A 57,142-nucleotide genomic window follows, 5' to 3' on the forward strand; every position below is an offset into this window, starting at 1 on the left:
GCTCACCCGGAGCGCCGAAGGGGCAGGCGACGAAACGCTCAGCCGTGAGACCCGCACGATTGACGTAACCACGAGCCAGACCGGCACCGGAGACATACAGCTCACCGGCCACGCCGGCGGGTACGAGACGCAGGTTGTCGTCGACCACGTACGCGCGCTTGTTGCCGATGGGGCGGCCGATGGGCAGCTGCGTCCCGGTCAGGCCGTCGGTGGTGACGGTATGACAGGTGGTGAAGCCCATGCTTTCGACGGGTCCGTATCCGTTGCCCACGTGCAGGTCGGGGAAGAGCTGCAGGATCTTTGCCACGTGGGCGACCGATCCGGCTTCCCCGCCGGTGAAGGCGATGCGTACGCCGCGGAAGGCGTCGGGGTATTCGTCGACGAGGTGGTTGAAGAGACTCGCGGACAGCTGGAGCATGGTGACGCCGTGCTCGGCGACCAGGCGCTCGATGCCGATCGGCTCGGGACTTTGTCCGGGCTGGAGGACGCATGTCGCGCCGTGCAGCAGCGCACCGAACAACTCCAGTGCGAAGCCGTCCCAGGACACGGGCGAGCATTGCAGGAACACTTCGCCCGGGCCGAAGTCGGCGTAGTCCTGGCCGAGGTAGGTGCCCAGCAGGGCACGGTGCGAGGTGGCGACACCCTTGGGGCGTCCCGTCGAGCCGGACGTGAACATTACGCACGCCACATCATTCGCACGTACATCACACACATCACGTACATCACGCACACGGGCCATGACCGCGCTCGGCGCATCGGCCAGGGCGTCGACACACACCGCCGACACCCCCGGAGCGGATGCGGAGATCGCGTCGCTGAGTCCCGTACGCGTGACCACCGTGCGCACGCCGGCTTCGGCGAGGACACCTGCCACCCGTTCGGCCGGGAACTCCGGGTCCAGCAAGGTGTATCCGGCACCGGCCTTCAATACGGCCAGCAGGGCGACCACCATGTCCACCCCGCGCTCAAGGCGGACACCCACCACCGCGCCTGCATCCACCAGCCACGGCACGAGCCGGTCGGCCCGCTCGTTCAGCTCGGCGTACGTCACGCGCTCGTCTCCGGAGACCAGCGCAATCGCTTCCGGAGCCTGCCGTGCCTGCTCCTCGAACACCTCGTGGAGCGTCCGGTCCAGAACTCCCGGCGCCACCCGGTCCGTGTCATTCCACACCGACACGATCCGGTGTCGCTCACCGGCGCCGAGCAGCTCGACCGAGCCCACGGTCGCCTCGGGGTCAGTGGCAGCACCGGTCAGCAGACGTACCAGCCGGTCCGCCATCGCCTGCGCCGACGACCGGTCGAAGAGGTCCCTCGCGAACACCAGCTCCCCGTCGATGCCTCCCGGGCCGCCGGCGCCGTCCCGCTCCTCGGTGAAGGCGAAGTTCAGGTTGAATTTCGCGGGCGCCGCCTCGATGGTCTCCCGGGCCGCGGTCAGCCCCGGCAGGTCGAGCCGGCCTTCCGTGTTGTTCTGGAGGACGAGCATGGTCTGGAAGAGCGGATGCCGTGCCGCCGACCGGTCGGGGTTGATCTCCTCGACCAGTCGCTCGAACGGCACGTCCTGGTGGGCGAACGCGGCGAGGTCCGTCTCCCGGACTCGCGCCAGCAGCTCGCTGAACGTCGGATCTCCCGCCAGGTCCGTGCGGAGCACGAGTGTGTTGACGAAGAAGCCGACGAGGTCGTCCAGGGCCTCGTCCGAGCGTCCCGCGACCACCGCGCCGAGGGGGATGTCGGATCCGGCGCCGAGCCGCGACAGAAGTGCGGCGAGGCCCGCCTGCAGCACCATGAAGAGGGTCACGCCGTGCCTGCGGGCCAGGTCGTCCAACTGCGCGTGCAGTCCGGCGTCCAGGCTGAAGCGGATCACACCACCCCGGTGACTGGGCACGGCCGGCCGTGGACGGTCGGTCGGAAGGCCGAGCTCCTCCGGGGCGCCGGAGAGCGTGTCCGTCCAGTACGCGAGCTGGCCGTCCAGCACCTCCTCCAGGTGCTCCTGGTGCCAGAGGGCGTAATCGGCGTACTGCACCGGCAACGGCTCCCACGCCGGAGCCTCACCCGCACACCGGGCCCGGTATGCCACCGACAGGTCTTCGAACAGCGGTCGTTCGGACCACCCGTCGCTCGCAATGTGGTGCAGGGTCAACAGCAGCACGTACTCCGCGCACTCCGCGTCCTCCGCGTCGCCCACGCCGATCAGGGTGACTCGCAGCGGCAGGTCTCGTTCCAGGTCGAACCCGGTGAACGCCGCCTCGGTGACACGCTCCGCCAGCTGCTCCTCCGTGCACTCCACCACCGTGAAGTCCACTCGCACATCCTGTGAGGGCAGTACGTGCTGCCGCGGCTCGCCTGCGACCCCGGGGAACACCGTCCGCAGCGCCTCGTGGCGGCCCACCACGTCCGCCACCGCGGCCCGCAGGGCGGCGACGTCCACCCGGCCCCGGAGCCGGAACGCCAGAGGAAGGTTGTAGGCCGCGGGCTGCGCGAAGCGTTCCAGGAACCACAGCCGGTGCTGCGCCGAGGACAGCGGCAGCACGTCCGGGCGCACTCGCGCGACCGGCGCCGGGCGTGCCCGCTCCGCGCCGGAGAGCCGTCCGGCGAGCTCCGCGACCGTCGGTGCCTCGAACACCGCCCGGACCGGGATCTCGACGCCGAGGACCGACCTGGCCCTGCTGACGAGTCTCGTCGCCAGGAGGGAGTGGCCGCCGAGGTCGAAGAAGCCGTCGTCGATCGTGACCCGGCCGACGCCCAGCACGTCCGCGAACAGGCCGGCCAGGGCCTGCTCCTGCGCGGTCCGCGGTGCGCGCCCGTCGGCGGACGCCCGGTACTCCGGCGCCGGCAGGGCGCGGCGGTCGAGCTTGCCGTTGGGGGTGAGCGGGAGGGCGGGGAGCGTCACGACCGCCGACGGCACCATGTACGCGGGGAGGACGGCGGACACCTGCTCGCGCAGCCCCACCGGGTCCGGCAGGCCGGTGCCGGCCGGTACGGCGTAGCCGACCAGGCGCTGGTCGCCCGGCTCGTCCTCGCGGAGCACGACCGCCGCCTGGGCGACGGCGGGGGAGCCGAGGAGCGCCGCCTCGATCTCGCCGAGCTCGATCCGGAAGCCGCGCAGCTTCACCTGGTCGTCGGTCCGGCCGAGGTATTCCAGGTCTCCGTCGTGGTTCCACCGTGCGAGGTCGCCCGTGCGGTACATGCGGGTGCCCGGGCTGCCGAACGGGTCCGCCACGAAGCGTTCTGCGGTCATGGCGTGCTTGTTCCGGTATCCGTGCGCGAGGCCGTCGCCGGCGATGTACAGCTCGCCGGCCACCCCGGGCGGGACCGGCTGCAGGCCGCCGTCGAGCACCCGCACACGGGTGTTGGCGATCGGGCGGCCGATGACGACCTCGTCCCCGACCTTCGCCCGCGTCGAGTAGATCGTCGTCTCGGTCGGCCCGTAGAGGTTGGTCACGTCGGCGGCCGACTCCCGGAGGAGCGCCGCCAGGTCCGCCGGCAGCGCCTCGCCGCCCACGACGACCCGCAGTCCGCGCACGGCCTCGGGGGCCTGCGTCACCAGCCCGCGCCACAGGCTGGGGGTGGCTTCCGCGATCGTGACGTGCCGGCGGGCCAGAAGGGCGGCCAGGGCCTGCGGGTCCCGGGCGGTCTCCCGCTCGACGAGGACCACGGCGGCCCCGGAGATCAGCGGCAGGTAGAGGTCCAGCCCGGCCATGTCGAACGCCACCGACGCCATCGCGGCCCAGCGGTCGGTCTCCTCCAGCCGGAACCACTCGGCCATCGAGGTGAGGAAGTTCGCCAGCGCCGCCTGGCCGACGAGGACGCCCTTGGGTCGCCCGGTCGACCCCGAGGTGTAGATCGCGTACGCCGGCTGCCGGAGCCGGTCGACGACCGCCGGCGGGGCCGGCGCGCGGCGGTCCGCCGTCTCGTCCAAGAGGAGCACGGGGAGCGAGGGCAGGGCTGCTGCCACGTCGCCGTGGGTGACGACGAGCGCCGGGTCGGCGTCGCCGAGGATGTAGGCGATCCGCTCCGCAGGGTATTCGGGGTCGACCGGCACGTACGCCGCGCCGGACTTCAGCACCGCGAGCAGCGCCACCATCAGGTGGGTCGTCCGGGGCAGCAGGATGCCGACGAAGCGGCCCGGGCCCGCGCCGCGCTCCACCAGCAGGTGGGCCAGGCCGTTGGCCCGTGCGTCGAGTTCCGCGTACGACAGCGTGCCGTCCTCACACACGACCGCGGTCGCGTGGGGCGTCCTGGCCGCCTGCGCCGCGAACAGCTCCGGCAGGGAGAGCCCGGACGGTTCGCGCCAGGGGCCGTGGGACCAGCGCGTGAGTTGCTCCCGCTCGGTGGGCGTCAGGATGTCGAGCCCGCCGACCCGCCGGTCCGGGTCGGCGGCCGCCGCGGCCAGCACGTGGACCAGCCGCTCGGCCAGATCCTGCACGGTCTCCTCGTCGAACGGGTCCAGCAGGTGATGGAGCTCGCCGTACTCGCCCGGGTCCGTGTCCCGGACCCGGGCGAGCAGCTCGCCGAACGACGGATCACCCGACGCGAGCGCACGCAGCGCGAGGAGGCCGTGCTGCGCCCCGGCGGCACCGGCCGGGAGGTCCGGCTCCGTGCCCCGGCGGCTCAGCAGCGCCGCCAGGCCGGCCCGGACGACCACGGGCAGCGTCGTTTCGTACCGCTGGGCCAGCTCCGCGAGGTGCCGGTGCGCTTCGGTGCCGAGGCTGAAGCCGACCGGTGTGTTCGGTACCTCGCTCGTCTTGTCGTCCGGGTGGTTCATGACGCTCCTCTGTGCCGTTCGCGATGGGTCGTGTCAACTGGCCGGGGTTCTCCGGAGGTGGCGGTGGGCGGCGGGGCGCGCCTGCCCGTCAGCCGGTCAGCCGGTCGTGGCGGACCTCGGCATCAGGTCCGTCCAGTTCCGGTCGACGAAGGCGAGGCAGGCTTCCCGGGTGTCCTCGGGGTGGGCGACGGTCCAGCCGGCGGGCACGGGGATCCGCGCCGGCCACAGGGAGTGCTGGTTCTCGCCGTTGACCAGGACGGTGTAGGCGGCGTCGGAGTCTTCGAAGGGGTTGGTCATGACGGAACGTCCTTTCGTGGAATGCGGGTTGTGGAGCGTTGGGGGACGGGGACGGGGACGGGGCGGGGGAGGGTGAGGCGGAGCGGGGAGGGGAGGCGGCTCAGGCGTCGGACGCGGTGCCGGTGCCGCCGCGGCCGGCCCACACGTCCTCGGGGCCGAGGTCGGCGGGCGCGTACTTGCCCAGCGCACTGATGATCAGCCGCAGTTCGAGGAGCAGGCTCGACACGAGCCGGCCGAGGCCGTCGTCGGGGTTCTCGTCGACGGCCAGGAGCGCCGCTCGCCCGAGGCCGGCGGCACGGGCGCCGAGCGCGAGGCACTTGGCCACCCGGGTGCCTTCCCACATCCGGCCGGACACCAGCAGGCAGTGCTGCTGCTCCCAGGCGCGCATCCGTTCGAGGCACTCGCCCAGCGGGAGGCCCACGTGGTCGAGGAAGGACAGGGGCGCCCAGCCGCTCCCGCCCTCCGCCCCGTCGACGGTGACCGCGTCGGCGCCGGCCTCCCAGGCGGTGGCCGCCGCGTGGCGTACGTCCCGGCCGGGCGGGAGCTTCACCCACACCCGGGCCCGCGGATAGTTGTTGCGCATGAAGCGGATCTGCTGCCGCAGGATCTCCTCGGTGAAGGTCCCGGGGCTGCTGGAGCGCAGCACGTGCAGGCCGTCGCCGTAGAGGTCGTCGGTCGCGTAGTGCTCGGCGAGCCGGGTGGCGGAAGCCGTGTCGACGACGGTCATGCCGCCCAGTCCGGGCTTCGCGCCCTGCCCCACTTTGAGTTCGAAGGCGAGCCGCCCGGATTCCAGGAGCCGCTGTGCCGCGGGCGCGCTGTAGATCAGGTTCCACACCTCGGCGTCCGCGTCCTCGGTGCTCTGCTGGAACGCGACTCCGCCGACTCCGTCCGGCAGCTCGCTCTCGTACGCGCTCAGCCGGGCGAGCGCGCCGTTCTCCCCGCCGGAGCCGTGGTGGCCGGACGTGGGGACGATGTTCTCGCCGACCACCATGGGGATGCCCAGCCGGCCGGCCTGGCGGCTGACGGCGGCGCCCAGCCCGGAGGCGGCGACCTGGGTGGAGCCGAACGCGGAGACGTAGAGCGGTGCGGTGGACCGGAAGCCGCCCATGCCGGTCGACAGGTCGACGTCGCTGTAGTACGGCTCCCGGGCCAGCTCGATCATCTTTTCCAGCCGCCGCGGCACGAAGACCGGCGGCACCAGGCGCAGCGCGTCCAAGGGGTCCGCGCCGCGCCCGTCGGGGGTGGCGCCGTGCGCGCCGAAGAGCTGCCGGCCGTAGTCCTCGTGCCGGGGGAAGACCGCGGCGGCGCCGTCCCGGGCGCGGGTGCGGACGTCGTCCTCCGCGAAGCCGGCGGCCGTCAGGCTGCGCGTCACGCCGACACCACCCCGGGGGTCTTGGGGAAGGGGGTGGCCTGCCACACGGCGTCGAGTCCGGCGACGTAGCGCGTCAGCCGCTCCAGGCCGATGCCGAAGCCGGCACTGGCCGGGATGCCGGCGCGGACCATGTCGAGGTACCAGGCGTACTTGGCCGGGTTCTCGCCCGTCTCGCGCATGCGGGCGATGATCCGCGCGTAGTCGTGCTCGCGCTCGCTTCCGCTCATCAGCTCGCCGTAGCCCTCGGGGGCGATGAGGTCGTAGTTGCAGAGCACCCCGGGCCGGTCCGTGTCCTCGCGGTCGTAGAAGCCCCGGGACCCCTTCGGGTAGTCGGTGATGAAGAACGGCCGGTCGGCCTGGGCGGAGAGCAGCGCCTCGCCCTCCCAGTCGATCTCGGCACCGGGGTCCTGGTCGTGCCCGAGGCGCGCCAGGTGGGCGACGGCGTCCGCGTGGGTCGTGCGGTCGAAGGGCGCGTCGTTCTTCAGGAGGGCGGCGAACGCCCGGGCGTCCCGGCCGAGCAGGCCGAGCTCGTCGGACATCTCCCCGGCGACCTCGGCGACGGCCCGGACGACGACGTCCTGGGCGACGCCCATGGCCTCGTGCCGGGAGGCGCCGGCGATCTCCACGTCGAGCTGGTGGAACTCGACCAGGTGGCGGCTGGTGGAGGTCGTCTCCAGCGGCTCCAGGCGGACGTTCGGGGCCACGCAGAAGATCTTGTCGAAGGCCAGCAGCGACGCCTGCTTGTAGAGGATGGCGCTGGTCATCAGCTTGTAGCGGTGGCCGTAGAAGTCGATGTCGATCTGCTTGGAGCCGCGGCCGCCCGGGTCGGTGACCGGGCCGATGATCGGGGGCATCAGCTCGGTGAAGCCCTGCTCGGTGAGGTGCTCGCGGGCCGCCCGGACGATGCGGTTCTGCACGCGGACCACCGCCTGGGTCACGGGGTTTTGGAGGTGCGCGGGCAGTGCGACGGCCGGTCGGCCGGCTGTGGTGTCACTCATGGTTCTCTTCCCCTGGTTTCACAGAATGAGGTGGACGCGACGGCCCGGCCGCGGGAGGCGGGCCGTGGCGCGGTCGTCTGCTGCGTGGTCGAACGAGCGCTGGACGCAGGACAGCGCATTGAGGAGGTCCGCGGCCGTCATACGGGTGGACGCCGCGGTGCGTCCGGTGATCCGGACGGGGAGCGCGCCGGTGTCGGACCAGCGCAGCCGCCCGTCGGGGGCGATGTAGCTCCTGGTGCGCCCCGTGTTGTCGGCGTGGAGGCAGTACGGCACGTCCAGCAGGCCGCGCGCGAACGCCTCCAGGAGGGCGGCGCCCGGGTCCTCGTTCAGGTCGAGGACCGTGGTCACGATGCTCAGGGCTTCTTCGAACACCTCCGCGGTGTCGGGGTCGCCCGCGAGATCCGCCTCCCCTTCGCCGGCGGGCGCGAGCCCTGCGGCACGGGCCCGCCGGTCCGCGGCCGCCGCGGCCTCCAGCGCCTCGATGTTGTCGGCGACCGAGGCGATGCGGTGCGCCTCGGCGACGGTCTTCACGATGAGCCGCTCCGCGCCGGTCCGCACGGCGATGTCCACGGACTGCTCCAGCAGCAGCCGCGCGCCGGACGCCGTGCGCGGGTAGACGCCCATGTACGTGTAGATGACGACGTGCCACTCGACGTCCGGCATGAACAGCCGGGCGAGGCGGCGCAGCGCCCGTACCGCCCCGCAGTCCTGATCGGCGCTGGTCTGCTGCGCGTAGCTGAGGGAGATGCTGCGCACTCCGTGCCACCGGAAGAACAGGCCTTCCAGGAGGCTGATCGCCACCAGCAGGCCCGGCGGGCACAGCTGACCGAGCATGCACCCCCCGAAGGTCTCCACGTGGGGCTCGCACCCGTACCGGCGGGAGGCGGCCATGATCCGGCAGGACTCCTCCCAGTTGCGCACCGAGTCGCGCAGCGAGACGCGCCCGTAGGGGAGGCAGTAGGAGACCGGGCCGCCCTCGGTGGCGTCGAGGCCGGCCTTCAGCGACGAGGCGATGATGTCCTGCGGGCGGGCCGAACCGTGCCGGACCTGGATGGGGAAGTCGCGGCCCAGCAGGCCGTCGACGACCTCCTTGTTGGTCTCCGGGCCGTGCACGACGATCGGGTAGCCGTTGAGGTCGGCGCCCTCGGCCAGGGCCCGGCGGGCGGCGGTGAGGTCGCCGACGCGGGTGTAGCTGTCCAGGGTGATGGTGCCGATGGCGGTGGCGTCGGCGCGGCTGACCTCGGCCAGGCCCGCGCGCATCACCCGGGGGTCGCCGAAGCCCATCCGCGGCTGGACCACCAGCCTCCCGGCTGCCCGGGACCGGGCGACGAAGTCGCCGAACAGGCTGCGCGGATCCGCCCCCCGGACGGTCACGGCGCCGGGCTCGTCGCCAGGACGCCGCGGGTCGCCGCCGGGACGCCACGGCCGCTGCGGTCACGGCGGCGGGTCACCGAGCCGACGAAGTCCCGGAATTCCCGGAGGTCGACGGGGTCGAGGAAGACGGCGGAGAAGCCGGCGGCCAGGAGCCGCCGCGTGAGCCGGCCGGCGCCGCCGTGGACGTCGCCCGCGGTGACGCCGCGCGTGCCCAGCTTGCCGCCGATGACGACCGGCGTGCCGGCGAGTTCCGGCGCCGCGCGCAGGGCGGCGATGGCCCGCAGCCCGTCGCTCTCGCCGTGGCCGTTGACGCTGCTCAGCACGAGGAGGTCGGGGGCCCGGTAGGCGTACCGCGACACCAGGTCCGCGCCCCCGATGCAGGGGCCGGCGTTCTCCACGCGGTGGCCCCAGTCCTCCAGGAGCAGCTGGAGGTAGACCAGGTTCCAGGTGTGGGAGTCGGATTCGGTGCCGCTGACGACGACGTCGAGGGCGCTGCCCGCGGTCATGCCGCCACCCCCGTGGGCGCGTTGAGGGCGGGGATGAAGGCGGGCAGCCGGCGCCACGTCTCAGGGGTGTAGAAGTGCCCGCCGGGCAGTACGTCGTGGCGGAAGCCGCCCAGTGCCACACCGCGCCACTGGTCGCCGGCGTCGCTCTCGATGACGCTGTCGCCGGCGCCGGAGAGCACCTGGAGGGCGGTCCGGACCTTGGCGCCGGGCGTGTAGTGGAACGTGTCGCGGACCTTGATGTCCGCGCGCATCAGTTCCACGGCCATCTCCTCCAGGTCGGGGTTGCCCAGGACGTGCTCCGGCATGAGCCCGTGGGTCTTCATCCACGTCATCAGCTCGGCGTCGGTCTGCTGCCGGGCCGGGAACATGTCCCGGGGTGTGAGGCCGCGGTCGGGGGCGTTGCAGGAGGAGACGACCAGGGTCTCGGGCGCCCGCTCTCCGCTGCGCTCGATCCTCGTGGCCACTTCGAAGGCCATCCAGCCGCCCATGCTGTGGCCGAAGAGCACGTACGGCCCTTCGGCGGCGGACAGCACGGTGGCAGTGGCGTCCTCGGCGAGCTCGTCCCAGTGGGTGGCGCAGTCCTCCAGGAAGCGCCCTTCGCGGCCCGGGTAGCAGACGGCGGCCAGCGCGGTGCGCGGCGGGAGGGAGTGGCTCCACTGGTGGTACGCGGCCGTTCCGCCGCCGCAGAAGCCGAGGCAGACGAGGGTCCGCGTGGCGTCCTGCGGGCTGTGGATGCGGATGACTTTGGTGTCTTGGTTGCCGTTCACGGTGGCCCTTTCGGCACACTTGGTGCGGTTGTCGCGCAGTGCGGGGGGTTGACGGGGACGTCCGGGCCCGTGGCGGGCCCGCGGGGTTCGGGCGTCAGCCGCTCAGGGCCGAGATGTGCTCGGCCAGGTGGCGCAGCCGGGGATGCCGGTAGACCTCCTTGACGGGCATGACGACGCCGAGCTGCTTCTTCAGCCGGGCGACGAGCCGCAGGGCGAGGAGCGAGTGCCCGCCGAGGGCGAAGAAGTCGTCGTCGGCGCGGATGCGGTCGCGCCCGAGGACCTCGCCCCAGACCCCGGCGATGAGGGTTTCGAGCTCACCCTCCGGAGCGGCGCCGCCGTCCTGCAGGGCCTCGGCGGCCAGGGCCGCGGCGGGGTCCGGTAGGGCACGGGTGTCGGTCTTGCCGTTCACGGTGAGCGGCATGGCGTCGAGTTCGACCCAGGCCGACGGGAGCATGTAGGACGGCAGGACGCCGGCCAGGTGCTCCCGCAGCCCGTCCGCACCGGACGCCGCCTCCCGGGCCCGTACGTAGTAGGCGACCAGCCGGTCGCCGGACTCCTGGGCGTGGTGGACGGTGACCGCGGCCGCCCGGACGTCGGGGTGGCCGGCCAGGGCCGCCTCGATCTCGCCGAGCTCGACCCGGTAGCCGCGGATCTTGATCTGCCGGTCCGCGCGGCCGAGGTAGGCGAACGTGCCGTCGGCGAGCGCGCGCACCCTGTCGCCGGTGCGGTACATCCGCTGTCCCGCGGCGAAGGGGTCGGCGACGAAGCGCTGTGCCGTCAGCCCCGGCCGGCCGACGTAGCCGTGGGCCAGCTGCGGGCCCGCCAGGTAGAGCTCGCCCGCCGCCCCTTCCGGCACGGGCGTGAGCGACTCGTCGAGGACGCGGGCGACGACGCCCGGCAGGGGCCGGCCGATATGCGGGCCCGGTCCGCCGATCCAGGCGGCCGTGGTGTCCACGGTGCACTCCGTCGGACCGTAGAGGTTGACCGCTTCGAGGGCGCCGCGGCCGCGCGCCTCGCCCAGCTCCCGCCAGGTGGCGTCCGGTACGGGCTCGCCGCCCATGAACAGGCGGAGCGTGCGCCCCTCCGCGGCCGGCCCGAGCAGGGTCTCGCGCAGCAGCTCCCAGTGCGAGGGGGTCAGGTCCAGGTCGTCCACCCGGTGGGCGTCCAGCAGCTCCCGCAGCTTCACGGGGTCCGTGCGCCGGGCCTCGCCGATGACGACGACGGTGTCGCCGCGGCAGACGCGCGCCCACTGCTGGACCGACGCGTCGAAGGAGACGCTGGCGTTCCAGGCGACGACGCGGGGCCGGTCGGCGTAGATGCCGGCCTGTTCCAGGCCGCCGATCAGGGCGGCCACGCCGCCGCGGGTGGCCTGGACGCCCTTGGGTACCCCTGTCGAGCCGGACGTGAAGATGACATAGGCGGGGTCGAGGGGAGCGGCTGTGACCTCCGCCGCCCGGGCGTCGCCGCCCGCCTCGTGGACCGGGGAGACGTGGACCGGGGTGACGTGGATGCCGGCGGGCCAGGCGACGCCGTTGCCGGGCTCCGCCAGCACCGTGGTCACGTCCGCGTCCCGCACCATGCGGACGAGCCGGTCCAGGGGATGCGCCGGGTCGAGCGGTACGTACGCCGCGCCCGCCCGCCAGACCGCGAGGAGCGCCACCAGGAGGTCCGCTCCCCGGGGAAGGCCGACGCCGACCCGGGAGCCGCGCCCGATGCCGCGGGCGGCGAGCCGGGCGGCCGCCCGGGCGGTGAGGCGGTCGAGCTCGGCGAAGGTGAGGCGCCGGTCCTCGTCCAGGACGGCGACGCGGTCCGGTGCGGTCGCCACCACCTGGTGGAAACGGGCAATCGGGTCGTGCTGCTGCTGGGCGGAGATGGTCATGCCGACTGCTCCGTCCGGGCCGCGGGGGCCACCGTCGGCGAGCAGGCGGCCAGTTCGACCGGGTCGCCCATGGCGACGACGATCTTCCGGTCCCCGTGGAAGGGGTCCCGGCCGTGGCTGGTGAGGATGTTGTCCACCAGCATGAGGTCACCCACCCGCCAGCTCCGGCGGACCGTCGCGGCCTCATAGGCGGCGTTGATCTCGTCCAGCTCCCGGCGCGTGAACGGCAGGCCGTCGCCGAAGCCGGTCTCGAAGGGCAGCCCGGCCGCCCCGAACTCGTCCACGAGGGTCTCGCGGAGCTCGTCGTCCAGCGACCACGAGCTCCAGAACGCGAGGTGGTTGAACCACACTTCGTCGCCCGTGCCGGGGTGCCGGATGATGCCGGGGCGCACCTGGCCGGTCCTCAGACCGCCGTCGTCGCCCCACTCCCATCCGATGAGGTTGTCGGTGCAGTACTTCTCGACGTCGGCGCGGTCCTCGGTGGCGAAGGCGCTCTGCCAGCTCGCCGAGATGTGCTCCGAATAGTGACGGTTGAGCACCCAGCCGGCGCCGCGCATCCGTGCGACGAGCCCCGCGGGCACGCGGCGCAGCACCTCGCGGACGTCGGCGACCGGGGTGGCGCCGCCCTCCTCCGGGGCGGTCAGGCAGGCGAACATCAGCAGCCCGGGGAAGGTCAGGGTGTAGCTGTTCTCGTTGTGCATGCGGATGGCCTGGGCCGGCGGGAGGTCCGTGGAGGAGTAGACGTCGTCGCCGAAGTCGCTGCGCGGCGTGGCCTTCTCGCGGTAGGGCGTCCGCCGGGGCAGCAGGACGTCCCGCACCCTGGCGAAGTCCTCGACGCCGGCCAGGGGCAGGCCCCGGAGGTACAGCGCACCGTGTTCGTGGAGCCTGGCCCGCAGTTCGTCGGCGACCGAGGCCAGCCAGGTGCAGGCGTCCGCGATGGTTTCGAAACGCGGGACGACCGTGGTCGCGGGTTTGCCTTCGGAGAGCTCCCAGGCCGGCCAGGCGGTGCCGGCGGGGGCGGGTGAAGTGGTCATCGATCAACGCCTTCCTCGAGGGGCGACGGTTTTCGGCTGTGCGCGCGCCCGGACCCGGGCGGTCCCCGGTCCGTTATGGGCGCGTGCGGGGTGGCGCGCTCTGCGGTTGCAGGCGCGGCGCGCGGTTGCTGCGGTCTGTGGGCCGTCAGGCGGCGCGGAGGGCTCGTTCGGGCAGCTCGCGCCGGGACCGGACGGGGGAGAAGAAGAGGATGAGCGTGCTCAGCGGCAGCAGGACGGTGAGGGCCAGGAGCGCCGGGCGGAGGCCGGCGGCGGTGCCCAGGGCACCGCCCATCAGGGCTCCGAGCGGCATGGCCCCGTAGTTGAGGAACGCCGAACTCGCCGAGATCCGGCCGAGGGCGTCCGAGGGACAGTAACGCTGCAGGAACCCGGCCTTGATGATGTTTCCCGCCACCACGCCGGTGCCCACGGCCGCGCTTCCGATGACGTACAGCAGGAGTCCGGCTCCCGGCCCGGTGAGGGCGATGAGGGGGGCGAAGGAGAGGAGGCCCGTCTCGAAGAGGAGGAGCGCGCGGGCGGATCCGAACCGGTCGGAGGCCCGGCGCACCACGAGCGAGCCCAGGACGCTGCCGAGGCCGCCGACCGTGCCCACGACCCCGATCATCCCGGAGGACAGGCCGACCTCCCGGAAGAGGAAGACGACGGCTATCGACTGGTAGGCGGTCAGCACGAGGTTGGCGGTGGCGCCGAACAGGGTGAAACTGCGCAGGTACGGGTCTCCGGCGACCATGGAGAGCCCTTCGCGGATCTCCCGGGCCAGCGCACCTCGGGTGCGCTCGGCCCGTTCGGGCGGCGGCTCGCGTTGCCCGATGCGTGCGATGCACACGAACGACACGAGGAAGGTGGCCGTGTTGGCCAGCAGGCCGTTGGCGATGCCGAGGACCTGGGCGAGGAGGCCGCCCGAGCCGACCCCGACGAGCCGCGCGGCCGAGTCGCTGCCGTGGAGCTTCGCGTTGCCCTCGGCGCGGTCCTCCGGCGCAAGGAGGGTGGGGAGATAGGCGACGTACGCGGTCTCGAAGAAGACCGCCGCGGCGCCCGTTAGCAGGGCGACGGCCATCAGCTGGGCCATGCTCAGCAGCCCGGCCCAGGCGGCGATGGGAATGCTCGCGAAGAGCACGCAGCACACCGCGTCGGAAGCCAGCATGACCGGTCTTCGCCGCATCCGGTCCACCCAGGCGCCGGCCGGCAGGCCGATCACCAGCCAGGGCACCCACGTCGCCGCGCCGAGGAGGCTGACGGCGAAGGTGTCGGCGTGCAGGGTGGACACGGCGACAAGCGGGAGCACCAATCCGGTGACGGAGGCGCCGAACGCCCGCACGGTCTCGCCGGCCCACAGCCGGCGGAAATCGGGGTGGCGGCGCAGGAGACCGGCCGCGGGAGGATCTGTCTGTCGGCCGGGGGACTGGGAATCATCAGTCATGCGACGGTAGCTCCTTGAGCAAGGCCACGGGCCGAGGAAGATCACGGCCCGAATCGGCACGGCCAATGCTGCACGGGAGTGGTCAACAACAGATCAACGTCGCGCCTACGGACGACAATTCACTATCCGGCACGTAGCGCATACGCCGGGTGACGGATAGCGTTCTGCATTTCGCTGGCGGCCCGTATCCAAGCGCGTGACGGACCGTCTTTACGGGTCGCCCAGCGAAAGGGCCGGGCGCCTACGGTTCGTCCTGGTCGAAGACGCCGGGGGCCGATGAGTTTGGGATTCCCTTGGTTCAATGGATTCGGCTGGTTGGGCGGGTGCGGTGCGTGTGGTGGATGCGGTGGATGCCAACATCGCCCCAGAAAGAACCCTGGGTGCCGCCAAGTTCGGGGGCCTGTCCCCGCTGCCGCCCCTCGCCGACGGCGACCGCATCTACTGCATGATCCGCGGACCTTGGCGCGTTTGCATCGCGGGCACGGCACTAGGGTGAGACGGTGACTTCTCTGCCGGAAGACCCGCCGCCGCTGTTCGGCGAAGACGACCGCGACACGGCTGTGCAGCGCGTGCAGGAGGCGTACGCCGAAGGGCGCATCTCGCACGAGGAGATGGACGAACACCTCCATCAAGTGCTCACTGCAAAGACGCACAGCGAGCTTGTGCCGGTTCTGGCCTCGCTCCCGCAGGAGAATGCGGGCACGACGTCCACGATTGCCGCCGCCGGCGGACGGATCAAGCGGCGCGGCGAATGGCGGGTGCCTCGGACCCTCAAGGTCGAGTCCGCATTCGGAAGGGTGCACCTGGACCTGTCCAGGGCCGTCATCGAGCACCCGGTGGTCGACATCGAGCTGCAACTTGGCACCGGCAGGGCCAGGATCACGGTGCCTCGCGACGCGATCGTCGACGTCGAGGGTCTGCACACCGGGTGGAAGGACACGCTCTACAAGACCCGGGGGCGCTCCCGCCCCGGCGGGCCGAGGATCCGGATCTCTGGAACCATGGGGTTCGGACGGTTGAAGATCCGCCACGTGCGGCGTTGAGGCGGCATCCGGCATCGGCATCCGGCATCCACCGCACCAGGTGGCTGGCGCGGGACATTGCCCAGGGCCTCGACATGCCTTGCCGCCCCGGGCCCGTCACTGCCCTGTCCGTCGCAGCCGGGATCAGTTGACCTTAATGGTGACCTTCCAGGTGCGGACGGCGTGGGCGCAGGCGTGGTGTGGCTCTGTGGCGACGCAGCGGCGGTGGGCGGTGATGGCGCTGGAGCCTGCGTGCGAGGCGGTGAAGGCGGCGGTGGCGTCCCCGTCGGGAGCGGCTTTGCTCTCGGTCTCGTTGAGCACGTCGGCCGAAGAGGCCTTGGGCGCGTCCCACACCCATTTCTCGCCCTTGCCCCGGACCACGGTGAGATGAATCCTGATCTCGTCGCCTGTGGTCACGCTGACGGTTCGCCTGTTGTCGGCGTTGGACAGCTCCGTCGGGGCGAGCGCCGCCGCGCCGGCGCCCGGGAGTGCTCCCGGGACGGTGAGGGCGGCGGTGAGAGCTGTGGCAACGAGCAGGGTCCTGCGTGGCATGAGCGGTCCTCCCCTGGGGCGCCCGGCGTCGTGGCGTCAGGGCCGTCTGCGCGGGCGATGTGCGCGAGCGGTTCAGGAGAGCCAGTCGGCGTAGCGGGTAGGAGCGAGGTGGGCGTCCTCGTCCGTGAGGACGTCACCCTTGACTGCGGCGAACATGCCGGCGGTGGGATCGGTGACAACGGTGCGGCCGTCGGACTTGTGGGACAGAGTGAGCCGGCCCAGCTCGTCCAGGGGGAAGATTTCGGGTCCGGCGATGTTGCGAATACCTCCCAGCGGGGCGCCCGCGGCGACTTCCGCCACCGCGTCGGCCACGTCCTTGGCGGCGATGGGCTGGATAGGCGTGACGGGTAGCCGGACGGTGTCGCTGTCGGCGGTCCAGGACAGGATCGCGTCGACGAATTCCATGAACTGCGTCGCGCGGACGATCGAGTAAGGAATCGGTCCGGCCGCGAGGAGATCCTCCTGGAGCGCCTTGGCCCGGTAGTAGTCCAGCTCAGGTACCTGGTCCACGCCGACGATCGAAAGAATGACGAAGTGCCGGACACCACCCTTCTGGCCCGCCGCCAGAAGATTGTCCATTGAGGTCTGGAAGAAGGTCAGGGAGGCTTCGTCGAAGGTCGGGGAGTTCGTCAGATTGACGAGGACGTCGGCCCCCGCCACCGCCTCGTCCAGTCCCCGGCCGCTGATGACGTCGGTTCCGGTGGACTGCGAGTGGGGTACCGCCTCGTGCCCGGCGGCGTTCAGATTGCTGACGACCTGCGACCCGATCAGCCCGGTGCCGCCGATGACCGCGAACTTCATGACATGCCTTTCGCCAGGAGACGACGCACTGAAATATGACACATGACCACTATGCGGGCGTGTGATGCGAGGCCAGGTCGCCGTGCATCCGGCCAGCGTGTTGCCTGACCGGCCGACTGAAACGCTCGATCGCAATACGGTTTACCGCAGTCGCCTTCGATTCCGCGCGTTGAGAACTGGACATCTACCTACCGGACGTGCGAGAGCCCGCCCGGCCGGGTCCCGGGACAGGGCGATTGCAAAGTCTTAGTGATCTTGTGGGTGTGCAGGGCAAGGACGTGCGGCAGGCGGGTCGGCTCAGGTGAGGAGTTTCGCGAGCAGGGCCATCTCGGTGGGCGGGTCGATCACCGGCTGGATGAGGAGTTCGTCGACGCCGGCCTGTTCCAGGGTGGTGATGCGGGCGAGGAGGTCGTCGCGGGTGCCGACCAGGGCCAGGGAGTTCATCAGCGAGGGCAGAACCAGGTCCCGGTCCTGCGGTGCGATGCGTCCGAGGTAGTTGGGGTAGAGCTTGGTGTGCCGGTCCGGCGCGGTGGCGGTGGTGCCGCGCCGGTCGAGGAGCCGCCGCACCGCCTCGCGTTCCTCGGGGCCGAGTTGCCCGGCGAAGGCGGGTGCGTCGGCGGCTGTGTCGGCGGCGAAGGCCAGCAGCGACAGGACGAGGTGGCCCGTCGCGTCCCGGGCCGCGTCGCCGTGGGGGTCCTCGTCCTCGTCGAGTAGGTGGAGCGGGGTGACCAGGTAGGAGTCCGCCCGGCAGTCCGTGTGGGAGTCGGGGTCGCGGGGTGTGCCCTGGGTGGCGTGGCGGCGGGTGTCGTGCAGCGCGTGCCAGGCGGTGGGGTCCAGCAGGCCGACGGAGATGAGGCCGGTGCCGCGGCGGCCGGCGACGGCGGCGGCCTTCGGTCCGAGCAGCGCGGCCACGACGAACTCGATCGGGTCGGCGGTGTTCACGTGCGCTCCGGCGTGCAGGAACCGGATGTCGCGGACCCGGTCACCTTCGCGGTGCTCGGTCGAACGCCCGGCGCACAGGTCCTGCAGCGCGGCGGTGAAGTCCTCCAGCCTGGCCGCCGTGGTCGGCCGCATGCCCAGGGTGCGCCGGGCGGTGTTCCCGGTGCCGACTCCGCAGATGATCCGGCCCGGTGCCAGGGCGTTGAGGCTGGCGAGCCCGCTCGCGGCGGCCGGGGCCGAGCGCAGCGCCGGTGAGGTCACGCCGATGCCGAGCCTGATGCGGCTGGTGGCCTTCGCACACAGGCTCAAGGCGACGAAGGGGTCGCCGTGGACCATCGGGGTGTCGTAGACCCAGAAGCTGTGCAAGCCCAACTCCTCGGCCCGCACGGCGAGGTCCTCCACACCGGGCTGCGCGGCGACAACGACACCTGCACGCATCAGAACCTCCAGGGTGTGAGGATCGAACCGAACCTGCTCAGCATGGCAGGTCCCGGCGCGGGGCGGTTGCGGAGTCGCGTGATCTTGTTGCGTTGCAGGGCGGGGAGTACGTCATCCGTTCGTGAGTGTGCTGCTGATCGCGGCGTCAGCGGTAGTGGCCGGAGCCCGCTCATACACGGCGATCGGGCAAGGTGCCGCTGCGGCCTCGCAGACCACGCTGGCCCGGCCGGGTACCCGGGTCGTCGGCGCCTTCGCGGTGCGTATCGCGCCCAGTGCCGCGACCATCCGCCGGGTGCTGGAGCGGGTCTGCCCAGGCACACGGGACCGCCCTGCCGTCGGGACCGGCCCGCCGTCCATCTGGAACGTTCCGGGTGCCCGGTCCTGCGCGCCCATGACTACCTTGCGGATCGTTCCGCTGGCTTGATCAACTCAAGGAGGAGTCATGGCAGGGAAGTTTGGCCGGGCGAGACTGGCGGCCGCACTCGGCGCGGCGTGCACGATGCTGGTCGTGCTCCCCTCGGCGGCGCAGGCCGCGCCCGCAGCCGCCGATCCCCATGCCGACACGCTGGCGGCCCTGAAGACGTTCCAGTCGGCCGCGGGCCCGGGCGCCGGCGTATACGCGGGTGACGCCACGAACTCCTGGAGCCTCTCCGTCGGTACCGGCACGATCAACACCAACGCCCCGATCCAGCCGAACGAGCACTACCGGATCGGCAGCCAGACCAAGACCTTCACCGCGGCCACGGTCCTGCAGCTCGTCGACGAGGGCAAGGTCTCGCTGGACGCGCCGATCGAGAAGTACCTGCCCGGCGTCGTCGACGGCAACGGTTACGACGGCAACGCCATCACGGTGCGGCACCTGCTCCACCAGACCAGCGGGGTCGCGGTCTACGAGCCGTTCTCCACGCCGCCCGCCAGTAATCCGGACGGCTCGTACTCCCTTGAGGCGCTGGTCCGGGAAGGGCTGAAGCGCGCCCCGGCCTCCGCGCCCGGCACCGCGTTCCTGTACTCCAACACCAACTACCTGATCCTCGGCATGCTCGTCGAGAAGACCACCGGGATGCCGGTGCACACGGCCGTCACGAACCGGATCATCACGCCGCTCGGCCTGTCCCGGACCGTTTTCCCGGCCCCCGGCGATCACTCCCTGCCCACCCCGGCCGTACGCGGATACCACGGCGTGCGGATCGGCGGGTTCTACTTCTGGTCCCGGGTCGTCGACTACGACCCGTCCGTCTTCAGCAGCGCCGGAGCGATGATCTCGACGGAGGAGGACCTCACGAAGTTCTACCAGGCGCTGATCGGCGGCAAGGTCGTCTCCCCGGCCGCCCTGGCCGAGATGGAGAAGACCGCGGGCGCCGAGGGCGCGGGAGGCGGGTACGGGCTCGGGCTGATCAGGCGCGACCTGCCCTGCGGCGGCTCGGCCTGGGGTCACAACGGCATGGTGCCCGGCTACTACACCCAGACGATGGTCACCGCGGAAGGCCGCCACGTGTCCGTGGTGACCAACGCCCATCTCGCGTCCAACATCCCCGGCGCGCAGATGGACAAGGTCGTGACGACGGCCCTGTGCGAGAACCGGTAGGCATTGTTGCTCGGATCGTCCGATCGCTGGTCTGGATGCGCCGTTGACCGACGCGCGGTGGGCACGGATCGTGCGTGTCCACCTCCAGTGGCCGGGATCGGGCGCCGGTTCTTCCCTCCCCGGGGCGTCGGCCGCCGGACCGCACCGAAGGGGCAGCCGAGCTGGGTCAGGAGCGGTGCGGCGCGGTTCAGAGGCTTGGAGGTGACGATCCCGAGCAGCGCTCGTACATCCCGAAGGGCATGTCGATGCCGTGGCGTTGTCGGACGGTCCGCCGTGCCTCCTGCATGACCGGGCGCGTATCGACGAGCACGCCATCCAGGTCGAGACAGCCGAAACCGGCGGGTTGCAGACGAAGCTCGCGGCTGCCTTCGTACGCGTCGCTACCAGGCGTCCCCCGACGACATCGCCTTGCACGCCCGCAGCCCCCGGAGCGGGAACGAAGCTGAGTCCCAGCACCCGGTCCGACTCTTCCCCTCAAAGGTGTTGCAGGGGCGAGGTCCACCGCCTGTTGGAGTACTGGGCCGTTTCTTTCGGATCAAGGGAATTGTTGTTCCGCACGAGGAAGCGCCTCTGCGCAGGAGAGGCCAGCAGGGGCAGTATCGGACGGAGAGGCCATGACTCGGACTCCCGAAGAACTCAGGTACACCGAGGAACACGAGTGGGTGCGCAGGGTCGCCCCGAACAGGGTCAGGATTGGGATCACGGACTACGCGCAGAGCCAGCTCGGAGACGTCGTCTTCGCACGAAATCGGTCTCGGACCTGATCGGCAGCTGAGACCGTTCCGTTCGGATCAGCTGAAGCGTTGGTACGGGTGTGCCGTTCGCTGACGCGCAGTGGGCGCGGATCGAGCCGTTGCTGCCGGATCGGGCGCTGAAGCGGGGCGGCCGGTGGCGTGATCACCGTGAGGTGATCGATGCGATCGCCTGGAAGTTCCAGACCGGCTCGCAGTGGGTCCACTTGCCGGAGAAGTACGGCTCGTGGGAAGGCGCTGAGGTCCGGCCATGCCTCCAGCTGGAGCATGACGCGGTCGACCACGGTCATAACCTCAGCTTCACGTGGACGCTCCCCAGAAGACAACCGGGCGTATCCCGTATCAGCCATGGATGGGCCGGGCGTGTGAGGCGCCGGTTCATGGTGATGCGATCCGGCGCCACCACGGTTCTCGGAACCACCACGGTCTTCCGGCCCTGCCCGGCCCTGAAGCGTTCCAGCGCACGGTCACCCCGTCCCGTGCGGCCAGCCCGCCCGCGATGGTGAGCGAGGCGGTCACCACGGTGAGCCGCCGACCGCGCGGCAGCGCCTCGGCGATGAGCTGCGGAGTGAACCCCTCGTCGACGAAGACCGTTTGGTGTCCTCGAGCAGTTCCGCCGCGGCGGTGGCGATGCGCCCCTTCTCCGGTACACGCGGGACGCGTCGGTTGCCGCGCCGTCGACCGGCCCCGGCGCCGGGTTCATGGCGCGTGCCCGCGCCGGCGGTGCGGGTGCGGGCACGCGCCTGCGAGGGGTGGCATTCGAGTTCTACCGTCAGACGGGCGAGCCGCGCGGACTCGTACTCCTGGGAAACCTGACCGTTTATGCCCGCACTGCAGAGACCGAACGCTCTGGCCACGGGCGGTTCCCCCATTCGCCTCCCATCCGCTGTGCCCGTGGCGCCCCTCTTCGGTGCCCGAATCGCGCCCGAGTGGCGGCCCGAATGGCTGAGCGGAATTCAGTCAACCCAACGCGGGCTCGCTAATTGGCCAATCTCCGTTCGGCATTGAAGTACCCCTGTCATTACCTGAACTTGACTCGTAGCCTGAGTGAACGTCAGGTAACGCACTGGTCAAGGATGTGACGAGCGTGCGTTGAGTGATTCGTCCCGGCGCGGCCGCGCCCTACCGGGCGCCTGCCGAACCCCCCGGGATCCCCGAGGAGGAACGATGACTCTGCAGCAGACGACCACGTACCCCAGCCTGCGGGAGATGCTGGGGCGGCACCGTCTCGTGCGCGCAGCCGGGGCCCATGACGCCCTGGGGGCGAAACTGGTGGAACGAGCAGGCTTCGAGGCCGTGTGGGCGTCGAGCTTCGAGATCTCCGCGGCCCGGTGCCTGCCGGACGCGAGCTTGCTCACCATGACCGACTACCTGGAGGCCGCGGCCCACATGCAGCGCGTGTGCGGCATCCCGGTGGTGGCCGACGTGGACACCGGCTTCGGGGGCGTACTGAACGTCGCCCACATGGTGCAGGAGTACGAGTCGGCCGGGATCACCGCGGTCTGCATGGAGGACAAGGTGTTCCCCAAGATGAACAGCTTCGTGGAATCCGCGCACACCCTGCTGGACACGGGGGAGTTCTGCCGCCGCCTCGCGATCGCCAAAAGCCGGCAACAGACCGAGGGATTCCTGCTGATCGCAAGGACCGAGGCATTCATCGACGGCCTGGACGCCGAGGAGGCGTTGAACCGCTGCATGAAGTACGTGGAGGCAGGAGCCGATGCGGTGCTGGTCCATTCCAAACAGAAGACCCAGCATCAGATCGAGGAATTCCTGGCCGACTGGGACGACCGGGCTCCCGTGGTGATCGTCCCGACGACGTATCCGTCGTGGCCGGCCGAACGGGCCCGGCAGGCAGGGGCGTCCATGGTGATCTACGCCAATCAAGCCCTGCGCGCGACCGTGAGTTCGGTACAGCAGACCCTGCGCAGCATCTACGACAAGGGGTCGTCGGAAGGCGTGGAGGCGGACATCGCGCCCGTGTCGGAGATCTTCGAGCTCCAGCGCCTGAACGAATGGATCGAGCTGGACAAATGATCACTGCCGAGCAATTCGTGGACCAGTTGCAGGCGGTCGGACTCGGTCACGCGACCGGCGTTCCCTGCTCGTACTTCAACGGGCCCATCGTGGAGATGACCCGCAGAGGCCGGTACGTTCCCGCCGTGAACGAAGGAGCGGCGCTGGCGCTGGCCGCCGGATCGGTCGTCGCCGGGCGGAGGACCGTGGTGATGCTCCAGAATTCCGGCTACGGAAATCTGGTCAATCCCCTCACGTCGCTGCTGATGCCGTACCGCATTCCCGTGCTCGTCTTCATGAGCCTGCGCGGCTGGCCGGACCCGGCGGGCGACGAACCGCAGCACGCGGTGATGGGCAGCACGGTCCATGACCAGCTGAAGGCACTCGGGGTCGAATACTGGACGCTGTCACCGGATGCCGTGAGCCTGGATGACGTCCTCCTCCCGGCCATGGAGGAACTCGCGCGCGGAGGACCGGCGTTCATCCTCGTACCCAAGGGAACGGTAGGGGGAGCCGATCCGGCCCACTGTCCGCTCGCGCCACGGGAGACGTCCCGCCTCACCCGGCGCCAGGCAGTGACCGGGACGGCGGAGGCACTGCCCGACGCCTTCTACGTATCCACGACCGGATACGCGTCCCGTGAACTGTTCGCGGCCCACGACACGCCCCGCAACTTCTATATGCAGGGCTCCATGGGGCACGCCCTGGTCTTCGCCCTCGGCATCACCCGCGCCGTCACCGATCGGCCCGTCGTCGTCCTCGACGGCGACGGCGCACTGCTGATGCACTTGGGCAGCATGGCCACGGCCGGAGCGGTGCAGGCGGCGAATCTGGTGCACGTCGTGCTCGACAACGGCGTGTACGAATCCACAGGAGGACAGGACGCGGGCAGCGACGCGGTGTCCTTCTGCGACATCGCCCGGGCGACCGGATACCGAACGGCGCAGTCGTGCAGCAGCCCGGAGGACCTCGCACAAGCACTCAAGAGCGTGCGCGACGCTCCGGGCCCGCACTTCCTCGTCGCCCGCACGGCCGCTGTTGCCGACAGCGTTCCGCCACGCGCCACGAGCGCACTGACCGCCGAGCGCATTCATGCCCGGTTCTCCGGCGAGATCGAGGGAGGGTCCCGGTGACGTCCTCCGATCACCTGCGGCTCAACCACATCGCGGGCGCCTGGCACGCCCCGGCCGGCGCGAAGTTCCAGCCCAAGCGCAATCCCGGTGATCTGACCGACGTCATCGGGGAATTCCCCGAGTCCTCCGCGGACGACGTCACCGAGGCCGTGGACGCGGCATCCGAAGCGGCCGCAGCCTGGAGCCGCACCGGTCCCGTGGAGCGCGCCGAGTACCTCTACCGGCTGGAACGGCTGCTCCATGCGCACGCCGACGACCTAGCCCACGCCATCACCCGCGAACACGGCAAACCGCTGCGTGACGCCCGGGGCGAGGTGGCGCGCGCATGCGCCATCACCGCCTTCTTCGCCGGCGAGGGGCGCAGACTCGGCGGCAGGACCGCCCCGGCCGACGACAACGACACCCTGGCCCTCACCTTCCGGGCTCCGATCGGGGTCGTGGGCCTGATCACCCCGTGGAATTTCCCGCTCGCCATCCCGGTGTGGAAGCTGGCCCCCGCTCTGGTCTCCGGGTGCACGGTCGTCATGAAACCGTCCCCCTTCACCCCCCTGACCGCCGCGCTCCTCACCGATCTGGTGACCCGGGCGGGACTCCCCACCGGCGTGGTGAACCTGGTCCAGGGCGGGCGGACGGCGGGGGAGGCCCTGGCCGCCGACGCCCGGGTCCGGGGCGTCTCCTTCACCGGCTCGGTACCCGTCGGCCGCGCCATCCAGATCGCCGGCGCCCCCCGCTTCCTCCGCACCCAGCTCGAAATGGGCGGCAAGAACGCCGTGATCGTCCTTGCGGATGCGGACCTCGACCGGGCCGCCGCCGCTGTCGTCCACGGGGCGTTCGGGCAGTCCGGCCAGCGCTGCTCGGCCACCAGCCGCCTCGTCGCCGACGTCCGGATCAAGGAACAGCTGATCGAGCGCATCGTCGCATCGGCCTCCCGGCTGCGGGTGGGGCCGGGCCTGGACGAGCGCTCCGACCTCGGCCCCTTGATCAGCGCGGAACGCCTGGCGGCCTGCGAGGAGGCGGTCGCCGAGGCAGTGTGCGACGGCGCCGTGCTACGCCTCGGGGGAGACCGGCCGAGCCGGGACACCGTGCCGGACGGCCACTACTTCCGGCCCACGGTCGTGGACGGTGCCGACCCCGGCAGCCCCCTGGCCCAGGAGGAGATCTTCGGCCCCGTGCTGACCGTCCTGGGATGCGACGGCTACGAGGACGCGATCGCCTTGGCCAACGGCGTGCGCTACGGCATGTCCGGGACTCTGTTCACCCGTGACTCGCGCGCCATGTTCGCGGGCATGCGCGACCTCGAGGCCGGAATGATCCACATCAACCGGCCCGGTGTGGGTGCCTACCCCCACCTCCCGCACGTGGGCACCAAGGAATCCCAGGCAGGCCCGGCCGAATGCTCGGCGGAAACGCTCGACTTCTACACCGAGACGCGCTCGGCCTGCCTCGACTACTCCTGAGACGGCCCCGGTCGTCCCCGCGCCGAAGGATGGCGGTGTCCGTGTCCAAGTCTTCCCCGTCGGGAGTTTCCCCTCCCGTCCGTGCCGGAAGGATCTATTACGGCTGGTGGCTCGTCGCCGTCATGGGCGTGATGACGATCGTCGCGTACGGCACGAGCCAGTACCTCTTCGGCGTGCTCCTCAACCCCGTGCTGGACGACCTCGGAGGCTCACGCGCGGGCCTGTCCTCCGCGTACTCCCTGTCCCTGGTCATCTCAGCGGTCCTGGGCATCCGGGTCGGCCGGATCGTGGACCGTCGTGGGGCCCGCGCGGTGCTCACGGCCGGGTGCGTCGTCAGCGCCCTGTCCCTGCTCGGCCTCGCCGCCAGCCATGACCTCCCGTCCTTCTACGTGGTCTGGTCCGTGGGCATCGGCACGTCCATGGCGCTGACGCTCTATCCCGTCACCTTCATCGTCGTCACCAACTGGTTCGACCGCCGACGGGGCTCGGCCATGGCCCTGCTGACCACGCTCGGCGGCCTGGCCTCCCCCCTGTTCATCCCCCTGGTCGGCTGGCTGATCGCCCACGGATCCTGGCGCACGAGCCTGGTCGTCCTCGCCGTGTGCCAGCTCGCCATGGCCCCGGTCGGCGCGCTCTTCGTCCGGCGCCGGCCGGAGGACCTCGGCCTGCGGCCGGACGGGGTCGGCGACGCAGCGCCCGCGGGCGACACCGCGGCACCAGGGGGTCACTCCACTCGCGAAGCGTTGGGCACCCCCGCGTTCTGGTGCCTGACGGCGGCGGGGTGTGCCGGAATGCTCGTCGCCGGCGCACTGATGGTGCACCAGATCCCGTACATGATCTCCCGGGGCATGTCCCCGGTCACGGCGTCGACAGTCGCCGGCATCACCGGCCTCGCCAGCATCCCCGCCCGCCTGGTGCTCAATCTGCTCGCAGAGCGTGTGGAGAGCCGGCACCTGCTGAGCCTGTCCCTGGCCGTCATGGCACTGTCCACCGTAGTGCTGTGCTTCGCCCGCAACACCTGGGCGTTCGTCGTGTTCGCGCTGCTCTTCGGCGCCGGATACGGAGGATTCAACCCGCTGCGTGCCACCGCGCTCGCCGACCAGTTCGGCCGGAGTCACTTCGGCGGGATCCAGGCGTGGAAGAACGCGGCCGTACTGCCCTTCTCCGCCGCCGGACCGACCCTGGTCGGCTACCTGATCGACATCAACCACACCTACCTGCCGGGTCTGCTGACGATCGCCGCCTTCGCTGTCCTGGCTGTTGCGGCCAGTGGTTTCACACCGGCTCCACGACCGCCTCGACCGCTCGAGCTGCGGCGTTCCTCGGCACTGCGGCGTTGATCACTACGACGGGCGTGCGGTGACCTGCCCGGGGACTCACCGCCTTGCTTTCATCTTGATGTCAGGTGCCCTTTACGCATCAGTCTCCCCAGTGCCGACATATGGGGCACACACTCACTCGTACCCCGCGTGCATCGGTGACGTCGATCGTGCGCGGTGCCGGCAACCAGATCCGCTGGTTCCCCTCGCGCAAGGATGCAAGGTCTCGTGCCCATACCTGTCACCCTTCACGGCCGCGCCGTCCGGCTCGAGCCGCTTGCAGCACACCATGTCGAGGCGCTGGCTGCGGCTGCTGCCGAGGACAGGGGCACGTATGCCTTCACGCCGGTGCCCAGTGGGGTGGAGGCGACGGAGCGGTACGTCGCCGACGCGCTGGCGGCCCGGGCGGCGGGGCGGGCGCTGCCGTTCGCCACGGTGCGGATCCCGGACGGCCGGGTGGTGGGGTCCACGCGCTTCTGCGAGCTGGACTACTGGCAGGGCCCCGTGCCCTGGCCTCCGGCCCCGCGCGGCCCGCTGGGCCCGGTGCTCACCGCGATACCCGACGCGGCGGAGATCGGGGGCACCTGGCTGTCCGCGCGCGCCCAGGGCACGGGGATCAACACCGAGGCCAAGCTGCTGATGCTGCGGCACGCCTTCGAAACCTGGGGCGTCCGCCGCGTGTCCCTGCGCGCCGACGCCCGTAACCTGCGCTCACGCGCTGCGGTCGAGCGCCTCGGCGCGGTCCTCGAAGGGGTCCACCGTGCCCACTCCCGCGGTCTGGACGGGGTGGTCCGCAGTACGGCGTTCTACTCGATCCTGGACGAAGAGTGGCCCCAGGTGCGAGAACAGCTCGAGCAGCGGGTCGGGGCGCGCCCGGACGCGCCCCGGAGGCACCTGCTCGTCCCGGCGTGACGCGCGCGCGGAGGCCGAGGTGCCGGCCGTCCAGCCTGTTTTCGGGTAGCCGCACGGGCTATGCGTCCCGGCCTCCGTCGATGCGCTGCAGCAGGCCGAGCAGCGTTGCACCGCGGGACTCATCAGGAGGCCCGTCCTGATCGACCGACATGAGGCCGGTCGGCCAGGTACCGGCCGGTCCTTCGTGGGCGTGACGCTGACGCGTGAGCGTCACTGCACCCGGTGGCCCTCGAACGGTGCTGCCCGGCGCTCGTGGGCGGTGACCGGGGGCAAGTGGGGGGCGTGGTTGACCAGTCGGGCGGAGTTTCCGACGACCGCGATGCTGCTGGTGTTGTGGAGCAGGGCCGCCAGGACCGGGCTCATCGTTCCGCCGGCGCCCGCGAGGAGTCCGATCAGGTTGACTCCGATGGCGAGTCCGTAGTTCTGGCGGACGACGCGCAGGGTGTGGCGGCTGAGTTCGACGACGGCGGCCACCTGACGCAGGTCGTTGCCGGCCAGGGCGATGTCGGCGGTCTCCAGCGCCACGTGGGAGGAGTGCTCGCCCATGGCGATGCCGACGTCGGCCAGGGCCAGGGCGGGGGCGTCGTTCGTCCCGTCGCCGACCATCGCGACCGTGTGCCCCTCGGCCCGGAGGTCGCGGATCAACTGGAGTTTGCCCTCGGGGAGGGCGTGGGCGTGCACTTCGGTGATGCCGAGGGCGTCGGCGACGACCTGGGCGGTCTCGGGCGCGTCGCCGGTCAGCAGGACCAGCCGCGAGACGCCGAGGTCCCGCAGCTGCCGGACGACGGTCTCGGCGCCGTCCCGTACGGCGTCCGACACGCCGAGCATGCCGATGAGGTCCTGGTCGCGGGCCAGGCAGATGACGGTCTCGCCGCCGCTGCGCAGGCGCTCGGTCCAGCCCCGGGCGTTCTCGGTGAGCTCCACGCCGTGCCGGCGCAGGAGCGCGGGGCTGCCCACCAGCAGGCGTGTGCCGTCGAGTTCGGCGCGCATGCCCATGCCGAGGACGACCTCGCACGCCTGGTGGATGGGGATGTGGAGCCGCTCCTCCTCGGTGCGGGCCACGATGGCCTGGGCCAGGGGGTGCAGGGCGTGCAGTTCGCCGGAGGCGGCCAGGCTCAGGACCTCGTCGGCGGTGAACCTGTCGCTGAGGGTCACCACGCTGGTGACCAGCGGCCGCCCGAAGGTGAGGGTGCCGGTCTTGTCGAAGACGACGGCCGTGACCCGCCCGACGCCCTCGAGGTGGGTGCCGCCCTTGATGAGGGTGCCGCGGCGGGCCCCGTTGCCGATGGCGGCGCTGATGGCGGTCGGGGTGGCCAGGCCGGCCGCGCACGGGCAGGCGATGAGCAGCATGGTCATCGCGCGGCGCGCGTCCCGGGTGACGGCGTAGGTGAGCGTGGCCAGGGCGAAGGAGACGGGGACGAACCGCCGGGTGAAGCGGGCGGCCACGGTCTGGATCGGCGCCCGGTCCGTCTGGGCCTCCTCGACCCGGGTGATGATCCGCCCCACGGTGGTGTCCCGCCCGACCGAGGCCGCGCGGACGGTGAGCGAACCGGAGGTGAGGATCGTTCCGGCGTAGACGTGGGAGCCGGCGCGGGCGTAGACGGGCAGGGCCTCGCCGGTGACGGCCGCCTGGTCCACGAGCGCTTCCCCGGCGACGGCGTGCCCGTCCACGGGTATGCGGTGGTGCTCGTACACGGCGACCTCGTCCTCCGGCTCGACGTCCGCGAGCGCCACCTCGGCCTCGACGCCGTCCCGCACGAGCCAGACGCGTTCCTCGCCGATGGTGAGCAGCTCCTCGATGGCGCGTCGCGTGCGGCGCAGGGTCAGGGTCTGGAGGAACTCGCCGATGTTGAGCAGCCACAGCACCGTGAGGGCGACGACGTTCTCGCGCAGGACGAGCGAGATGAGCGTCGCCGCGGTGACCAGGGTGTCGGTGCCGGGGGAGCTGCGGCCCCGGAGCGAGCGCAGGGCGCCGCGGAAGAAGGGCAGCCCGGTGAAGATCGTGACGGTGGCGGCGAACCCGGAGGAGCCGAAGGACAGGCGCGGCCGGCGCAGCAGGCGGCGCAGCGCGATGAGCGCGAGCACCGCGCCGCCGACGACCAGCCGGGCGACCTCACCGGTGGAGGAGTCGGGCAGGGAGCGGGTGGCCTTGACCGGCGCCGAAGCGGGTGGTGCCTCCTCCAGCGCCGCGACGAGCCGTGGGACGTCCAGGTCGTCCTGCGCCACCCAGATGACGACGCTCCCGGTGCGCGGGAAGACCCGCAGGGCACGGAAGCCGGGTACGCCCGCCAGCCGCTCGTCCACCTGGCCGGCGCTGCCGGGGCGGGCCCGCAGCCACGGCACGTCCAGCCGGGCACGGCCTGCTGCCACGGAGCGTACGACCACGCCGGACATGATCAGTGCTCGTGTCCGTGGTCGTGGTCCTCGGTGCCGACCGCGGACGGGGGTGATGCCTCCTCGCCCAGCGTCGTGCGGGCCTCGGCGAGCATGTCCCCGGCCTTCAGCCGCGCTTCCTCGGCGGCGGAGGCGAGCCACCGGCCGGCCACGATGCCGCCGGCGATGCCGCCCACGAGCGCCTTCCTGGCGGCGGGCTTCGCCTCCGGGAGACGTTTGGAGGCTCCTTGGATGATCAGTCCGCCCACCACCCCGGAGATGGCGTAGTGCGCGAGACGGCCGGCTGCGGCGCCGGCGAGAGCGACGGGGTGCATGGAGCGCTCCTTCCGTACCTGCCGGGACAGGGCTGTTCGGAGTCTCGTGTCCAGTGTGCGCCTGATCGATGGCCGAGGCATACGAGGCGTACAAGGTGTAGGAGGCACACGAGGCGTACGAGGCCTTGGCGTCGGCGGCAGCCGCTCCGGCTCCGTGGCGCGTCAGGCCACGGCGGTCCGGCGCGCGCCCGCGAGACGGCAGCCGAGGTAGATCGCGAAGGAGATCGTCGTGACGTACGGGCTGACCGGCAGCGTGCTGCCGAGGGCGAGCAGGAGACCGCCCTCCATCGACACCAGCGCGAAAGTGACGCTGAGCAGCGGCAGCACCACGGGCGACGCCGTGACGCGCGCGGCGGCGGCCGCCGGGGTCACGAGGAGCGAAAGGACCAGCAGCGCTCCGACGATCTGTACGCACAGAGCCACGGCGAGGCCGAGGACGAGCATGAACGCGAGGGACAGGGCCCGCACCGGCACGCCCCGGGCCGCGGCCACCTCCGGATCGGCGCTGGCGAACGTCAGCGGCCTCCACATGATCGCGAGAACGACGAGCACCACGGCGGACGTGCCGACGAGCCACGCCGTCTGCGGGGTGGCGACGGCGACGATCTGGCCGGTCAGGACGCCGAACTTGTTCGCCGCACGGCCTTTGTAGAGCGACAGGAACAGCACGCCGAGGCCGAGACCGAAGGGCATGATGATGCCGATCACCGCATTGCGGTCGCGCGCCCGGACCCCCAGGGCGCCGATGGTTCCCGCGGCCAGGAGCGAGCCGACGATGGACCCGGCCACGATATTCATCCCCAGGAACAGCGCGGCCGACGCTCCCGCGAAGGACAGTTCACTGATGCCGTGCACGGCGAACGGCAGGTCCCGCATGACGACGAAGACCCCGGCCAGGCCGCCGACCAGCCCGAGCAGAGCTCCGGCGAGCAGCGCATCCTGGGCGAGTGCGAGCAGCTCGCCGTAGTGGTCGAAGCCGAAGATCTGACCCAGGATGCCGGTGTCCTGCTCGCCGTCGGCGAGCACACGGCCGACCGCGCAGCCTCCGGGACGGGCGCAGCCGGTCACGGCGGCGCACCATTGCCCGGCCCGCTGCCGTCCGGCCTGGTGTTGTCCGTGCCGCCCGCATGGTTGTGCACGGTGCTGTCGTCCGGGGCTCCGGCGACGACGATCCGGTCCCGCACCCGCACCACGTCGACGCGGGTGCCGTACAGCCGGGACAGGGTCGCCGAGGTCATCACCTCGTCCGGCGGGCCGATGCGGAATCCTCCCCGGGCCAGGTACAGGACCCGGTCCACCATGCTCAGCACCGGGTTGATCTCGTGCGTCACGAACACCACCGCGGTGCCGGCGGAGCGGCGCCGCCGGTCCACCAGCGCGGTGACCGAGCGCTGGTGGTGCAGGTCCAGGGAGAGCAGCGGCTCGTCGCAGAGCAGGATCCGCGGGTCGGTGGCAAGGGCCTGGGCGATCCGCACGCACTGCAGCTCACCGCCGGAGAGACGGCCGAGCGGCACGTCCGCGTACGCCGTCGCCCCGACCACCTCCAGCAGCTCGTTCACCCGGCTGCGGGTGGCGGCGGAGGCGGGCCGGGGGCCCCAGCGGTGGCCGTCCAGGCCGAGCCGCACCAGGTCACGCGCCCGCAGCGCCGTGACGGCGGGCAGGGTCTTGTGCTGCGGCACGTAGCCGATGCGCCTGCTGCCGTTGTGCGGGGGCCCGCCCAGCACGATCACCGATCCTGCGGTGAGGGGCTGCCGGCCCAGGAGGACCCTCAGCAGGCTGGTCTTGCCGGAGCCGTTCGGTCCCAGCACCGCGAGGAACTCCCCGGGCCGCATGTCGAAGGTCAGGCCGCGCCACAGCAGTTTCGGGCCGTAGGCCAGCTCGGCGCCGCGCAGGCTGACCACCGGCGCGGGGGATCGGTCGCGGCTCGTCACGAGTCCAGGGCCTTCCCGAGCGCGTCCACGTTGGCCCGCATCCAGCCGGTGTAGTCCTGGCCGCGGGGCAGGGTCTCGGTCACCGGGACCACCGGGATGCCGTTGTCCCGCGCGGTCCGCTCGGCCTTCTCCGTCGGCGGCCCGGCCGTCTGCTCGTTGACGACCAGGGCCTCCACGCGCTTTCCGGTGAGGAGCCCGAGCATCTGCCGCATGGCGCTCGGGGAGACCTCGCTGCCCTCCTCGACGGCCTCGCTGAATTCCGCCGGTGTGCTGTTCCGCAGCCCGCACGCCTCGGTCAGGTAGAGCGGCACCGGCTCGGTGACCGCCACGGCGGCGCCAGGGTGCTCCGCCTTGATACGGGCCTCCGCGGCGCGCAGAGGGGCCAGCTTGTCGTTGAAGGCCCTGGCGTTCCGCCGGAAGAGGTCGCCGTCGCCGGGGGAGGCCTTCGCGAGGGCGTCGGCGATGCGGTCGGCGAGCCGGCCGGCCGTGGTGAGGTCGTACCAGACGTGCTCGTTGAGCTCGCCGCCCGCCGGGGCCGTCTTCCCCGAGACCTGTACTGCGTTGATGACCTCGGCCGACGCGTTCTTCGCGGTACGGAGCATCCTGCCGACGAAATCGTCGTAACCGCCGCCGTTCTCGACGACGACGCGCGCTCTGGACAGCGCCAGCTGGTTCCGGGCGCCGGCTTCGTAGGAGTGCGGGTCCTGGGCGGGGTCGTCGATGAGCGAGACGACGTCGGCCTTGTCGCCCCCGACCTGCCGCACGATGTCCCCGTACACGTTCGTGGACGCCACCACCCGTACGGCGGACGCCGGGGCGGCGCTGCCCGTACCGGTGGCGGGCCCGGACCCCGCTCCACCGCCGCAGCCGGAGGCCGCCGCCGTGCACAGCACGGCGAGGAGGACCGGTGCAGGGGCCCGCATCCGCATACGCGTCCTCCGGGAACAGAGGAAACCGGAACGGTTATCACCTCATTGTCCCCGCGTAGCCGCGTGCCTTCCAGCGGAGGGCTCCGGGACCGTGGCGACGGAGTTGGTAATGGGATCCAATTTTACGTAGCGCGGCCCGGGCATCGAAGGACGACGCGCAGGCCGCCCTGTGATCGTCCGGTTCGCGTCGCCGGGGGCGACGTCGTGGGCGGTGTCGGTCAGATGCTGTTCTTCACCGCTGATCGAGGGCGGCCCGGGCCCGCCGTTCGATGAAGATCAGGACGTAGTCCCGGATGCGGGCGTCGCGCATGCTGTCCTCGGCCGTACGGACGGCCGCCTCGACGACCGAGGCCGGGAGGGTGCCGTAGCGGCTTGTCAGTCGCTCGGTGAGGGCGGCTATTTCGCGGCGCTCGTGCTCCTGGCGGCTGGTGTCCGGGCCGCTCGCGGTCTGTCCGTTCATGACCGGTGCTCCGGGATCCGCCGGGCTTCCGGACGGTGTGTCGGCACTGTGGGCCGTGGTCATATCCCCATGGTCCCGTGCCCGTCGGGCCGGGACCACAACGAGAGGGCAAATTGGATCCGAAGAACAGCGAACGGTGCAAGGGCCGGCCGTTCCGGCCTCGCTCGACGGGCTGATCGCACGCCGTCCAGCCGACGGCTCGCGCGAAGTCAGGGCACGACCACGATCTTCTGGCCTTCGCCCGAGGCGAATCGCTCGATGGCTTCCGGATAGTGTTCGAGCGGCAGGCGGTGAGTGATGAACACTGCCGGATCGAGGACGCCGGCGGCGAAGAGGCCGGCCGCGCGTTCGTAGCTGTGGAGGACCGCCATCGAGCCGGTGATGGTGATCTCGTGGCTGTAGACGCGGTGCGGCTCGATGACCGCGGTGGTCGTGGCAGCGCTGACACCGAACTGCAGGAACGTGCCGGCCTTGGCGATCCGTCGCAGGCCGTCCTGGATGGCGGCCGCGTCGCCGGTGGCGTCGATGACCACGTCCCAGCCCCGGGGCTGGTCCAGTTCCTCCGCCGAGCGCGCGGCACGGGTGCAGCCCAGGGATCCTGCGGTGGCGAGCCGGGCGGGGTTGATCTCCACGATGTCCACGGAGGCGGCGCCGGTGCGTTTGGCCAGCTCCAGCATCATCAGGCCCATCGTGCCCGCACCGTAGATGAGGACCTCGGCTCCGAGGCGGCTGCCGAGCACGTCGTAGCCGCGCACCGCGCAGGAGAGCGGCTCGATCAGCGGTGCGTCCCGCGTGTCGACGTGCTCGGGCAGCCGAGCGCAGTTGGCCGCCGGGGCGACGGCGTACTCCGCGGCACCGCCCGGGACGGTGACGCCGAGAGCGCCCCGGCGGTCGCAGAGATTGCCTCGGCCGAGGCGACAGTAGCGACATTCCTGGCAGTAGAGCGACGGGTCGACGGCCACGCGATCGCCGACGGCGAGCCCGGTGACGCGCGTGCCGGTGGCGACGATCTCCCCGGCGAACTCGTGCCCGGGCACGATGGGCAGCAGTGCACCGCACTCGCCTTGGAGGATGTGCAGGTCGGTGCCGCACAGGCCGCACGCGGCGACGCCGATCACGACGTCGCGGGGACCGGGGGTCGGGTCGCTCAGCGTGGTGAGACGGATCCGGCCGGGGGCTTCGATGAGGACGGCCCTCATTTCACGGCTCCTAAGGAGAGGCCCTGGACGAGCTTGTCCTGGGCGGCGAGGCCGGCGGCCAGCACCGGCAGCGAGACGACGACCGAGGCGGCGCAGAGCTGGGCGAGGAACAAGCCCTCGCCGGTGATGAATCCTGTCAGGAACACGGGGGCGGTCTGCGCGGTCACCGATGTGAGTACCTGGGCGAGGAGCAGCTCGTTCCAGCTGAGGATGCAGCAGATCAGCGCGGTCGCGGCGATGCCGGGAGCGAGGACGGGGACGAGGACGCGGGCGAGGATCGTGGGGAGCCGGGCTCCGTCGACGCGGGCGGCCTCGACGATGGAGACGGGGACGTCCGCAAGGAAGGACTGCGTCATCCATACGGCGATCGGCAGGTTCATGGAGGTGTGGAGGACGGCCATCAGCCAGACGTTGTCGAGCAGGCCGGTGTTCCTGGCGAACAGATACACCGGCAGCAGGCCGGCCACGACCGGCAGCATCTTCGTGGAGAGGAAGAAGAAGAGCGTGTCCCGCCAGCCACGCACAGGGCGGACGGACAGCGCGTATGCGGCCGGCAAGGCCAGGAGCAGCACCCACGTCGTCGATGTCACGGCGACCGTAGTGGAGTTGATCAGAGATGGCCAGGGGCTCGCTCCTCCGCCGGAGCCGAAGAACGCGCGGTAGCCGTCCAAGCCGAGCGATGCGGCCACCGCGGGCGGATTGACGGCCGCGTCGGCCTCGGAGTGCAGTGACGTGAGGAACATCCAGGCCACGGGCAGGAAGAAGACGATGCCGGCCAGCCAGGCCAGCAGCCCCAGGAACACCCGCCCGTGCCGGCCGTGGCGGCGCACGGGAGCGGTGGTGACGGCGGTCATCCGCGGGACGCCTCCCCCCGGAGCAGCGACGAGACGACGCGCAGCGCCACGGCGGCGATGACGAGGGAGCCGAGGACGACGAGCACTCCGGCCGCGGACGCCTGCCCGTACTCGTGGGCCTGGTAGAAGATCTGGTAGACGGTGTACGGGAGGTTGGCGGTGCCCAGGCTCCCCGAGGTGATCGTGAACACGGCGTCGAAGTTCTGGACGATGTGGACGGAGCCCAGCAGCGCGCCCAGTTCGAGATACCGACGCAGGTGAGGCAGCGTCAGATAGCGGAAGATCTGCGCCTCGCTCGCGCCGTCCATCCTGGCGGCCTCCATGCTCTCCGGTGACCTGCTGCGCAGCCCGGCCAGCACGATCAGCATCATGAACGGGGTCCACTGCCACACCAGCGCGGTGCCCACCGCGATCAGCGGGGCGGTGGAGATCCAGTCCGGCTGTGGCGCGTCACCGTCGCCGACGAGCCGGGCCGCCCAGGTGAGCGCACCGTTGAGCAGGCCGTACTCCGGGTTGAGGAGCAGGTGCTTCCAGAGCAGCGCCGCTGCGACGGGCACCAGGAGGAACGGGGTGATCAGCATGGTGCGCACCAGCGCCCTGCCGGGGAAGCGGCGGTCGAGCAGCAGCGCCAATGCCAGTCCCAGGACCAGGGCGGCGGCGACCACGGAGGCCGTGAGGACCGTGGTGGTGACGACCGCGTCGCGTACCGCGGTGTCGCCGAGCACCGCGGCGTAGTTGTCGAGGCCGATGAAGCGCCGGCCACCCGGGTGGAACGCGTTCCAGTCGAAGAGGGACAGCACGAGGGTCGCCACGAAGGGCAGTTGAGTGACAGCGATCACGAACACCAGGGCGGGCAGCAGCGGGGCACGGACGGCCCAGGAACTCGTCCCGCGCTTCCGGCGCCGACGCGCGGCGCCACGCGGTGGGTTGCCTGTGCGGGCCGCGGCGCCTGCCGTGACGGGGGCGGTCATCGGCTTCGGTACCTCTCGCCGATCCGCTCCGCCATCTTCTGCGACTTCCGCAGGGACGTCGCGACGGATTGCCGACCGGCGATCGCGGCACTGATCTCCCGTGACACCTTGGTGCCCAGGTCCGAGAACTCCGGGATCCCGACGAACTGGATGCCCGGGGCGGGCCTCGGCTGGGTTCCCGGACGCCATGGGTCGGTGGCGGCGATCGAGGCGCGCGTGACGTCCCAGAAGGCTGCAGCGGCCTGGCGGTACGGCCGGCTCTCGTACGTCGAGGCGCGCTTGCCGGCAGGGACGCCGGCCCAGCCGGCCTCCCTGCCGACGAGCGCTTCGTATTCCTTGCCGGACGCCCAGGAGATGAACTTCCATGCCTTGTCCGGATTCCGGGACGCCTTCTGCAGGCCCCACGCCCAGGTGTAGAGCCAGCCGGAGGAGGCGGTCCGCTCCACGGGGGCGGGCGCGTAGCCGATCCTGCCCTTCACCGGGGACCCGGCGGCCTCGAGCGGCCCGGCGGCGGCCGTGGCGTCGTACCACATGGCGGCCCGGCCCTGGACGACACCGTTGAGGCACTCGGCGTAACCGGACTGGGCGGCGCCCTTCTCGCCGTGCTCGCGCACCAGACGGACGTAGAACTCGGTCGCCCTCACGAACTCCGGCGCGGTCAGCCGCGCCTGCCAGTCCTTGGTGAACCACGTGCCGCCGAAGGTGTTCACGACGGTGGTGAGCGGCGCGATGACCTCTCCCCAGCCGGGTTGGCCCCGCAGGCAGATGCCCCGCATGCCCTTTCGCGCGCCGTCCACGGCCGCGGCCAGGTCCGCGACCTGGTGCCAGGTGGGGTGAGCGGGCATGGTCAGGCCCTTCTCCGCGAAGACGTCCTTGCGGTACATCAGGAAGGACGACTCACCGTAGAACGGCACCCCGTAGAGCCTGCCGTCGTCGGCGGTCAGCGACCGGCGCACGGGATCGAGGAGGTCGGCCCGGTCGAAGGTGCTGTCCTCGGCCGCGTACGGGTCCAGGGGGCGCAGCCAGCCGTTCCGGGCGTAGAACGGGACCTCGAAGTTGCTGATGGTCGCCACGTCGTACTGGCCGGCTTGATTGGCGAAGTCCTGCCCGGCCTTGTCCCGGACGTCGTTCTCGGGCAGCGTCGTGAAGTTCACCTCGATACCGGTGTCCTTCGTGAAGTGCGCCGCGGTGAGCTTGCGGAGCTCGACCATCTGCGGGTTGTTGACCATGAGGACGTCGACGGCGCCGCCGCGGGGCGAGGAGGCGGCGCCGCCCGCGCCGGCGCATCCCGCGAGCAGTCCGGCTGCCACTGCCGATGCCATCGCCGTGCGAACGCGGCGTACGGTCCTGTGCGCCAAGGCAGCTCCTGGTGTCCTGGGGCCCTTCAGACCCTGATGACCTGGGGGCCCATGAGGGAGTAGCGATGAGCCTCCGGCAGGGGCAGAGCCGTGTCCGTGATGATCGTTTCAAAGTCGGACACCTCCGCGAACCGGCAGAAGCTGCCGGCCCCGAATTTGGTGTGCACACCGGCGAACACGCGGCGCCGCGACACCCGGACGGCTTGCGCCTTCACCTCGCTGACCACGGGATCGGGCGTGGTCAGTCCGTGTTCGCGGGAGATGCCGTTGGCGCCGATGAACGCGAGATCGATCACGAACCCGGACAGCATGTGCGTGGTCCAGTGCCCGACGGTCGCCAAGGTGCCGCCGCGCACTCGGCCGCCGAGCAGCAGCACGGTGATCGGATCGATGTTCGCCAGCGAGGTCGCCGTTGCGAGGGACGCCGTGATCACGGTGAGGGGGCGGACGCGGGGCAGTGCCTGAGCGATGAGCTGGGGCGTGAAGCCCTCGTCGACGAAGATCGTTTCCGCGTCGCCCACCAGGTCCCCGGCGGCTGTCGCGATGCGATGCTTCTCCGGCACGTGCCGGGTGGTGCGGAAGGCCAGGGTGGTCTCGTAGCCGGCGCTCTCGACGGGATACGCTCCGCCGTGCGTGCGCCGCACCAGCCCGTGCGCCTCCATGATGCTCAGGTCCCGGCGGATCGTCTCCCTCGCCACACCGAAGTCGGCGGCGAGCTTGCCGACGTCCACCGATCCGGTCCGGCGCGCCAGTTCCAGGACCCCCCTGCGGCGTTCCTCCGCGTCCATGGCACGCCCCCGTTCGTCTGTGGTGGTGCCACGATGCCCGTTCGGGCTTCCTCGTGTGTTTTACAAGTGCCTCGGCCACTTGGCCAAGACCGGCGCGGCGCCGTTCGTGCCCGAAGGTGCCCGTTGCCGGAAGGGGCCCGTCGGTGCCGGGCTGCAGCGGCGCCCCGGACACGCCGCCGGGCACGCCCGGATCCTCCTCGGGAGCAGCCGTTTCGTGACTGTTCCTCTCGTTCCGCTTTCGTCCCGGGCCCGCCGGCTCACAGTGCGAGCATCGGCATCGGGCCGGGTCGGCCGCTGCAAGCCGTGGCTGCCTTGATCAGGCCGGCGAAGAGCGGGTGGGGGCGGGTCGGGCGGGAGCGCAGCTCGGGGTGGGCCTGGGTGGCGACGAGGTAGGGGTGGACCTCGCGGGGGTACTCGACGTATTCGACGAGCTTGTTGTCGGGGGAGGTGCCCGAGAAGACCAGGCCGGCCTTCTCCAGTTCGGCGCGGTAGGAGTTGTTCACCTCGTAGCGGTGACGGTGGCGCTCCTCCACGTAGGGCTGGTCGTCGTAGACCTCGCGGACGATGGAGCCCTCGGCGAGCTTGGCCGGGTACATGCCCAGGCGCATCGTTCCGCCCATGTCGCCCTCGCCGGCGACGATGTCCAGCTGCTCGGCCATCGTGGAGATGACCGGGTTGGCGGTGGCCGGGTCGAACTCGGTGGAGTTCGCGCCCTCGATGCCGGCCAGGTTGCGGGCGGCCTCGATGACCACGCACTGCAGGCCCAGGCACAGGCCCAGCAGCGGCACCTTGTTCTCGCGGGCGTAGGTGATCGCGCCGACCTTGCCGTTCACGCCGCGGTCGCCGAAGCCGCCGGGGACGCAGATGGCGTCGACGTCACCGAGCGCGGCGGCGGCGCCGGCCGGGGTCTTGCAGTCGTCGGAGGCGACCCACTTGACCTTGACCTTGGCACGGTTGGCGAAGCCGCCCGCACGGATGGCCTCGGTCACCGACAGGTAGGCGTCGGGCAGGTCGATGTACTTGCCGACCAGCGCGACCGTGACCTCGTGGGAGGGGTTGTGGACGCGGTCCAGCAGGTCCTCCCACTGGGTCCAGTTCACGTCACGGAAAGGCAGGTCCAGCTTGCGCACCACATAGGCGTCCAGGCCCTCGGTGTGCAGGACCTTGGGGATGTCGTAGATCGACGGGGCGTCGATGGCCGCGACCACGGCAGCCTCGTCGACATCACACATCAGCGAGATCTTGCGCTTGATGGCCGTGGGCACCTCACGGTCGGCACGCAGCACGATCGCATCGGGCTGGATACCGATGTTGCGCAGCGCCGCCACCGAGTGCTGGGTCGGCTTGGTCTTCAGCTCACCCGACGGACCGATGTAGGGCAGGAGGGAGATGTGGACGACGAAGACGTTGTCCCGGCCGACCTCGTGACGGACCTGACGGACCGTCTCCAGGAACGGCAGCGACTCGATGTCACCCACCGTCCCGCCGACCTCGGTGATCACCACATCGACGTCGTCCGTCGCCATCCGGCGGATACGGTGCTTGATCTCGTTGGTGATGTGCGGGATGACCTGCACGGTGTCACCCAGGTACTCACCACGCCGCTCCTTGGCGATCACCGAGGAGTACACCTGGCCGGTGGTGACGTTCGCGCTGCCGTCGAGGTCGACGTCCAGGAAACGCTCGTAGTGACCGATGTCCAGGTCGGTCTCGGCACCGTCGTTGGTGACGAACACCTCACCGTGCTGGAAGGGGTTCATCGTGCCCGGGTCTACGTTGAGGTAGGGGTCGAGCTTCTGCATCGTGACCCGCAGTCCCCGGGCCTTGAGCAGCGCGCCCAGGCTGGAGGCGGTCAGTCCCTTGCCGAGCGAGGAGGCGACACCCCCCGTGACGAAGATCTGTTTCACCATGCGGCACATGGCATCGGCTCCCGTGATCGGTTGAGGTGTTTCCTGGTTGATACCGCACCGAGCCGGTTTCGCTCTCCGCCGGTGACAAGCATGGCCGATATGCGCGCAAGCGGTTCCGCGCCGGGTCCGTGGAGGTGGGGCGGGCCAAGGCTTGTCATTTCCGCTCCGGACGTCCTTCCGGGCATCTCTCAACGCTTCTACGGGCAATCCTGGAAATCATTCGGGCATCCCGTGTAAACCGTCCACTTGGTCGGCGTCCCGCCCTGGATCCGGCCAAAACGACAACCATCGATTGACCCGCTTCCGCGCACGATGTCACCCTCCTTCTGCGCGACATCACACTCCTCCCAGCGCTCGATGAGGTCACATTGCCAGGCGAGTCAGGAACCGCAACACTGCCCGGTCAATGCACACCGGAGACCTTCCGGGCCACGCTCGGATTCTTCTGTTCCGGTATTACCGTAGTCACCGCGGTGGCGCCCTCGGGTCCGGTCGGATTCACCTGCCAGGCCTTTTCGGCGCTCTCCTTGAATCCGCCGCAAGTGCTCCTCTGCCCCGGCCGGACGTCCACGACGTGGCCGGCGATCAGGTCGGTCGGCTCCTTCTGCGTCAACGTCCTGGCAGAGGACCAGGCCCCGATCAGCGACCGGTTCGCCCGGGCCGGGGGCGGTAGGTTCGAGGGGGTGGAATGGACATGTTCCGCAGGCGGCCTGCCGGTGCTGCACGGGGTCGCCGCGTGGATCGAATGCGGTCTCCGGTCGGAGTACCCCGGCGGGGACCACACCATTGTCCGGGGCGACGTACGCCGGCTCGGCGCGATCCCCGGCAGTCATCCTCTGCTGTATTTCCGCGGACAGTACACCCGGATCGCCGAACCGCCCGCAGATCCGGGCGGCCCGGATATATGACCTGCTGTCATTCGCACAGATTCCATCAGCAAGGAGCAGAAACAGTGATCACCACGCACGGCCAGCCCGGGCCGCTCACCGGCCTCGATGTCTTCATAGGCGGCCCGATCCAGCACGCCATACTTCCGAACGGATTCGTCGGGCAGCTCCAGGACGCCATTTCCACGGCGATCCGGACCGTCCGGGAATCCGGCGGGAATGTCTTCTCCGCCCATGCCGTGGAGCAGTTCGGTGCGAAGACGGCGTCCTTCACACCGGACCAGGTCTCGGTACGTGACTACCGCTGGATGCAGAAGTGCGATGTCTTTGTTCCGATTCTTCCCGTGCTGGACGACCGGACACTGCGCCGCACCGACGGCACCCACGTCGAACTGGGTTGGGCGACGGCCATGGGTCGTCCGGTCGTCCTCATCACGACACAGCCCTTCGTCGACTCGGCCAGCCACCTCCTGAAGGGGCTGCACCGGGTCGGTGCAGTGCACACCATCGACTTCGACGAGTTCAGCGGCAGTCCCGGGCTTCTCATCGGCTCCGTTCTCGAGGCCACTCGGCAGCAACGCGAAGCCGTCGGGGCCGGGATCCCCGCCTAGAGACCGCAGACAGGAGGACCATGTGTCCGCTGCTCACGTTCTGGGCATGAGGATCAGGAACACGGTGATCGTCGGGTCCGGGCTGCTCACCGACCAGGAGCGCAACATCCGCAGGCTTCTCGAGACCGGAGCCGGCGCGGTCGTCACCAAGACCATCCATCCCAGCCCGCCCACGGACCTCGACGAGCGGCTCGTACGGCTGCCCACGGGCATGCTCAACAGCACCACGTACTCGAAACGACCGGTCGGCAGCTGGCTGGCGGCACTTCGCTCCTTCGCACAGGACGATCTGCCGGTCATCGCCTCCCTGCACGCCGGCTCGCCCGAGGAACTGGGCGCGCTCGCGGCGGAGGTGCAGACGACCGGTTGCCGGGCGCTCGAACTCGGCATCTCCTGCCTGAACGAGGAGTCGGGTCTCGAGGAGGACACTCCCGACCGCGTCCACGCCTACACCTCCGTCACGCGTTCCCGTACGTCGCTGCCCTTCTCCGTGAAGCTGGCCGTCGGTGAGGGGCTGGCGGACCGGACACGCGCCGCGTTGGCGGGCGGGGCCGACGCCGTCACGGTGAGCGACACGATCCCAGGAGCCGCGATCTCCCCGGCCACGGGTGAGCCGGAGCTGGGGGGCGCCTTCGGCTACTCCGGCCCCGGCATCAAACCGCTCGTGCTGGCGGCGATCTGGCGACTGCGGGCCCGTGGTTTCGATCTCCCGATCCTGGGCTGCGGAGGCGTGGCGTCGGGGCGCGACGTCGCCGACTACCTGGCCGTCGGTGCCAATGCCGTACAGGTCTACACGGCTCTGCACACGGACATGCACGCGACACTGGACCGCATCGTCACCGAGTCCGCCGGGATCACGGCCGCTGCCCTGGAGGAGACCTCGTGAGCCCCGAACCGCCACAGGTGGCCGCGTTCGACGAACTCACCAGCCCTCAGGTCAGGGAGAGCGTCTCCTCCTACCGCACACTGGTCTGGCCGATCGGGGCCACGGAGCAGCACGGCCCGCACCTGCCGCTCTCCGTGGACTCCATCCTGGCCGAGGAGTTCGCCCGCCAGATCGCCGCGGACCTGGGCGGACTCACCCTTCCCGTCCAGCCGGTCGCGGCCCGCTCGCTGCCGCAGAGCGGTGGTGGCCTCTCCTTCCCCGGCACGTTGTACGTGCGGGGCGACACACTCGTCCGATTCCTGCGGGACGCGTTCGCCTCTCTGCTGACGCTGCCCTTCCTCCGCCTGGTCGTGGTCAACGGGCACTACGAGAACGAACCGTTCATCTTCGAGGCCCTGGACCAGCTGCGGCAGGACGGAGCGGCCGAGGGGAAGGAGATCTTCGCCTTCAGCTGGTGGAGCGTCGTCCAGGAGTCCTGGCTCACCGCCGAGTTCCCGTCCTTCCCGGGCTGGCACGCCGAGCACGCCGGGCTGACCGAGACGAGTCTGATGCTCTACCTGCGCCCGGACCTGGTGAGGGACGACCGGCCCGACCACGACCACCCGCCCCGCAACGGTGTGTACCTGCACCCCATCGACACGGAACGGACCACCAACCACGGCATCCTGTCGCCCACGTCGGGCTCGAGCGCGGCCTTGGGGGAGAAGCTGTTCCGGCATGTGACCGAGGAGGCCGTCGGCCTGATCCGGGACGGCGACGGACTGCTGTTCGCCCGCACCCGGCCGGACCGGCGCGCGGCGGCCGCCGAGAGCGGAGGGAAGACGCGTGACGCGTAAGTTCCATCTCGCCTTCATCTTCAACTTCACCCCCGACGACTGGCAGGGCCCCTTCGGCACAGGAGGAGCGCCCTGGGACGGGAAGTTCCACACCGAGGTCGCCCAGGCCCTGGAACGCGCATGCTTCGACTACGTCATCGTCGAGGACAAGCTGATGGTTCCCGAGAGCTACGGCGGATCATCGGAGGCAGCCCTGAGACAGGCCATGTCAGTGCCCAAACACGACCCGGTCCCGTTGGCCGTGGCCATGGGGCTCGCCACCTCCCACCTGGGCATCGTCGCCACCCTGTCCACGCTGGCCTACCCGCCGTTCATGACGGCGCGCCTCGCCTCGACGATGGACAGCATGCTGGGCGGGCGCTTCGGCTGGAACATCGTCACCAGCGCCGAGACCCTGGCGGCACAGAACTTCGGCATGACCGAGCTGCCGCCGCGCAACGTCCGCTACGAAATGGCGGACGAATACGTGGACGTCGTCCGGCAGCTCTTCGCCTCCTGGGACCGGGACGCGGTCGTCCTGGACCGGGAGAACGGCATCTACGCCGATCACACCAAGGTCCGGCCGATCCATTTCAAGGGCAAACACTTCAGCGTGCGCGGACCGCTCAACACCGTGCCCTCGCCCCAGCACCGCCCCGCCTTCATCCAGGCCGGTGCCTCGCCCCGCGGGCGCGTCTTCGCCGCACGCAACGCGGACTCCGTCATCGCCATCGCCAACGGTGTCGACGGCATGCGGGAGTTCCGTGCCGACGTACGTCGGCACGCCGAGGATTTCGGCCGCGACCCCGACGGCGTCAAAGTGCTGTTCTGCGTCACCCCGGTCCTGGGCGAGACCGAGCAGGACGCCCGGGACAAGCAGGCCCGCATGGTGTCCTCCCCGCAATTCATCCACGACATCCTCGCCCAGACCTCGGCGCTCACCGAGATCGACTTCGCGCAGTTCGACCTCGACAAGCCCCTGCCCCACCGGCTGGAGACCAACGGCGAACAAGGATCGCTCGACCAATTCCAGCAATGGGGCAGCGGAAAGACCCTGCGGGAGCTGGTCGCCGACTCCGCCGGCGGCCTGGTGTCGTCGGTGGAACTGGTCGGAACGCCGGATCAGGTGGCGACGCGCATGGGCGAGGTCATGGCGGAGGTCGGCGGCGACGGTTTCATGATCACCACCCCACTGCTGCGCTTGAACCGCCGGTACGTCGCGGAGGTCACCGACGGACTCGTCCCCGCGCTCCAGCGCCTGGGCCTCACCCGTACGGCCTATGCCACCGGCCGCACCCTGAAGGAGAACCTCGGGGAATTCTGACCACCCCCGGGCGGCGCCGCCACGCCGCAGCCTGCCCGCCCGGCTCGACGCATCTCCGGGCGGGCACGGCAGGCCGGACGACTGACGCAGGAGACATGCCGATGACACCGCCCGGCTCCGCGCTACGACTGGACACCGTGGCTCAGGATCTGCTGTTCCGGCAGGCACATTCCACCCACACCTTCACCGACGAACCCGTGACCGACAAGACCATCCAGGCTGTCTACGACCTGGTCAAGTACGGTCCCACCGCCTTCAACCAGCAACCGCTGCGCGTGGTGCTCGTGCGTTCCCACGAGGCCCGCCGGAAGCTGGTCGGGCACATGGCTCGCGGAAACCGCGAGAAGACCGCGCGGTCACCACTGGTCGCCATTCTCGCGGGAGACCGCGACTTCCACACCGAACTCCCCGAACAATTCCCCCTGTTCCCGGATGCGGCCACGCGCTTCTACGCCGACCCCGCCGTTCGGGAACGGTCAGCCGAGTTCAACGGTGCCTTGCAAGTCGCCTACTTCATCGTCGGGATCCGGGCGGCCGGACTGGCAGCGGGGCCGATGTCCGGTTTCGACGCCATCGGCATCAACAAGGAATTCTTCGCGGAGAGCGCGCATTTCGTGCTGGCCGTGGTGAACATCGGCTGGCCGCCCAAGGGTGTCCGGCATTCCCGCGGCCCGCGCCTGGACTTCCAGCAGGTGTTCACCACGGCCTGAGCCGAGCCCGTCCTTGACGAGGACGCCCCGCCCGGGCGCGAGCCCCGGGCCTCGGGGGCGCCCCTGCGGCACCGACCACTACGCCGTCGCGGCGGCCAACTTTTTATGCGTATCGCGGTACCAGCGTCCCCATGCGTCGAGCTGAGCCGTGATGGCGTCCAGGCTCCGCCCTGCCTCGGTGAGCGCGTACTCGACGCGCGGCGGCACCTCGCGGTGCACGGTCCGCGTGACCAGCCCGTCCGCCTCCAGCTCTCGCAACTGACGAGTGAGCATGCGCTGGGTGATGCGCGGCAGAGCACGCTTCAGTTCGCTGAAGCGCTGTGTTCCGGTGAGGAGTTGCTTGAGGATCGCCAGCTTCCACCGGCCGCCGAGCACCTCCATTGCAGCCTCAACGGCGCAGTAATCCGGTGCGTCCTGGATGTTGTCCCGCATCGAGTCCACCCCCAAGTCGGTATACAGAATGGTACTACGGCACATTCATGACCGTACTTGTACGGTACGGCGGTAGCGGCCGATAGTGCAGTCATGTCGAAGAGCGAAGCGCCGGCGCCCACAGCCTCGTCCCGTCCCCCGGCCGACCCCGTCACGCCGACGCGGCGCTGGGCGGTCCTGGCAGTGCTCTCCACCAGCCTGCTCCTGTGCGGCATCGACCTGACCGTGCTGCACGTGGCCGTACCGAGCATGACCCGGGACCTGCACCCCAGCGGTGTGCAGCTGCTGTGGATCGTCGACGTGTACTCCCTGACGCTCGCCTCCCTGCTCGTGACGTGCGGAACCCTGGGCGACCGCATCGGCCGCAAGCGCATGGTGCTCAGCGGCTTCGCGTTGTTCGGCCTGGCCTCCGCCGCCGCCGCGTTCTCCACGACCACACCCCAGCTGATCGCCGCCCGGGTCGCGCTCGGCGTCGGCGCGGCCATGATCATGGCATCCACCGTCGCGGTGATCAGGGTCGTCTTCACCGACGACCGCGAACGGGCCGTCGCCATCGGCGTCTGGACGGCGGCGCACAGCGTGGGCGCGACCGTCGGACCGCTGGTGGGAGGCCTGGTGACCCAGCGCTGGGGTTGGGGTGCGGTCTTCCTCGTCAACGTCCCGATCGTCCTCGTCATCCTCGTCGTGGGCGCGCGGGTCATCCCGGAATCGAAGAACTCCGCGCCCCGCCACTGGGATGTGGCCAGCGTGGCCCTGTCGGTCGCGGGCCTGGCGGGGGTGGTGTACGCGCTCAAGAGGGCCGGCGAGCACTTCAGCGTGCCCTGGCCCGTCGCCGTCACCGCCACGGCCGGAGCGTTCCTGCTGTACCTCTTCGTACGGCGCCAGCGACAGCTCACCGAGCCGTTGCTGGACTTCTCCCTCTTCTCGAGCCGGCGCTTCTCCATGGCCACCGTGTGCGTCATCAGCTGCTTCGGCAGCTACGTCGCCCTGCTGTTCTTCCTCACCCAATGGCTCCAGCAGACCGGGGGCTACTCGCCGCTGCGCGCCGGGCTGGCCCTGATGCCTCTGGCCGCCGCCAACGCCGTGGGAGCCGCGACGGCCCCTTGGCTGTCCGCCCGATGGGGCAACCGGTGGTCGCTCACCGGATCCCTCGCCGCCTTCGCGGCCGCGCTGTTCCTGCTGGTGCCGGTCGGCGACAGCGGCGCCTACGGCTCGCTCATCGCAACGATGCTCGTCGCGGGATACGGGGCGGGCGTCGTCATGACGCTGGGCGCCGACTCCATCATGAGCGCCGCGGCACCCGAACGCTCCGGCGAGGCCGCCGCGATCCAGGAGACGTCCTTCGAACTCGGCGCCGGTCTGGGCGTGGCCGTCCTCGGCACGGCCTTGACCGCCACCTACCGTCTGACGCTGCCCTCGTTCACCGGCCTGACCCCCCACGACCGGTCCGTCGCGCAACAGTCCTTCGGCGGGGCCGAGGACGTGGCCGACGGCCTCGACGCGGACACGGCCCGCCAGATCCTGACAGGCGCCCGGCACGCCTACGACCAGGGCTTCACCGCGGTGGCCGCCATCGCCGCGGGAGGGCTGACCCTCACCGCGGTGCTCGCGGCTTTCGTGCTGCGCCCCCGCAAGGCGGGGCGTGTGTCACCCTGACCCGCCATGTTCATGGTGGTCCGGTACCACGGGAGTCCTGTGTGCCGACGACGGAGAGCAGTTCCACCTGGGCGGCGCCTCGTGGCGAACTCCGAGCTGCGCCGCCGCAGTACGGTCGCCGTCCGGGCCACCCCACTGTCGTGCCCGCGCCGTGCGGCGACCGCCTGGAGGTCGGCGACGAAGGCACAGGAGTGGTGCGGGTGGTCGTCGGGCGGGTCGAGGACGCGGGCTGCGGGGTCGGTGGACCAGCGGTAGGTGAAGCTCGCGGCCGGGCCGCGTACCGCCGGAGGCACGGGCCTGCCGGCGAGGTGGAACAGGTGGTCGCGTTCGTCGCCGCCCAGACGCAGCTCCCGGGCGAGGGCGGCCAGGGCCTGCTCCGAGGGCTGGGCGCCGCGGTCGCGCTCCAGCGGATGGGGTGACGCCCCGATGTCAGTGATCGGTGGCCATGGCGCGGGTGATGGCGCGGGCCATGGCCACCACGGCGGGGATGTGCGCGGCCGACTGGCTCTGTTCGGACGGAGTGATGACCGAGATGGCGGCGATGGTGGTGTGGTGCCGGTCGAGGACGGGTGCGGAGACGCCGGTCATGAGGGTGTCCCATTGGGGGCGGGAGAAGACCGCGAACCGGTCGCGGCGGATGGCCGCGAGCCGGGAGCGCAGCGCCTCGGCCGTTCCCATCAGGTTGTCCTCGTCGGCCGGGTGGTCGGCGACCATGAAGTCCTCTTGCACCTGGGCGGGGGCGAACGCCAGCAGGACGAGCCCGGGGGCGGTGGCGTGCAGCGGCATCCGGCCGCCGACCCGGTACATCACGCGCTGGGCGTCGTGCGCGGACAGCCGTTCGATCAGGACGCCTTCCAGGCCCTCGCGCACGACCAGTTGTACGTGCTGACGGGTGGCGTGGGAGAGGTCCTGCAGGTAGGGGAGGGCGATGGCGCGCAGGCCGTGGCCGCGTGGTGCCACGGTGGCGATTTCCAGCAGCCGTAAGCCGATGGCGTAGTGGCCGGAGTCGGTGCGCTCCAGGGCGCCGTGCTCGACGAGTCGGCGGGCGATGCGCAGCGCGGTGGCCTTGGGCAGGTCCGCCCGCGCGGCCAGGGCGGTCAGGGACAGCACCGGGGCGTCCGGCCCGAAGCAGGTGAGCAAGCGAAAGGCCCGGTCCAGAAGGGGCTCGCCGTGGGCCGGGCGGTGTCCGCGGACGCGGGGCCGCTCCTCGTTCGTGCCGCTGCCGTCGTGCGAGCTGTTCACCGCAAGCTCCCGCGGATCGGGCCGGACGGGTTCACCCAATGAAACCAGGGGTGGTCCGTCACCGACAGACCCGCGAGCATCTTCCGCGTCGGGCAAGCCCCTTCAGGGTCTCGCGCCGGCATCGTCAACCAGAAAAGGACGTGCAGTGATGAAGTCAGCCATGCGTACCGGACTGGCCGTCGCGGTAGCGGCTGCGGCCCTTGCCGTGGCCGTCCCTCAGGCGGGCGCTGTCGGCGCCAAGAGCGACCGTCCGGCGGCCGGCCCGGACAAGGTGAACTCCGTCCAGAAGGAGACCGACGGCCGCCGTGTGCTGCGTCCCCGCGCGGGGAACCCGGTCCAGATCAGTCCTGCCGCCTACAACCAGGCCCGGAGCATCCTGGCGAAGGCCGGCAGCATGACCGCGGCCAAGTCCCACCCCATCCACGGCACGACCGGCGTGCCGGCCAGGTACGGCGTCAACCTGCTGGCCTGCGCGCGGGACGAGTACCGGGCCCACGACAAGAACCTTCCGCTGAAGCAGTCGGGCATGTCGCCCTACCACTACATAGCGATCCACGACGCGGCGAAGACCATGGGCATCACCCGCTGGTGACCGAGTTCCGACCGAGCGCGAGCGGTCTGGGCCAAGGGGCGCCGACGGTGCGCACAGCTCCATGGACCCGCACCGAAAGCACGGCGGAGGCGAGAGACCATTGCTGTCGCCCGGGGATCCGGGCGGCGGCTCGGTTCTGCCGCATCGTCGATGACGTAGCGTTCGCGGCGCTCGCCGGGCTGACACGAAGCCGCTGGACCAGGTCAGCGGCGTGTTCGAGGAGAGTGGTGAAGGACTTCGTGAAGTCCTGGACCGCTTGGGGGTCACGTCCATGGCCGCTGCCGGGGACCGGCGGTGCCGGAGACTGAGCCTGCTTGTGCCGGCGCGCACGCTGCCGCGTGGCTTCGTGCGCCCGGTCCGCCGTTGCCCCAGGCGCCGGCCGATCTCTGTGTACCCGAGCGGAGCGCCGCTGCCCGAGCCGGACGAGTGGATGCGCCGCCTCGGCACGCTTCCGCTGATGTCCCAGCCTGGCGAGCAGTGGGGGTATCACATCGGCTCCGACCTGCTCGGCGTGCTTGTCGCGAGGGTCACGGGCCAGTCGTACGAGACGTTCCTGCGCGAGCGCATCCTCGATCCGCTGGGGATGAAGGACACCGGTTTCCACGTGCCCGCCGACAAGATCGACCGGCTGCCGCCCAGCGTGTCCCGGTCCGCCGTTGCGGGCTGATGACCACCAACCGCCTCACGCCCGAGCAGCAAGCCGCTCGAGACGCCGTGACCGACAACGCCCAGGTGCCGCTCGGCCTCGAGATGCAGGGCGGGCGGCTGGGGCTTCGGGATGGCGGTGCGCACCTACCGCGGCGACTACGCGCCCATCGGCCAGTTCGGCTGGGGACGGCGGAACCGGCACCACGACGTACGCCGACCCGGACAACCAGCTCACCGGAATCCTGCTCACCCAGACCGATATGAGCACGGCAGATTCATCAGCGCGGCCAACAGCCTGCCGATCGGAGCGCAGGTCAAGGTCGACGTCGCCCGGCCCCGCCGGTACGCACCGAGGGGGCCGCGAGTCTGGTTGTGCCGCCTCGGGTGGGCTCGGCCCAGCGGCAGACTGCGAGGCGAGGACAGGCCGCCTTCCTGCGGCATCCTGTGGCGCCACCTGACGCCGTATGGCGCAGCTTGGCGCCGTCCGATGGTGCCCGGCGCCATTCCGCCATCCCGAAAGCGCATGGGCACGGATGGCGCCGCAGCGACTCAGATTGATCCCTTCCCCTTTCCGCAGTTCAGGGCGATCGCTCCCACGCTCGGCAACGCAAGGCGCCATTCGGACTTGCGTATGGCGCCATAGCGCTGCCATGATGACGTCATGGACCTCACGCCGTATGTCGACACCCTCCGCCGCGAACTCGCGGTGGCCGCCGAAGCCGGTGGGGAAGATGCCCGCGAGCTGGCCGAGCGGCTCACCGCTCCTCTGGAGTCGGCGACCCGTCTGGCCATGCTCAATGTGCTCTCCGCCGCGATGGACGAGATCACCCGCGAGCTCGCCCCCGGCTCGGTCGACATACGGCTGCGCGGGCTGGACCCCGACTTCGTGGTGACGTTGCGGCCCACCGACGGTGGCGCCCCCGCGGAGCCGGCCACGCCCCTCGAACCGTTCACGACCCCGGCCCCGGCCGATGGCGACGAGGGCGGCACCGCCCGCGTCAACCTGCGTCTGCCGGCCCACCTCAAGGCCCGAGCCGAGGAGGCCGCGAGTCGCGAAGGCCTGTCGGTCAACGCGTGGCTGGTGCGCACCGTGTCGACCGCGGTCGGCGGCGGCACCCGGCCGCGTACGACGGAGAAGACCCAGACCGTCGGACAGAATCTCACGGGCTGGGTGCGCTAGCCGCGCCCCCGCCCGCACCACCTCACCCGCACCACTCCACCCACACCACGTCCCACCAACGGGGACGCCCCAAAGACTCAAGAGGACGGGACAGCCATGCCTTCTTTCGACACTCCCGAACCGATCTCGGCCACGGCGCACGTGGAGGCCGGTTCCATCCGGTTCACCGCGGGAGACCGCCTCGACACCGTCGTCGAGGTGCGGCCCCGCGACCCGAAGAAGGACCGGGACGTACGGACGGCCGACCAGACCGAGGTCACGTACGCGAGCGGCGTCCTGACCGTCAGGACGCCCAAGGGCAATCTGCTCGGCCTCGGCCGCCCCGGCATCGTCGACGTGGCGGTCGAACTGCCCACGGGCTCGCGCGTCGACATGACCGGCGCCTGGGCCCAGGTGCTCGGCGAGGGCCGGCTCGGCGAGGTCCACGTGAAGACCTCGTCCGGCGACGTCCGCCTCGGCACCACCGGCCCGCTGACGCTGACCGCCTCCCACGGCTCGATCACCGTGGACCGGGTCGAGGGCACGGCCGAGATCACCACCAGCACCGGCAGCCTGCGTGTCGGTACCGTCGACGGCTCCGCCGTCCTGAAGAACTCGCACGGCACCACGACCATCGGCGCCGCGACCGGCGACCTGCGGGTGCGCGGCGCCAACGGCGACATCATCATTGCGTGCGCCGAAGCCTCGGTCACCGCCGCCACCGCCCACGGCGCCGTGCGCGTGGGTGACGTGGCCCGCGGCACCGTCCAGTTGGAGACCTCCTACGGCGCCATCGAGATCGGCATCCGCGAGGGCACCGCCGCCTGGCTCGACGTCAGCTCGGGCTCCGGCCAGGTGCGCAACATGCTCACCGCGTCCGAGGCCCCGGAGAAGACCGAGGACGCCGTCGAGGTCCGCGCCCGCACCCGGTACGGCAACATCGACATCCTCCGCGCCAAGGCCTGAGCAGCACATCCTCAACCAGCCCCGTCCCCCACTTACTTCAGCCTTCGAACGGAGGGCCTCATGCCTTCTTCTGTCATACCCACGCCCAGGTGGGTCGACGGTCACGCGTCGCCGGCCGCCGTCTCCACCGTCGGTCTGCGTAAGTCGTACGGTGACAAGACCGTCCTCGACGGCATCGATCTGCGCATCCCGGCCGGCTCGGTCTTCGCGCTGCTCGGGCCCAACGGCGCCGGCAAGACCACCGTCGTGAAGATCCTGTCCACGCTCATCACCGCCGACGGCGGGCAGGCCCAGGTCGCGGGCCACGACATCGCCAGGTCACCGGACGGGGTGCGCGCCGCGATCGGCGTCACCGGGCAGTTCTACGCAGTCGACGGGCTGATCACCGGTGAGGAGAACATGCTCCTCATGGCGGACCTGCACCACCTGTCCAAGCGCGAGGGGCGGCGGGTCGCCGCCGAGCTGCTGGAGCGCTTCGACCTGGTGGAGGCGGCGAAGAAGCCCGCCTCCACCTACTCCGGCGGCATGAAGCGCCGCCTCGACATCGCCATGACCCTGGTCGGCAAGCCGCGGATCATCTTCCTCGACGAGCCGACCACCGGCCTCGACCCGCGCTCCCGCCACAACATGTGGGGCATCATCCGCGAGCTGGTCTCCGGGGGAGTGACGGTCTTCCTCACCACCCAGTACCTGGAGGAGGCCGACGAGCTCGCCGACCGCATCGCGGTGCTGAACGACGGCAAGATCGCCGCCGAGGGCACTGCCGAGGAACTGAAGCGGCTCATCCCGGGCGGGCACGTGCGGCTGCGGTTCTCCGACCCGGTCACGTACCAGGCCGCCGCCTCCGCGCTGCGCGAGGTCACCGGGGACGACGAGGCGCTGTCGCTGCAGATCCCCAGCGACGGCAGCCAGCGCGAGCTGCGCTCCATCCTCGACTGGCTGGACTCCGCCGGCATCGAGGCGGACGAGCTGACCGTGCACACCCCCGACCTCGACGACGTCTTCTTCGCCCTCACCGGCTCCAACCAGCCGAACCAGCCGAACCTGCCGAAGGAGGCCGTCCGATGAGCTCCCTCTCCCTCGCCCTGCGCGACTCGTCCACGATGCTGCGCCGCAACCTCCTGCACGCACGGCGCTACCCGTCCCTCACCCTGAACCTGCTGCTGACGCCGATCGTCCTGCTGCTGCTCTTCGTCTACATCTTCGGTGACGTGATGAGCGCGGGCATGGGCGGCGGCGCCGACCGCTCCGAGTACATCGCCTACGTCGTGCCGGGCATCCTGATGATGACCATCGGAGGCACCGTGGTCGGGACCGCGGTGTCCGTCTCCAACGACATGACCGAGGGCATCATCGCCCGCTTCCGTACGATGGCGATCCACCGTGGCTCGGTGCTCATCGGGCACGTCATCGGCAGCGTGCTGCAGTCGGTCATGAGCGTGGTCCTCGTGGGCGTCGTCGCCGTGGCCATCGGCTTCCGGGCCACGAATGCCACGGCTCTGGAGTGGCTGGCGGCTTTCGGGCTGATGGCGCTGGTCGCCCTGGCGCTCACCTGGATCGCGGTCGGGATGGGCATGGTCAGCCCGAACGCCGAGGCGGCCAGCAACAACGCGATGCCGCTGATCATCCTTCCGCTCATCTCGAGCGCCTTCGTCCCGGTCGACGCGATGCCGGGGTGGTTCCAGCCGATCGCCGAGTACCAGCCGTTCACGCCGGCGATCGAGACCCTGCGCGGCCTGCTGCTCGGCACCGAGATCGGCAACAACGGGTGGCTCGCGGTCGCCTGGTGCCTGGCTCTCTCCGCGCTCGGCTACTTCTGGTCGAAGGCGGTTTTCAACCGCGATCCGAAGTAGCCGGGACGACCGAGGGGGCTGGCCGCCTTCCGTAGCTCGTCCCGCCCGAGGGCGGCGCACTCCGACACCCCGTCGGCGTACGCCGCCCCGTCCGCGTTCCCGGCCGCCTGCCAGGCCCGGGGCCGCGGGCACCGTCGGACGGAACTCACGCTGCACCCACGTCCGTTCAGCGTCGCCGCAGCGTTGGTGGGTTACCTCGTGCTCGCCGTCAAGTTCCCCGAGCGATTCTTACGACGTGGTGCGGTGGCCGCGAGTCGCCGCCACTCGGGTAGGCATGCACCACTTGGCGCTACGAGAGCACCACCACCGTCATCAGCGCCACGACCGCGACCGCGATCTACTGGGTGAAGTGCGGATACGCCAGCCCGCCCAGCGTGAGCACCAGCAGGATCTCCTGGGTGGCGTACGCCACCGATGACAGCGGGTCCGAAGCGAAGATCGGCAGGGCCGGCCCTGCCGATCGCCAATCGGCTGTATGCAACGCCGGGGCCGCCCCGTATCAGGGCGGCGTCAGGAATGCGGTGTGCCGGTTGAAACCGGGGCGGCGGCCTCGTTGACTGGGTGATGTGAACAGCTCTTTGCGCCATGACGACCGGCCGCCTCATACGGCGTCGCCGAGCGCCGCGCGCTGTTCGCTGTCAGTGCGGTGAACGCGGTGCTCTGAGCGACACTGCCTCGTCCTCGGATTGAGGCCTGCTGCCGCCGCACCGCATCGATCGCTTCCACCTGCTCGCCGGCGCTCCCCGAGCGCCTGGTGACACCTTCCCGCTCGCACGACAACTCCGCCGCCCGGTGGAGCGCTGTCGCGTTTGCCCATATCCCGGAGTGGATCATCATGTCTTCTGTCTCGCCCGCCTCCCGGACCGTGCTGGTCACCGGCGCCACCTCCGGCATCGGCTGGGAGACCGCCCGTTTGCTCGAGGGCCGGGGCTGCACCGTCATCGTGCACGCGCCGGACGTGGCATCCGGGCAGAACGCCGTCGACCGGCTGGTGGCCTCCGGCGCCGACGCCTCACGCCTGTGCCTGGCCGTCGCGGACTTCTCCCGCCTCGATGAGGTACGGAGCATGGCCGCCCGGATCGCCGACGGGCACCCCGCCCTGGACGTCCTGGTCAACAACGCGGCCGTCGCCGCTCCCGAGCGCCGCACCATGACCGCCGACGGCAACGAACTCTCTCTCCAGGTCAACTTCCTGGCCGCCTACCTCCTCACCCACGAGCTGTCCGACCCGCTGTCCGCCCGGCCCGGCAGCCGCGTCGTCAACGTCTCCTCCGCCATGCACCGCACGGCCTCCATCGCCTGGAACGACCCCCACCGCGCCAAGCGCTACTCCCGGCTCGCCGCCTACGCCCAGTCCCAGCTCGCCCTGACGATCTCCACCCGCGAAAAGGCGCCCTGGACCTCCGTCAGCGTTCACCCCGGCATCTGCGACACCGCCCTGCTCCCGCTCTACGCGCACGAGGGCGATTCCGCCGTCGAGGGCGCGCAGCGCGTTGCGCGCCTGTGCGACCCGGCGACCGAGATCGTCCAGGGTGCCTATTACGACCGCACCGCGCTCTCTCCGGCCGCGCCGGTGGCGATGGAGGACCGCACGGTCCGCCGCCTGTGCAAGCTCGCCGACCAGCTGGTCGCCAAAGCCGCCTGAGGCCCCGTAACCGAAAGCCCGAATGCCCTGAAGGAGGACCTGGGCGGCGGGGGACCAGGGAATGGTTCCGTGCCGCCCGCTTCGCACGCCCACGGAGTGGATCCCTGTGATCGAGCTGCTGCCTCAGACCGCACCCGGCACCGGGGGCGGGGGCTGGGCGTTCGCGTCCCGGTTTCCCGCCGGTTCCCCGGGGCCGGGGCGCCTTCTGCGCGAGATACGTCGTGATGGGCGGCGACCCACGCGCCGTGGCCCCCGGGGCGCTGGCTCCGTTGGCCACAGCTACTTCGCCGCACCGGACCGGTTCCTGCCGGTGCTCGGGGCCGCCTTCGAGCGGATCATCCTCTGGGAGCGCTTGACCTGAGTGCGCCAAGAGGAAAAGTGTTTCGTCTGCCGATTCGGTGCGGCCGACGACGCCCGCCGTGGGGCTGCCTGGGCGGGATCCTGGCGGTCCGGCTCAAGTCCGGCGGGCGGCGTCGGTCTGCTCGCGCAGGATGTCGCTGTGGCCGGCGTGGCGGGCGAATTCCTGGATCATGAGCAGGTAGATCCATCGCAGGCTGACGGTGCCGAAGACAGGGTGCTGTCGGGTGGCATTGAGGTCGATGTCCGCGGCGATCGTTCGTGCGCGGTTGCTGGCGCGCTCGAATTCGGCGATCACGTCGGCCACCGTCTCGTCGTCACCGACCACGAAACTGGCCTCGCCCACCATCGCGCCGTCGCATTCGGAGTCCGGTAGTCCTGCCAGGACGCGCTGGAACCAGTTCCGTTCAGCGAACGCGGCATGTTTGACCAGCCCGATCGACGTCGTCATGGACGGGACGAGACGGCGGCGGGCTTCTGCTTCGGACAGGCCGCGCACTGTGTCGATCAGCTCGGCCCGATTGTGGTCGAGCATGTATTCGAGCAGCTGGCGCTCGGGGCCGCCGGTGGTGCGAGTCGGGTTGTTCATGGCGTGTGTCCTTTCGTGGACAGCGTTGGGCTTCGAGGTTTCGATCGATTGTGCTGTCGATGTTCCGACCGAACGCCGCGTCGAGGCGATGCTGCCCAACTTCGGTGTGGCGGGCGATGACGCCGGATCCGGCGAGCCGGCCAGCAGGCGGCGATGATTTTCGCTGGCTTGCGGGGAAGCGGGGCCGAACCGATCGGTTCGGTGTCGAACACGAATCGGAGGCCGAGAGGGCTTCCTGGCTGAGAGGGGTGTCGCCGACGATCAGCAGCCGGGCCTGCGAGACGACGAGGCCGGCTTCTTCTCGGACTG

At 70.8% G+C, this 57,142-nt stretch carries 52 protein-coding genes and 3 pseudogenes; 24 read left to right on the forward strand and 31 right to left on the reverse strand.

Translation table 11 applies throughout. The features are described 5' to 3' along the window. From AS857_RS00010 to AS857_RS00055, 10 genes are all read right to left on the reverse strand, one after another. Positions 1–4,762: non-ribosomal peptide synthetase (locus AS857_RS00010; protein ID WP_144440663.1), on the reverse strand; the 4,762-nt coding region annotated here is incomplete at its 3' end. Positions 4,763–4,858: 96 nt separating this feature from the next. Continuing rightward, entirely contained in the window at positions 4,859–5,059 is a 201-nt protein-coding gene (locus AS857_RS00015; RefSeq protein ID WP_058040992.1) for an MbtH family protein, read from the reverse strand. A 100-nt stretch (positions 5,060–5,159) separates the two neighbouring features. Continuing rightward, the gene (locus AS857_RS00020; RefSeq protein ID WP_079109942.1) at positions 5,160–6,431 is read right to left on the reverse strand and encodes a glutamate synthase-related protein; all 1,272 of its coding nucleotides are present in this window, start codon (positions 6,429–6,431) and stop codon (positions 5,160–5,162) included. After that, a complete protein-coding gene (locus AS857_RS40760; protein WP_058040993.1) occupies positions 6,428–7,429 on the reverse strand; it encodes an asparagine synthetase A in 1,002 nt (333 codons plus the stop codon). Before AS857_RS40760 ends, AS857_RS00020 begins: the two co-directional genes overlap by 4 nt. Before the next feature lie 18 nt (positions 7,430–7,447). Further along, a complete protein-coding gene (locus AS857_RS40765; RefSeq protein ID WP_245699512.1) occupies positions 7,448–8,803 on the reverse strand; it encodes a methylaspartate mutase in 1,356 nt (451 codons plus the stop codon). Continuing rightward, on the reverse strand, positions 8,800–9,309 hold the full coding sequence (locus tag AS857_RS00035; protein ID WP_058040994.1) for a cobalamin-dependent protein: 510 nt from the start codon (positions 9,307–9,309) through the stop codon (positions 8,800–8,802). The genes AS857_RS40765 and AS857_RS00035 overlap by 4 nt, the downstream gene beginning before the upstream one ends. Then, entirely contained in the window at positions 9,306–10,076 is a 771-nt protein-coding gene (locus AS857_RS00040) for a thioesterase II family protein (protein WP_058040995.1), read from the reverse strand. The genes AS857_RS00035 and AS857_RS00040 overlap by 4 nt, the downstream gene beginning before the upstream one ends. A gap of 94 nt (positions 10,077–10,170) precedes the next feature. Further along, positions 10,171–11,955: a non-ribosomal peptide synthetase gene (locus tag AS857_RS00045; RefSeq protein WP_058040996.1), complete on the reverse strand. Its 1,785-nt coding sequence runs from the start codon at positions 11,953–11,955 to the stop codon at positions 10,171–10,173. Then, positions 11,952–12,989: a TauD/TfdA family dioxygenase gene (locus AS857_RS00050; protein ID WP_058040997.1), complete on the reverse strand. Its 1,038-nt coding sequence runs from the start codon at positions 12,987–12,989 to the stop codon at positions 11,952–11,954. Before AS857_RS00050 ends, AS857_RS00045 begins: the two co-directional genes overlap by 4 nt. 145 nt (positions 12,990–13,134) lie before the next feature. After that, on the reverse strand, positions 13,135–14,427 hold the full coding sequence (locus tag AS857_RS00055; RefSeq protein WP_058040998.1) for an MFS transporter: 1,293 nt from the start codon (positions 14,425–14,427) through the stop codon (positions 13,135–13,137). 500 nt (positions 14,428–14,927) lie between these two features. Here AS857_RS00055 and AS857_RS00060 point away from each other — a divergent pair, with 500 nt between their 5' ends. Continuing rightward, positions 14,928–15,470, forward strand: coding sequence for a DUF1707 SHOCT-like domain-containing protein (locus tag AS857_RS00060; RefSeq protein ID WP_058040999.1), 543 nt, complete (start codon positions 14,928–14,930; stop codon positions 15,468–15,470). Between the two features lie 123 nt (positions 15,471–15,593). On the opposite strand, the gene AS857_RS00065 is transcribed toward AS857_RS00060, so the two are convergent. The 3 genes from AS857_RS00065 to AS857_RS00075 form a co-directional block, all read right to left on the reverse strand. Further along, positions 15,594–16,001 carry a hypothetical protein gene (locus tag AS857_RS00065; protein ID WP_058041000.1) on the reverse strand — a complete coding sequence of 136 codons (408 nt, stop codon included), beginning with the start codon at positions 15,999–16,001 and terminating at the stop codon, positions 15,594–15,596. 72 nt (positions 16,002–16,073) lie between these two features. Beyond that, complete coding sequence (locus AS857_RS00070) at positions 16,074–16,802, reverse strand: SDR family oxidoreductase (RefSeq protein WP_058041001.1); 729 nt, start codon at positions 16,800–16,802, stop codon at positions 16,074–16,076. Between the two features lie 297 nt (positions 16,803–17,099). Further along, complete coding sequence (locus AS857_RS00075; RefSeq protein ID WP_058041002.1) at positions 17,100–18,179, reverse strand: LLM class flavin-dependent oxidoreductase; 1,080 nt, start codon at positions 18,177–18,179, stop codon at positions 17,100–17,102. Positions 18,180–18,291: 112 nt separating this feature from the next. Between AS857_RS00075 and AS857_RS38410 the strand changes: the two are divergent. From AS857_RS38410 to AS857_RS42175, 4 genes and pseudogenes are all read left to right on the forward strand, one after another. Beyond that, a pseudogene (locus AS857_RS38410) lies at positions 18,292–18,603 on the forward strand (transposase family protein); the annotation flags it as partial. An 18-nt stretch (positions 18,604–18,621) separates the two neighbouring features. Beyond that, complete coding sequence (locus AS857_RS00080) at positions 18,622–19,764, forward strand: serine hydrolase domain-containing protein (RefSeq protein ID WP_058041003.1); 1,143 nt, start codon at positions 18,622–18,624, stop codon at positions 19,762–19,764. A 614-nt stretch (positions 19,765–20,378) separates the two neighbouring features. Beyond that, positions 20,379–20,528: a glycine cleavage system protein H gene (locus AS857_RS00085; RefSeq protein ID WP_216823923.1), complete on the forward strand. Its 150-nt coding sequence runs from the start codon at positions 20,379–20,381 to the stop codon at positions 20,526–20,528. A 50-nt stretch (positions 20,529–20,578) separates the two neighbouring features. Continuing rightward, positions 20,579–21,022: a transposase gene (locus AS857_RS42175; protein ID WP_107105470.1), complete on the forward strand. Its 444-nt coding sequence runs from the start codon at positions 20,579–20,581 to the stop codon at positions 21,020–21,022. On the opposite strand, the pseudogene AS857_RS40770 reads toward AS857_RS42175, so the two are convergent. Further along, positions 20,979–21,172, reverse strand: a pseudogene (locus AS857_RS40770) (sugar phosphate isomerase family); the annotation flags it as partial. The gene AS857_RS42175 and the pseudogene AS857_RS40770 overlap by 44 nt on opposite strands. Before the next feature lie 511 nt (positions 21,173–21,683). Here AS857_RS40770 and AS857_RS00090 point away from each other — a divergent pair. From AS857_RS00090 to AS857_RS00110, 5 genes are all read left to right on the forward strand, one after another. Beyond that, positions 21,684–22,553 carry an isocitrate lyase/phosphoenolpyruvate mutase family protein gene (locus tag AS857_RS00090; protein WP_058041004.1) on the forward strand — a complete coding sequence of 290 codons (870 nt, stop codon included), beginning with the start codon at positions 21,684–21,686 and terminating at the stop codon, positions 22,551–22,553. Continuing rightward, positions 22,550–23,665: a phosphonopyruvate decarboxylase gene (gene aepY, locus AS857_RS00095; RefSeq protein WP_058041005.1), complete on the forward strand. Its 1,116-nt coding sequence runs from the start codon at positions 22,550–22,552 to the stop codon at positions 23,663–23,665. Before AS857_RS00090 ends, aepY begins: the two co-directional genes overlap by 4 nt. Beyond that, on the forward strand, positions 23,662–25,122 hold the full coding sequence (locus AS857_RS00100) for an aldehyde dehydrogenase family protein (RefSeq protein WP_058041006.1): 1,461 nt from the start codon (positions 23,662–23,664) through the stop codon (positions 25,120–25,122). The genes aepY and AS857_RS00100 overlap by 4 nt, the downstream gene beginning before the upstream one ends. A gap of 41 nt (positions 25,123–25,163) precedes the next feature. Continuing rightward, entirely contained in the window at positions 25,164–26,462 is a 1,299-nt protein-coding gene (locus AS857_RS00105; protein WP_160330158.1) for an MFS transporter, read from the forward strand. Between the two features lie 207 nt (positions 26,463–26,669). Beyond that, entirely contained in the window at positions 26,670–27,353 is a 684-nt protein-coding gene (locus AS857_RS00110; protein WP_058041008.1) for a GNAT family N-acetyltransferase, read from the forward strand. A 210-nt stretch (positions 27,354–27,563) separates the two neighbouring features. Here AS857_RS00110 and AS857_RS00115 read toward each other — a convergent pair whose 3' ends face one another. The 12 genes from AS857_RS00115 to AS857_RS00170 all read right to left on the reverse strand — a co-directional run bounded on the left by AS857_RS00115 (position 27,564) and on the right by AS857_RS00170 (position 40,461). Further along, a complete protein-coding gene (locus AS857_RS00115) occupies positions 27,564–29,747 on the reverse strand; it encodes a heavy metal translocating P-type ATPase (protein WP_058041009.1) in 2,184 nt (727 codons plus the stop codon). A gap of 2 nt (positions 29,748–29,749) precedes the next feature. Next, positions 29,750–30,061 carry a DUF1490 family protein gene (locus tag AS857_RS00120; RefSeq protein ID WP_058041010.1) on the reverse strand — a complete coding sequence of 104 codons (312 nt, stop codon included), beginning with the start codon at positions 30,059–30,061 and terminating at the stop codon, positions 29,750–29,752. A 162-nt stretch (positions 30,062–30,223) separates the two neighbouring features. Beyond that, entirely contained in the window at positions 30,224–31,087 is an 864-nt protein-coding gene (locus tag AS857_RS00125; protein WP_058041011.1) for a metal ABC transporter permease, read from the reverse strand. Positions 31,088–31,125: 38 nt separating this feature from the next. Then, a complete protein-coding gene (locus AS857_RS00130; protein WP_058041012.1) occupies positions 31,126–31,992 on the reverse strand; it encodes a metal ABC transporter ATP-binding protein in 867 nt (288 codons plus the stop codon). Next, a complete protein-coding gene (locus tag AS857_RS00135) occupies positions 31,989–32,915 on the reverse strand; it encodes a metal ABC transporter solute-binding protein, Zn/Mn family (protein WP_107105482.1) in 927 nt (308 codons plus the stop codon). The genes AS857_RS00130 and AS857_RS00135 overlap by 4 nt, the downstream gene beginning before the upstream one ends. A 238-nt stretch (positions 32,916–33,153) precedes the next feature. Further along, positions 33,154–33,381 (reverse strand): three-helix bundle dimerization domain-containing protein, encoded by a 228-nt coding sequence (locus AS857_RS00140; RefSeq protein ID WP_058041014.1) that lies wholly within the window; start codon positions 33,379–33,381, stop codon positions 33,154–33,156. A 209-nt stretch (positions 33,382–33,590) separates the two neighbouring features. Next, entirely contained in the window at positions 33,591–34,580 is a 990-nt protein-coding gene (locus AS857_RS00145; protein WP_058041015.1) for a zinc-dependent alcohol dehydrogenase family protein, read from the reverse strand. Beyond that, the gene (locus AS857_RS00150) at positions 34,577–35,434 is read right to left on the reverse strand and encodes a carbohydrate ABC transporter permease (RefSeq protein WP_058041016.1); all 858 of its coding nucleotides are present in this window, start codon (positions 35,432–35,434) and stop codon (positions 34,577–34,579) included. The genes AS857_RS00145 and AS857_RS00150 overlap by 4 nt, the downstream gene beginning before the upstream one ends. Then, complete coding sequence (locus tag AS857_RS00155; RefSeq protein WP_058041017.1) at positions 35,431–36,405, reverse strand: carbohydrate ABC transporter permease; 975 nt, start codon at positions 36,403–36,405, stop codon at positions 35,431–35,433. The genes AS857_RS00150 and AS857_RS00155 overlap by 4 nt, the downstream gene beginning before the upstream one ends. After that, positions 36,402–37,727, reverse strand: a complete 1,326-nt coding sequence (locus AS857_RS00160; RefSeq protein WP_058041018.1) for an ABC transporter substrate-binding protein — start codon at positions 37,725–37,727, stop codon at positions 36,402–36,404. Before AS857_RS00160 ends, AS857_RS00155 begins: the two co-directional genes overlap by 4 nt. Before the next feature lie 62 nt (positions 37,728–37,789). Continuing rightward, entirely contained in the window at positions 37,790–38,551 is a 762-nt protein-coding gene (locus AS857_RS00165; RefSeq protein WP_058041019.1) for a DeoR/GlpR family DNA-binding transcription regulator, read from the reverse strand. A gap of 257 nt (positions 38,552–38,808) precedes the next feature. Further along, a complete protein-coding gene (locus AS857_RS00170; protein WP_144440664.1) occupies positions 38,809–40,461 on the reverse strand; it encodes a CTP synthase in 1,653 nt (550 codons plus the stop codon). 473 nt (positions 40,462–40,934) lie between these two features. Between AS857_RS00170 and AS857_RS00175 the strand changes: the two genes are divergently transcribed. From AS857_RS00175 to AS857_RS00200, 6 genes are all read left to right on the forward strand, one after another. Then, positions 40,935–41,369, forward strand: a complete 435-nt coding sequence (locus tag AS857_RS00175; protein WP_245699543.1) for a flavin reductase family protein — start codon at positions 40,935–40,937, stop codon at positions 41,367–41,369. Between the two features lie 44 nt (positions 41,370–41,413). Beyond that, complete coding sequence (locus AS857_RS00180) at positions 41,414–41,959, forward strand: TIR domain-containing protein (protein WP_107105471.1); 546 nt, start codon at positions 41,414–41,416, stop codon at positions 41,957–41,959. Between the two features lie 22 nt (positions 41,960–41,981). Continuing rightward, positions 41,982–42,845, forward strand: a complete 864-nt coding sequence (locus AS857_RS00185; protein WP_275477335.1) for a beta/alpha barrel domain-containing protein — start codon at positions 41,982–41,984, stop codon at positions 42,843–42,845. After that, the gene (locus AS857_RS00190; RefSeq protein ID WP_058041022.1) at positions 42,842–43,681 is read left to right on the forward strand and encodes a creatininase family protein; all 840 of its coding nucleotides are present in this window, start codon (positions 42,842–42,844) and stop codon (positions 43,679–43,681) included. Before AS857_RS00185 ends, AS857_RS00190 begins: the two co-directional genes overlap by 4 nt. Continuing rightward, positions 43,671–44,984, forward strand: coding sequence for an NtaA/DmoA family FMN-dependent monooxygenase (locus AS857_RS00195; protein WP_058041023.1), 1,314 nt, complete (start codon positions 43,671–43,673; stop codon positions 44,982–44,984). Before AS857_RS00190 ends, AS857_RS00195 begins: the two co-directional genes overlap by 11 nt. Before the next feature lie 95 nt (positions 44,985–45,079). Next, positions 45,080–45,694, forward strand: a complete 615-nt coding sequence (locus AS857_RS00200) for a malonic semialdehyde reductase (RefSeq protein WP_245699513.1) — start codon at positions 45,080–45,082, stop codon at positions 45,692–45,694. A 78-nt stretch (positions 45,695–45,772) separates the two neighbouring features. Here the strand turns inward: AS857_RS00200 and AS857_RS00205 are convergent, their stop codons facing one another. Continuing rightward, the gene (locus AS857_RS00205) at positions 45,773–46,126 is read right to left on the reverse strand and encodes a winged helix-turn-helix transcriptional regulator (RefSeq protein WP_058041299.1); all 354 of its coding nucleotides are present in this window, start codon (positions 46,124–46,126) and stop codon (positions 45,773–45,775) included. A 93-nt stretch (positions 46,127–46,219) separates the two neighbouring features. Between AS857_RS00205 and AS857_RS00210 the strand changes: the two genes are divergently transcribed. Next, positions 46,220–47,782 carry an MFS transporter gene (locus AS857_RS00210; RefSeq protein ID WP_058041025.1) on the forward strand — a complete coding sequence of 521 codons (1,563 nt, stop codon included), beginning with the start codon at positions 46,220–46,222 and terminating at the stop codon, positions 47,780–47,782. Positions 47,783–47,829: 47 nt separating this feature from the next. Here AS857_RS00210 and AS857_RS40775 read toward each other — a convergent pair. Both AS857_RS40775 and AS857_RS00220 read right to left on the reverse strand, forming a co-directional pair. Continuing rightward, positions 47,830–48,189, reverse strand: a pseudogene (locus AS857_RS40775) (MmyB family transcriptional regulator); the annotation flags it as partial. A 22-nt stretch (positions 48,190–48,211) separates the two neighbouring features. Beyond that, a complete protein-coding gene (locus tag AS857_RS00220) occupies positions 48,212–49,024 on the reverse strand; it encodes an IclR family transcriptional regulator (protein WP_058041027.1) in 813 nt (270 codons plus the stop codon). Positions 49,025–49,184: 160 nt separating this feature from the next. Between AS857_RS00220 and AS857_RS36950 the strand changes: the two genes are divergently transcribed. The 6 genes from AS857_RS36950 (at position 49,185) to AS857_RS00250 (ending at position 54,242) form a co-directional block, all read left to right on the forward strand. After that, positions 49,185–49,616 (forward strand): hypothetical protein, encoded by a 432-nt coding sequence (locus AS857_RS36950; RefSeq protein ID WP_144440665.1) that lies wholly within the window; start codon positions 49,185–49,187, stop codon positions 49,614–49,616. A 457-nt stretch (positions 49,617–50,073) separates the two neighbouring features. Next, a complete protein-coding gene (locus AS857_RS40780) occupies positions 50,074–50,283 on the forward strand; it encodes a serine hydrolase (RefSeq protein WP_245699514.1) in 210 nt (69 codons plus the stop codon). A 642-nt stretch (positions 50,284–50,925) separates the two neighbouring features. Next, positions 50,926–51,444 carry a toxin-antitoxin system HicB family antitoxin gene (locus tag AS857_RS00235; RefSeq protein ID WP_058041030.1) on the forward strand — a complete coding sequence of 173 codons (519 nt, stop codon included), beginning with the start codon at positions 50,926–50,928 and terminating at the stop codon, positions 51,442–51,444. A 96-nt stretch (positions 51,445–51,540) separates the two neighbouring features. Continuing rightward, complete coding sequence (locus AS857_RS00240; RefSeq protein WP_058041031.1) at positions 51,541–52,389, forward strand: DUF4097 family beta strand repeat-containing protein; 849 nt, start codon at positions 51,541–51,543, stop codon at positions 52,387–52,389. A 60-nt stretch (positions 52,390–52,449) separates the two neighbouring features. Beyond that, positions 52,450–53,457, forward strand: a complete 1,008-nt coding sequence (locus tag AS857_RS00245; RefSeq protein WP_058041032.1) for an ATP-binding cassette domain-containing protein — start codon at positions 52,450–52,452, stop codon at positions 53,455–53,457. Next, a complete protein-coding gene (locus tag AS857_RS00250) occupies positions 53,454–54,242 on the forward strand; it encodes an ABC transporter permease (RefSeq protein ID WP_058041033.1) in 789 nt (262 codons plus the stop codon). Before AS857_RS00245 ends, AS857_RS00250 begins: the two co-directional genes overlap by 4 nt. A 337-nt stretch (positions 54,243–54,579) precedes the next feature. On the opposite strand, the gene AS857_RS40220 is transcribed toward AS857_RS00250, so the two are convergent. Next, positions 54,580–54,723, reverse strand: coding sequence for a hypothetical protein (locus tag AS857_RS40220; protein ID WP_162492561.1), 144 nt, complete (start codon positions 54,721–54,723; stop codon positions 54,580–54,582). A gap of 354 nt (positions 54,724–55,077) precedes the next feature. Between AS857_RS40220 and AS857_RS00255 the strand changes: the two genes are divergently transcribed. Further along, positions 55,078–55,887 (forward strand): SDR family NAD(P)-dependent oxidoreductase, encoded by an 810-nt coding sequence (locus tag AS857_RS00255; RefSeq protein ID WP_058041034.1) that lies wholly within the window; start codon positions 55,078–55,080, stop codon positions 55,885–55,887. Between the two features lie 454 nt (positions 55,888–56,341). Here the strand turns inward: AS857_RS00255 and AS857_RS00265 are convergent, their stop codons facing one another. Further along, a complete protein-coding gene (locus AS857_RS00265) occupies positions 56,342–56,833 on the reverse strand; it encodes a DinB family protein (RefSeq protein ID WP_058041036.1) in 492 nt (163 codons plus the stop codon). Positions 56,834–57,142: the final 309 nt, after the last annotated feature.

Origin of the sequence: Streptomyces roseifaciens (assembly GCF_001445655.1) — a bacterium.
GTDB classification, from domain to species: domain Bacteria; phylum Actinomycetota; class Actinomycetes; order Streptomycetales; family Streptomycetaceae; genus Streptomyces; species Streptomyces aureoversilis.

Excerpts from the sequence above, each read along its gene's own strand:
- AS857_RS00065 (WP_058041000.1), bottom strand. The coding sequence starts at position 16,001 with ATGCCACGCAGGACCCTGCTCGTTGCCACAGCTCTCACCGCCGCCCTC.
- AS857_RS00055 (WP_058040998.1), bottom strand. The coding sequence starts at position 14,427 with ATGACTGATGATTCCCAGTCCCCCGGCCGACAGACAGATCCTCCCGCG.
- AS857_RS00165 (WP_058041019.1), bottom strand. The coding sequence starts at position 38,551 with ATGGACGCGGAGGAACGCCGCAGGGGGGTCCTGGAACTGGCGCGCCGG.
- AS857_RS00085 (WP_216823923.1), top strand. The coding sequence starts at position 20,379 with ATGACTCGGACTCCCGAAGAACTCAGGTACACCGAGGAACACGAGTGG.
- AS857_RS00200 (WP_245699513.1), top strand. The coding sequence starts at position 45,080 with ATGCCGATGACACCGCCCGGCTCCGCGCTACGACTGGACACCGTGGCT.
- AS857_RS00115 (WP_058041009.1), bottom strand. The coding sequence starts at position 29,747 with ATGTCCGGCGTGGTCGTACGCTCCGTGGCAGCAGGCCGTGCCCGGCTG.
- AS857_RS00170 (WP_144440664.1), bottom strand. The coding sequence starts at position 40,461 with ATGGTGAAACAGATCTTCGTCACGGGGGGTGTCGCCTCCTCGCTCGGC.
- AS857_RS00090 (WP_058041004.1), top strand. The coding sequence starts at position 21,684 with ATGACTCTGCAGCAGACGACCACGTACCCCAGCCTGCGGGAGATGCTG.
- AS857_RS00080 (WP_058041003.1), top strand. The coding sequence starts at position 18,622 with ATGGCAGGGAAGTTTGGCCGGGCGAGACTGGCGGCCGCACTCGGCGCG.
- AS857_RS00155 (WP_058041017.1), bottom strand. The coding sequence starts at position 36,405 with ATGACCGCCCCCGTCACGGCAGGCGCCGCGGCCCGCACAGGCAACCCA.
- AS857_RS00070 (WP_058041001.1), bottom strand. The coding sequence starts at position 16,802 with ATGAAGTTCGCGGTCATCGGCGGCACCGGGCTGATCGGGTCGCAGGTC.
- AS857_RS00150 (WP_058041016.1), bottom strand. The coding sequence starts at position 35,434 with ATGACCGCCGTCACCACCGCTCCCGTGCGCCGCCACGGCCGGCACGGG.
- AS857_RS00035 (WP_058040994.1), bottom strand. The coding sequence starts at position 9,309 with ATGACCGCGGGCAGCGCCCTCGACGTCGTCGTCAGCGGCACCGAATCC.
- AS857_RS00160 (WP_058041018.1), bottom strand. The coding sequence starts at position 37,727 with ATGGCATCGGCAGTGGCAGCCGGACTGCTCGCGGGATGCGCCGGCGCG.
- AS857_RS36950 (WP_144440665.1), top strand. The coding sequence starts at position 49,185 with ATGCGTACCGGACTGGCCGTCGCGGTAGCGGCTGCGGCCCTTGCCGTG.
- AS857_RS00045 (WP_058040996.1), bottom strand. The coding sequence starts at position 11,955 with ATGACCATCTCCGCCCAGCAGCAGCACGACCCGATTGCCCGTTTCCAC.
- AS857_RS00235 (WP_058041030.1), top strand. The coding sequence starts at position 50,926 with ATGGACCTCACGCCGTATGTCGACACCCTCCGCCGCGAACTCGCGGTG.
- AS857_RS40760 (WP_058040993.1), bottom strand. The coding sequence starts at position 7,429 with ATGAGTGACACCACAGCCGGCCGACCGGCCGTCGCACTGCCCGCGCAC.
- AS857_RS00205 (WP_058041299.1), bottom strand. The coding sequence starts at position 46,126 with ATGCGGGACAACATCCAGGACGCACCGGATTACTGCGCCGTTGAGGCT.
- AS857_RS00145 (WP_058041015.1), bottom strand. The coding sequence starts at position 34,580 with ATGAGGGCCGTCCTCATCGAAGCCCCCGGCCGGATCCGTCTCACCACG.
- AS857_RS40780 (WP_245699514.1), top strand. The coding sequence starts at position 50,074 with ATGTCCCAGCCTGGCGAGCAGTGGGGGTATCACATCGGCTCCGACCTG.
- AS857_RS00265 (WP_058041036.1), bottom strand. The coding sequence starts at position 56,833 with ATGAACAACCCGACTCGCACCACCGGCGGCCCCGAGCGCCAGCTGCTC.
- AS857_RS00075 (WP_058041002.1), bottom strand. The coding sequence starts at position 18,179 with ATGCGTGCAGGTGTCGTTGTCGCCGCGCAGCCCGGTGTGGAGGACCTC.
- AS857_RS00015 (WP_058040992.1), bottom strand. The coding sequence starts at position 5,059 with ATGACCAACCCCTTCGAAGACTCCGACGCCGCCTACACCGTCCTGGTC.
- AS857_RS00210 (WP_058041025.1), top strand. The coding sequence starts at position 46,220 with ATGTCGAAGAGCGAAGCGCCGGCGCCCACAGCCTCGTCCCGTCCCCCG.
- AS857_RS00245 (WP_058041032.1), top strand. The coding sequence starts at position 52,450 with ATGCCTTCTTCTGTCATACCCACGCCCAGGTGGGTCGACGGTCACGCG.
- aepY (WP_058041005.1), top strand. The coding sequence starts at position 22,550 with ATGATCACTGCCGAGCAATTCGTGGACCAGTTGCAGGCGGTCGGACTC.
- AS857_RS00255 (WP_058041034.1), top strand. The coding sequence starts at position 55,078 with ATGTCTTCTGTCTCGCCCGCCTCCCGGACCGTGCTGGTCACCGGCGCC.
- AS857_RS00120 (WP_058041010.1), bottom strand. The coding sequence starts at position 30,061 with ATGCACCCCGTCGCTCTCGCCGGCGCCGCAGCCGGCCGTCTCGCGCAC.
- AS857_RS00050 (WP_058040997.1), bottom strand. The coding sequence starts at position 12,989 with ATGACCACTTCACCCGCCCCCGCCGGCACCGCCTGGCCGGCCTGGGAG.
- AS857_RS00250 (WP_058041033.1), top strand. The coding sequence starts at position 53,454 with ATGAGCTCCCTCTCCCTCGCCCTGCGCGACTCGTCCACGATGCTGCGC.
- AS857_RS00240 (WP_058041031.1), top strand. The coding sequence starts at position 51,541 with ATGCCTTCTTTCGACACTCCCGAACCGATCTCGGCCACGGCGCACGTG.
- AS857_RS00135 (WP_107105482.1), bottom strand. The coding sequence starts at position 32,915 with ATGCGGGCCCCTGCACCGGTCCTCCTCGCCGTGCTGTGCACGGCGGCG.
- AS857_RS00140 (WP_058041014.1), bottom strand. The coding sequence starts at position 33,381 with ATGAACGGACAGACCGCGAGCGGCCCGGACACCAGCCGCCAGGAGCAC.